The following is a 47,977-nucleotide window of genomic DNA, read 5'->3' as shown; positions in this document are numbered from 1 at the left end:
GCCGACATGTCGGCCGACCGGACCAGGACGGCAGCATCCAGCACAGGTCGCGCGTACGAACCCGAACGCGGGGGCCGAGGATCAGGAAACGGGCTGCTGCAGCTCGATCACCCAGTGGTCCGGGTCGCTCAGCTCAGCCGCGTGGTAGACCTCGCGGCACGGCCCGGCGAACGACAGGCCGCGGGACTCGACCTCACGGGACAGGATCTGCCACGCCTCGCCGATCCCGCTGAGCGGTCCGCGCAGCGTCGTCACGAGGGCTCGCGGCTGCGCCGGCAGGTCGGCCAGCTCGAGACCGGCCGCCGAGGCCTCCGCCTCCCCCACGTCAGGTCCCACGGGGTAGGCCGCGGCGGCGACCATCGAGTCGCCGTCCATCGTGTAGTGCCCGATCGACGGACCGGCGGGCTTCAGGTGCGCGGCCGCCACGGCCTCGTCGACCTGCCCGAAGAGTGGGCCGACGACGGCGCCCACCTCTTGGCCGTCTGCCACGCGGCTGCTGCGCTGGACGACGCGGAGGGCTGGCAGGTCCTGCTCTGTGCAGGGGTCGAGAGCGACTGACGGTTTCATGGTGTTCTCCTTCTCGATCATCCGGAGACGCTGCTCGACCTGCTCGAGCCGCACGCGGTCCGCCTCGATCTGCGCGGCGAGCTCCGCCCGGCGCAGGCGCAGCATCCCGCGCAGCTGCGAGGCCGGCACGTCGTCATCGAGCAGGCGCCCGCACTCCTCGAGCGAGAAGCCGAGGTCCTTGAGCGCCACGAGCCGGTTGACCCGGTGCAGCTGCGTGGTCGTGTACGACCGGTAGCCCGAGTCCGGGTCGACCCGGGCGGGCCGGAGCAGGCCGAGGGCGTCGTAGTGGCGCAGCATGCGCACCGACACCCCGGCCAGCCGGGCAAAGTCTCCGATACTCAACATGGTCCACCCATGGCAGCGCCTGACACGGTGTCAGGGTCAAGCATCCCGGGACAACGCGTTCGATGGGGCGATCCGGCTCCGGTCGCCCGACTGGTCGCCGGACCGGACCCCGATCGCCGCGGCCGGGACAGGTCGCCAGCCGGAGCGGCCCACCGAGGCTCGATCAGTGCGCGGCGAGCCAGTCCTCGAGGAAGGCTGCGACGCCGTCCTCGCGGTGGTGCGCCGTGACGACGGTGGCCGCCTCGAGCGCCGGGTCGACGGCGTTGGCGACCGCGACGGCGGTGCCGGCGACGGCGAAGGCCGACACGTCGTTGTGGTTGTCGCCGAAGAAGACGGTGTCCCCGACGTCGACGCCCAGCTCATCGGCGAGCGCCCGCAGACCGTCGCCCTTCGAGCACGCCGCGTTGGCGATCTCGAGGTAGCTCGACTTGGAGCGGTAGGTCACGAGACCGTGGCGCCCCTCGAGCGCCGCCTCGAGCTGGTCGACGAGCGCCGGGTCGCCCATGGCCATGACCTTGTGCGGAGGCAGCCTGTCGACCGAGCCGCCGGCGACGTACTCGTGCGCGGACTCGGCGCTGGGGTCGACGGCCGTGATGGTCGCCTCGCGCTCGGTCCACTCGTCGGAACCCCCGGCGTACCAGTCGTCCCCGGCGAAGAAGCTCGCGTGGAGCCCGAGACGCTCGCACACGGCATACGCTTCCCGCGCGCCGTCAGGGGCGATGGGCACGTCGGTCACGACCGAGCGGTCCGCGCGCAGCACGAGACCGCCGTTGTAGGCGATGAGCGGGGTGGGCTCCACGCCGCAGAGCCGCTCGAGACCCTCCAGGGACGCCGGCATGCGGGAGCTGCACAGCACGAAGGTGTGCCCGGCCTCCCGCACCGCCCGGATGGCGGCGACGGTGCGGGAGGAGAGGGTGCGTCGGTGGTCGAGCAGCGTGCCGTCGACGTCGGAGCAGAAGAGCGTCATGGGGTGGGGCGCAACGACCTCAGAGACCGAGCTCGCGCGCTGCCTCGGGCGAGCTGTCGCGCAGGAACTGCGTGCAGCGGGCCTCCTCGTCGCTCTCGCCGATGGCGCGGGCGGCCCGGGCGAGCGCGGCGAGCGCGCGCAGGAAGCCGCGGTTGGGCTCGTGCGACCACGGCACCGGGCCCTGTCCGCGCCAGCCGGACTTGCGCAGCGAGTCGAGCGCGCGGTGGTAGCCGGTGCGGGCGTACGCGTACGCCTCGACGTCGCGGTCGCCGTCGGCGAGCGCGTCCTCGGCGAGGACCGCCCACGCGAGCGAGCTCGCGGGGAAGGACGCCGCCACCTGCACGGGGTCGACGCCGGCGTCGAGCTTCTCGGCGGCCGGGTCGACGGCGAGACGGGTCTCGGGGATGCCGAGCAGGTTGTCGCTCACGCGTGGGTTCCCGCCGAACGAAGGGCGGTGCAGGCCTCGACGACGCGCACGGCCATGGCCTCCTCGGCCGCCTTGCCCCAGGCGCGGGGGTCGTACTGCTTCTTGTTGCCGACCTCGCCGTCGACCTTGAGAACGCCGGCATAGCCGGAGATCATCCAGTCCGCGATGCGGCGCGTGAAGGCGTACTGCGTGTCGGTGTCGACGTTCATCTTGATGACGCCGTGGTCGACGGCGGCCGCGATCTCCTCGGGGAGCGAGCCGGAGCCGCCGTGGAAGACGAGGTCGAAGGGGCGCGCGTCGTCGGACAGGCCGAGCTCCTTCGCAGCGGCCTGCTGGGCCTGCAGCAGGATCTCGGGGCGCAGCTTGACGTTGCCCGGCTTGTACACGCCGTGGACGTTGCCGAAGGTCAGGGCGGTCAGGTAGCGGCCGTTCTCACCGGAGCCGAGCGCCTTGATCGTCGCGATGGCGTCATCAGGGGTCGAGTAGAGCTTGTCGTCGATGGCACCCTCGACGCCGTCCTCCTCGCCGCCCACGACGCCGACCTCGATCTCGAGGACGACGTCCGCGGCCTTGGCGAGGGCGAGCAGCTCCTGGGCGATCTGGAGGTTCTCGTCGAGCGGCACGGCGGAGCCGTCCCACATGTGCGACTGGAACCACGGGGTGCCGCCGGCCTGGACGCGCTCGGTGCTCGCCGCCAGGAGCGGGCGCACGAAGCCGTCGAGCTTGTCCTTGGGGCAGTGGTCGGTGTGCAGCGCGATGTTGACGGGGTAGTTCTTCGCCACCTCGTGGGCGTAGGCCGCGAAGGCGAGCGAGCCGCTGACCATGTTCTTGATGCTCGGGCCGGAGAGGTACTCCGCGCCACCCGTCGAGACCTGGATGATGCCGTCGGAGCCGGCGTCGGCGAAGCCCTTGAGCGCCGCGTTCAGCGTCTGCGAGCTCGACACGTTGATGGCGGGGTACGCGAAGGAGCCGGACTTCGCGCGGTCCAGCATGTCGGCATACACCTCGGGGGTGGCGATGGGCATTGCATCTCCTGCTGTCTGGGAAGCGGGTTCACGATCCGCCGTGAATCCTGCCACGTATGCCGTGACGCGCACATGCCGCGTCCGCGCACTGGTGCGGGACGGGACGCTGGCCACCTCACCGTCCACACGGCCATTCGCACCGTCGCCGTCGCCCGCACTCGCCATGACGTCGTTGGTCGCCACGTCCACGACGCTGGCGTCGCGTGCCGCCCGAGTTCGGGACCATGTCGGGACGGACCGGCTCGGCGACGAGCGCAGCGATGTCGTCCGCGGTTCGCTCTCCTCGCAGCAGGACGAGGTCACGCGCTCCTGAGCCGCGGGTCGAAGACGTACGGCGTCGTCGTCGCGACCCGGTGGAGGCCGAGCCGGCGCAGGATCGGCTCGGAGTCGGGCGAGGCGTCGACGCGGACGTACTCCTTGCCCCGCTCGAGGCCGAGCCGGGCACGGTGCAGCAGGGTGGCGCGGTAGAGGCCGCGGCCGCGCCACTCCGGCAGCGTCGACCCTCCCCAGAGACCGGTGAAGCCGCTCTCGTCGTACTCGCTGCGGGCGGCGCAGAGCACCGGCCCCTCGCGGGACTCCTCGATCACCACCACGTCCATCGAGCTCGGCTTGGCCACCCACTCGGGGTAGAGCTGCTCCGTCACCCAGGGGTGGGCCTCGCCCCAGACCGCCTCGGACATGGTGCGCATCCGGACGAAGTCGTCGAAGCCGTCAGCGGCGCGGACGACGACGCCGTCCGGGAGGTCGATGTCCTGAGCTGCGAGCGGCGCGGCCTCGCCGAGGATCAGGGCCTCGTCGTCCTCACGCACGAAACCGGCAGCCACGAGGCGCTCGCCGAGGTCGCGGGGCTCGTCGTAGTCGTACGTCTTCCACTCGACGCGCTGGCCGCGCCCGGCGAAGAAGTCGCGGACGCGGGCGACGACGGCGTCCGGGTGGGTCCCGAGACCGTCAGGGCTCTCGACCATGGCGAAGTGGCCCGCCGGCTCGAGGTCGTAGTGCTTTCGCACGGGTCCGTCGAGCTCGACGGGACGGGAGGCCGTGCCGAGCGGCACCGGAGCGCGCGTCTGGTCGTGAAAGGCGCGCAGCAGCTGCTCCCGCAGGGACTCGGTATCGCTCTGGATCGAAGAGGGGTTCACAGGCAGCAGCCAAGCATGCTCGAATCGCTCTCGTCATGCGTGTTTCCCCGCTCGGCGCCCGCGCTGCCGCCGCCCTCTCAGATGCCCGACCTGTGCCGTTCTGGACGGACCGGGCCGAGCGTCCAGAGCCGCGACCGCCCCTGACCGGGGCCGCACCGCGCACCGACCTGCTCGTCGTCGGCGGCGGGTTCACGGGCCTCTGGGCCGCGATCCAGGCCAAGGAGGCGGACCCGTCGCGGGACGTGGTGGTCATCGAGGCCGGGCGCCTGGCGGACGGGGCCTCGGGTCGCAACGGCGGTTTTCTGGCCCCGTCGCTGACCCACGGCCTCGCCCAGGGCGTCGGCTGCTGGCCCGACGAGATCGAGACCCTCGACCGGCTCGCGGCCGAGAACGTCACGGGCATCGAGAAGACGCTGACGGCATACGGCATCGAGGCGGACCACCACGTGCCCGGCGAGCTGACCCTGGCGCTGACCGAGCACCAGGTGACTGCGGTGCGCGACTCCTACGAGCTGCACCGGGCGCACGGCGTCCCGGTTGAGCTGCTCGACGCGGCGCAGGCCCGGGCGCGGGTGAGCTCGCCGCGCTACCTCGCCGGGATGCACGACCCGGAGGTCGCCCTCATCGATCCGGCACGACTCGTGTGGGGCCTTGCCGGCGCGGCTGAGTCGCTCGGAGTGCGGCTCCACGAACACACTCGCGCAACGGAATTCGACACCGAGGGCGGGGGCGTGCGGGTCTCGCTCGACCATGGCTCGATCCATGCGCGGCGCGTGGTCATCGGCACGAACGCCTCGCAAGGTGTGCTCCTGCGCTTTCGCGCGTGGGTGCTCCCGGTCTACGACCACGTCCTCATGACGGAGCCGCTGACTCCCGCGCAGCTCGACGAGATCGGTTGGAAGGGACGAGAGGGGCTCACGGACGCCGGCAACCAGTTCCACTACTACAGAAGGACGCTCGACGACCGCGTGCTCTTTGGCGGCTACGACGCGAACTACCACTTCCCAGGACGCATCGACCCCGCGCTCGAGCAGTCGGACGCCTCGCACGGCCTGCTGGCCGACCACTTCCTCGACATCTTCCCGCAGCTCGATGGGATCCGCTTCACTCATCGCTGGGCCGGCGTCATCGACACGACGTCGCGCTTCACGCCTGTCTTCGGCACCGCCCTCGGCGGCCGGATGGCGTATGCCGTCGGCTACACCGGGCTGGGCGTCGCCTCCACCCGCTTCGGCGCGGCGGTCGCGCTCGACCTCGTGGACGGCAAGGACACCGAGCTCACCCGCCTGGGGATGGTGCGGCGCAAGCCGATCCCCTTCCCTCCCGAGCCGATCCGGTATGCCGCGGTGCGGGCGACGCGGTCGTCGCTGGCGGCCGAGGACCGCACCGGCCGACGCAACCTGTGGCTGCAGGCGCTCGACCGCATGGGCGTCGGCTTCGACTCCTGACCGGCACCGGCACCGGCACTGGCGCGTGGGAAAGTGCCCACTCGACGAGCGAGGGGTCAGAGGATGACGAGGTCCGTGGGGCGGGTGTTGAAGCGCTCGAGCCCGTCGTCGGTGACGGCCACGATGTCCTCGATGCGCGCGCCCCAGCGACCGGTGAGGTAGACGCCCGGCTCGATGCTGAAGGTCATGCCCGGCTCGACAGGCAGGTCGTTGCCCGCGACGATGTACGGCTCCTCGTGGCCGTCGAGGCCGATGCCGTGCCCGGTGCGATGGATGAAGTGCTCGGCTAGGCCGGCCTCGGCGAGCACGTCCCGCGCCGCGCGGTCGATCTCCTCGCACGTCACGCCGGGCCGCACGGACTCCACGGATGCCGACTGGGCCGTCTGGAGCGCGGCGTAGGCCGAGGTCACGTCCGGCTCACGGGGCGTCCCCACGGCATACGTGCGCGTGCTGTCCGAGCCGTAGCCGGAGGGCAGCGGACCGCCGATGTCGACGACGACGACGTCCCCCTCCTCGATGACGCGGTCGCTGACGGAATGGTGCGGGCTCGCGCCGTTGGGCCCGGACCCGACGATCACGAACTCCGCTGTGGCATGGCCCTCCTCGACGATTGCGGCGCCGATGTCGGCGGCCACGTCGGCCTCGGTGCGGCCGGCGCGGAGCCATTCGCCCACGCGCGCGTGGACCCGGTCGATGGCGGCCCCGGCCGCCCGCAGCTCGGCGAGCTCGGCCGCGTCCTTGCGCATCCGCAGCTCGCGCAGCACCGGACCGGCGAGCTGCTGGTCCGCGGCCCCGGCATCACGCAGCCGCAACAGGTGCAGGGCGGGCGTCATGTCGGACACCGCGACGCGACCGGACGGCACTCCTCCGAGCGCGAGCGCATACGGGTCCTCGCCGTCGACCCACGTGCGCACCTCGACCCCCAGGTCACCGAGCGGCACGTGCCCGAGCCCGGCGTACTCGAGCGCGGGCGAGACGAAGACGGGCGCCACCGCGGGGTCGCTCGGCACGACGAGTGCGGTGAGTCGCTCGAACGAGGAGCCGGCGATGCCCGTGAGGTAGCGCAGGTCTGAGCCGGGGGACACGACCGTCGCCGCTACACCCGCCTCGTCCGCGTGCCGGCGCAGCCGGTCGAGCCGGGAGCGCATCGTCGTGACGTCGGGGACGGAGGAGCTGGCACCCATGCGCCGAACCTACCTCCCAGACGCCTCCACCTGGAGGGGGATACGGGCCTCGGGAGGGCCCGCCTACGCTGAGCCCATGGACGGCCGATGGACTGCCCTCGTGGGGCGGGTGCAGACCTACTTCGGCGTCGACACCGACTGGGAGCGGCTGCCTGCCGACCCGGCCCACACGCGCCGCGTCGACACGTGGCTCGCGCTCGTCTTTCTCGTCACCGGCTCGCTCGGCATCGAGCTGCTGCGCAGCATCGATGCCTTGGGCCCGTTCCAGCACTCGTGGCTGTGGCCCCACGCCGCCGTCCTCGCGGGGACCGTGCCGCTGGTCTGGCGACGGCGTTGGCCCCTCGCCGTTGCCGCCGGCCTGTCCCTGCACTTCTTCGTCGTGGGACTCACGCTCCCGGGCGTCGCTGCGTCAGTCCCCATGCAGGTGGTCTACTTCGTGGCCATCTTCACCGGGGTCGCCTGGGCCCGCGATCGACGCGTCATGATCGGTGTCGTCATCGCGATCGTGCTGCTGATGTTCGGCTGGCTCACGTGGCAGTTCGCCGTCGGTTCGGGCATCGAGCAGGCGCTGAGCCACAACGACAGGCTCCCCGAGCGGCAGGGGCTCTTCAGCCCGGCCTCCGCCTACGTCACCTACACGCTGCTCATCAACGTCTTCTACTTCGGTGGAGCCATCGTCGGCGGCCAGGCGGCGTGGCGGTCGGCCCTGCAGCGTGAACGGCTCGCGGAGCAGGCCCACACCATCGACTCCCAGGCAGCCGGCCTGCGCCGACAGGCCGTCGTCGAGGAGCGGCTGCGCATCGCGCGCGAGCTCCACGACGTCGTGGCCCACCACATCTCGGTCATCGGCATCCAGGGCGCGGCCGCCCGTCGCGTGCTGCGCCACGACGCGGACGCCGCCGAGGGTGCCCTCCGAGCGGTCGAGACGTCGTCACGCGATGCCGTGGCGCAGATGCGAAACCTCCTGGGGACGCTCCGCGCCGACGACGAGTCCCCGGTCGGGCAGCCCGACCGCATCCGGGCACCGGAACCCGCCCTTGCCGACGTGCCGGCTCTCGTGGAGGGGTCGTCGGGGCACGGACTCGAGGTCTCGTGCCACGTCGTGGAGGACGCCGCCGGTGCCGTTCACTCCGTCCCGGCTCCGCTGGGGCTCTCGCTCTACCGCACTGTCCAGGAGGCGCTCGCCAACGTTCGTCGGCACTCGACCGCCGCGGCAGCGACGGTCTTCGTCCGCGTCGACCGACGCCCCGAGCACGGTTTCGAGCACGGCTACGCCGAGGTGGAGGTGCTCGACAGCGGACGCCCGCGCTCGGGTACCTCCGGCACCGGCCTCGGACTGCTCGGGGTGCGCGAGCGTCTGTCGACGCACGGCGGCGTCAGCGAGATCGGGCCCCGGGTCACCGGCGGCTACCGTGTGCGCGTCCGGATGCCGCTGCCCGAGGAGACCGCGTGAGCCTCCCCACCCGAGTGCTGCTCGTCGACGACCAGAAGCTGGTGCGCTCCGGCTTCGCGCTCATCCTCTCGGTGGAGGGTGACATCGACGTCGTCGGTGAGGCCGGCGACGGCGCGGAGGCGGTGCGGCTGACGCGCGCGCTCAGACCGGACGTTGTGCTCATGGACGTGCAGATGCCCGTCATGGACGGCATCGAGGCCACCCGCCGGATCGTCGCCGACGAGCTGGCCAAGGTCGTCATCCTCACGACGTTCGACCGCGACGACTACGTCTTCGCCGGCCTCGCCGCCGGGGCGAGCGGCTTCCTGCTCAAGAACGCGGAGGCCGACCACCTCATCGCAGCGGTGCGGGCCGTGTCGGACGGTCACGCCCTCCTCGCCCCGGAGGTGACCCGGCGGGTCATCGAGCAGATGACGAACGGGCCCTCGGCGGGCACGTCCCGGTCCCCCGAGAGCTTCGGCACAGCGGCCCAGGACCCACGCCTCGACGACCTCACGCCGCGGGAGCTCGAGGTGCTCTGCCTCGTGGGCCGGGGCCTGTCGAACACCGAGATCGCCGGGCGTCTCTTCGTCGGTGAGGCAACGGTCAAGACGCACCTGTCCAACGTCTTCGCCAAGCTCCACCTGCGCGACCGGGTGCAGGCCGTCGTGCTGGCCTACGAGACCGGTCTCATCCCCCTGGGGGAGGCCGCGGGTCAGCCCCGGGACTGATCCTCCGGGCCACCGGCCCGGCCTAGCGTGGCTGACATGAGCCAACCCGGGGACCGATCTCCCAGACCACGCGCCGCGGCGGACATCGAGCTGAGGCACCTGACTCGCACCTTCGGCGAGATCCGCGCCGTCGACGACGTCAGCTTCACCGTCGGCGCCGGCCGACTGACCGGCTTCGTCGGCGGCAACGGCGCCGGCAAGACGACGACCATGCGCATGCTCATGGGGGTGCTCTCCCCCAGCGGTGGTGAGGTCCTCTGGGAGGGCCGCCCGATCACCGCGCTCGACCGGCGCCAGTTCGGGTACATGCCCGAGGAGCGCGGCCTCTACCCCAAGCAGGCGGTGCTCGACCAGCTGGTCTACCTCGGACGGCTGCGCGGTCTCAGCGCCTCGTCCGCCCGGGCCTCGGTGACGACCCACCTCGAGCGCCTCGGGCTCGCCGACCGGGCCAAGGACCACGTCGAGAAGCTCTCGCTCGGCAACCAGCAGCGGGTCCAGATCATCGCCGCACTCATGGGAGCGCCCCGAGCGCTCGTGCTCGACGAGCCGTTCAGCGGGCTCGACCCGGCCGCGGTCGACAACATGGCCGACCTGCTGCGCGAGCATACGGCGCACGGCGTGCCGGTGCTCTTCTCCTCCCACCAGCTCGACCTCGTCGAGCGACTCTGCGACCGCCTCGTCGTGCTCGCCAAGGGCAAGCTCGTCGCCTCCGGCACCCCGGACGATCTGCGCGCCACGTCCGTCACGCGGCAAAGGATCGTCCTCTCGGGTGACGCGGGGTGGGTTCGCGGCATCGGCGGTGTGCACACCGTCGACGTCGAGGGGCACACGGCCCTCGTCGAGATCGTCGAACGAGGCGCGGAGCGAGCGCTCCTCGAGGAGGCGCTACGGCGCGGCGACGTACGCGAGTTCTCACCCCAGCGACCCACCCTGGCCCAGATCTACCGTGAGGTGACGGCATGACGACCATCCAGAACCGCCCCACCGACCACGCCACGCCGCACCACGACGGGGTCGACGACACGATCGACGACGCGATCGACGAGGCAGTCGGGCGCCCGTGGCTCATCGTGGCCGTCCGCGAGATCGCCGTGCGCCTCACCAATCGCGCCTTCCTGATCTCCACCCTCCTCACCCTCGTGCTCATCGGAGGATTCGCCGCCTTCTCGGCCTGGCAGGCGGGCAAGACGACGACCTACACCGTCGCCGTATCCACGGCCGACGGCTCGCGCCTCGTCGAGCAGGCGGCCGCCAAGGCGAGGAACACCGATGCCAAGGTCGTCATCTCTCCGACGACCGTCAGCGGGCGGGAGGCCGCCAAGGCCGGCATCGACCGGGGTGACATCGACGCCTGGCTGCACGAGACGACGTCCGGGTGGACCCTCACCTCAGGCGACGACATGTTGCCGTCGCTGCGGACCCCCCTCGAGGGGGCCCTTCGAGACGTCGCGCTGGCCCGCAACGCGGCCGCGGCCGGCACCACGGTGCAGGCGCTGGAGCGCGGCGCGGCCCTCAGCGCTGACCGGTTCGACGGGCATGCGGTCAACGAGGGCTTCGTTCAGGCCACGACCTTCGCCTTCGCGCTCCTCTTCTTCATGGGCGCGCTCATGTTCGGGCAGCAGATCGCCGCGAGCGTTGTGGAGGAGAAGCAGTCACGTCTCGTCGAGATCATCGCGACCGCCATCCCGCTGCGGGCCCTGCTCGCCGGCAAGGTGGTCGGCAACGCTGTCATCGCCCTTGCCCAGGTGGTGCTCTTCTCCGGCGTGGGTCTGCTCTCGGTGTCGTTCACTGAGTGGTCCTCGCTCCTTCCCGCCCTCTCGACCGCGGTCGTGTGGTTCGTCCTCTTCTTCGCGGTCGGCTTCTTCACCCTCGCATGCCTCTTTGCCGTCGCCGGGGCGCTCGCCTCGCGAACGGAGGATCTCCAGTCCACGACCTCCCCGATGACGACGGCGATCATGCTCGTGTACTTCGCGAGCTTCGCCCTGAGCGGCACGGCCCTCAAGATCGCCTCCTTCGTGCCGATCGTGTCGGTCGTCGCGATGCCCGGCCGCATCATCGCCGGCGACGCCGCGTGGTGGGAGCCGGTCGTGGCGCTCCTGGTGATGGCGGCCTTCTCGGCCGGCACGGTCTTCATCGGCGAGAAGGTCTACCGTCGCTCGCTCATGCAGACGCACGGCAGGCTGTCCTGGAGGCAGGCCCTTCGCACCGTGGACTGACGTCTGCAAGCCGGCCGAGCCACAGCGCGACGTGGGGGTTCGCGAACGAGAACGTCGACGACGTTACGGACGAATGCCGCCGTTGATGACATGTCGGCCACCTGGCTCGGCCACCGGCCACTCCGGTTGACCGATGCCTGTCGTTCCTTGGCACCACCTTGTCGAGTCCTGACCTGAACGGCGAGCGCGGCCCGCCGACCTGGCCTACCGTGGAGAAGACGTTCGGAGGGCTCCGGACGACGACACCCGCGGCCGGATGCTCCCCCGGTCGCACCGAGCAGGCCCCGGCAACCGGATGCGTCGGGGCCTGCTCGATGTCCACGCTCGGCTCAGGCCGGTCGCGGCTCCCGGGCGTCGTCCGGCACGGGCTGGGGCGGCGGCGGGCCGACGTACCGCGCCGCGGGCCGGATGATCTTCGGGTCGCGACTCTGCTCGAGGATGTTCGCGGTCCAGCCCACCATGCGCGCCACACAGAAGGTCGGCGTGAACATCGACGGGTCGAGGCCGGCCAGCTTCATGACGACCCCGGCGTAGAACTCGACGTTCGCGTGCAGCTCGCGCCCCGGCTTGAGCTCGGCCAGCGCAGTCTCGACGGCATCCTCGATGCCGACGGCGAGGTCGACGAGAGGGTCGTCCCAGCCGCGCGCGATCGTCTTGAGCATCTCGGAGCGAGGGTCACGGGTGCGGTAGACCGCGTGGCCGAAGCCCATGATGCGCTCCCCCGACTCGATGCGCTCGCGCACCCAGCCGTCGGCCCGCTCGATCGTGCCGATCTCGTCGAGAGCCTCGAGCGCCCGGCTCGGGGCCCCACCGTGCTTCGGCCCGGAGAAGGACCCGATGGCCCCCACGAGGCAGGCCGCCAGGTCCGCGCCGGTGCTGGCGATGACGCGGGCCGTGAAGGTGGAGGCGTTGAAGCCGTGGTCCATGGTGGCCACGAGGTACTGCTCGACGGCTCGGGCGTCCCGGGCCGACGGCAGGCTCCCGGTCACCATCCGCAGGTAGTCCTGCGCGTGGCCAAGCACCGGGTCGGCGGGCAGCGGCTCGAGCCCGTGATGCAGGCGGTGGGCCGCGGCGAGGATCGTCGGCGTGATCGCGACGGAAGCCATGGCGGCGGCCAGCTTCTCGTTCTCGTCGCAGTCGTAGAGCGGCCGGAGGCCGGTGATGCCGCCCCAAGCGGACAAGGCGGTGCGGACCACCTGGAGCATGTCGCTCGTCGTGGCGCAGATGGCGGGGAGCAGCTCGGCGAGCCGCTCCGGCAGGACGCGCAGCCGTCCGACCTCGGCCCTGAACGCGGCCAGCTCGTCGTCGCTCGCCAGGTGGCCGTGGAAGAGCAGGTGCCAGGCCTGCTCGAAGCCGACCTTCTCGGCCAGCTCGACGGCGGAGTACTGGCGGTAGTGGAAGAAGCCTTCGTCGCCGCGGACGTCGCCGACCTCGGTGTCGGTGACGAAGACCTTCGCGAGGCCTCGCGGGACGGTGACGAAGCCGTCTGCGCTCGGGCTGTCCAGCGGGGTGCCGTTCCGTTTCGTGGTGTGGGTGGACATGCGGTGCTCCTCTCGGGTTCACTCGTCACCATCAGCCATGTTGATCAACATCGTCAATGTTGATCGAGTCAATGTTGATCCGGTCAACACGGGAGGGTGCTGTGAGCGGCATGGAGGGGACGAACGGCTTGGGGGGCGCGTGGATCACGACGACGGAGGCGGCGCAGCGGCTCGGGATCAAGCGGTCCACCCTCTACGCGTACGTCAGTCGTGGCCAGCTGCGCAGCGAGCGTCGCCCCGGCCAGCAGGAGAGCCTCTTCGACCGGGCGCAGGTCGACGCCATGTCCACGGCGACACGCGCCGTGGGCGGGCCGCAGCCGCTGCTGCGCTTCCGCAGCGTCGCCACGTCGGTGAGCAGCCAGTCCAACGGCGAGCTCTTCTACCGTGGCGTGGCGCTGGCCGATGTGGTGGCCCTGAGCTCCCTCGATCAGGCGGCCGCCCTCGTCCTGGGGTCGCCCGCGCCCGGGGCGCCGGCCTGGAGGCCGGCGCGGCCCGTCGCCGGCCTGGACCTGTCGACGCTCCCGCTCGGACGCCGGGTGCCGGTCGCCGTCCAGCTGCTCGCTGCAGCTGATCCCTTCGCGTCCGACACCGACCCCGAGCGGGTCAGGTCCGCGGCCCTGCCGCTCCTCCGCGCGGCCCTCGGGCTCGTGGCCGGCGGGGCCCAGGACACGGACCTCGCAGGGCTGACGCTGGCCGCGCTCGGCGGGTCACCCGCTGCCCGGGCGGACGCCGCAGTGCTCCGGGTGCTGCTCGCCTCCCTCCTCGACCACGGCCTCACCGCCTCGACGGTCGCCGCGCGAGTGGCCGCCTCCACCCGCGCCGGCCTGCCCGACTGTCTGTGCGCCGCGTATGCCGCCATGGCTGGGCCGCTCCACGGCGCCGCTCCCGTCGCTGCACACGCCATGATCGCCGACGGAGCCGACCGCGAGGTCCTGCTCGCGAGGTCGCTGCGCCAGCACGGCAGCGTGGCCGGCTTCGGCCACTTCCTCTACCCCGAGGGCGACCCACGCGCCGACGTGGTCCTGGAGGCACTGTGGCGCCGGCGCGGCACGACCCGGTTGCGCCGTCGCGTCGAGTCCCTCTCGGCGCTGGTCGCCGACCGCACCGACGCCCTGCCCAACATCGACCTCGCCAGTGCGGCGGTGCTCCACGCGCTCGGCCTGCCGGCCGAGGCCGGCGAGGTCGTCTTCCAGGTGGCCCGCTCCGTGGGCGTCGCCGCGCACGTCCTGGAGGAGTACGCGGAGGAGCCGTTGCGCTGGAGAGGTCGCGATCCGTCTGCCTGAGCTCCCGGCGAGGATCGCTCAGGGACGCTGGTCGAAGACGTGCCGGCGCACCCAGGAGTGCATCGCGATCGCCGCGGCCGCCCCGGCGTTGATCGAGCGCGTCGAGCCGAACTGCTCGATGTGCAGGACGGCGGCGCACTCGGCGCGCATCGGGTCGGACAGGCCCGGCCCCTCCTGCCCGAAGACGAGCACGCACCGTCGCGGCAGGTCGAACGTCTCGATGGGCACCGAGCCGGGAAGGTTGTCGACACCGACGAGCACGAGGCTCTCCTCCCGGGCCCAGTCGGCGAGCGCCGCGGCGTCCGGGTGGTGGTGCTCGTGCTGGTAGCGGTCGGTGACCATGGCGCCGCGCCGGTTCCACCGGCGCCGGCCGACGATGTGAAACGCCTTGGCGCCCATGGCGTTCGCCGTCCGGATCACCGAGCCGATGTTGAAGTCGTGGCCCCAGTTCTCGACGGCGACGTGGAATTCGTGGCGCCTGGCGTCGAGGTCGGCCACGATCGCGTCGTGGCGCCAGTAGCGGTATGCGTCGACGACGTTGCGCCGGTCGCCGTGCTGCAGCAGCTCGGGGTCCCAGTGGTCACCGACGGGCCACGATCCCTCCCACGGACCCACCCCGACCGCGGCCGTCGGCTCCGCGGAGGGCTCGGACGGGGTCTCATCCCCTTCAGGCGATGCCACGGGTCCCCCTTCGGGCCAGTCTGGTCGCACATCGGATGCCCGGAAGACTAGCCACCCGACCAACGCCCGGGCGAGGTGGCGGTGCGCGGCCGGGTGGCGACAGGAGACCTGCGATGCGGTCCACGACACCTCCTCCGTCCGGCGGCCGACACGAGCACCGCGGCGGAGGCCGACCGCCCAGCGGGCGCCGAACCGCGATGTCCGAAGAGGGCTCCCGCATCGACCGGGTGATCGAGATGGTCACCGTGCTGGTGCTGGGCCTCGCCACCGTGGGGACGGCCTGGTGCGGCTACCAGGCCGCCCAGTGGAACGAGGTCCAGAGCGAGGCGACGACCACGTCGACCGAGCAGCGCGTCGAGGCCAGCCGGCTCTTCGGGGTCGCGACGCAGGAGGCGAGCTACGACAGCAGCATGCTCGCCCAGTACGCCCAGGCGGTGCAGGCCAGGAACACGCAGCTGGTCGCGTTCTACCGGACGACGCTCATCCGCGCCGAGCTGCTGCCCCTGATCGACGACTGGGAGGCCCAGATCAAGGCGGGGAGGACACCGACGAGGCTGATCGAGGACACCAGCTACGTGGACGCCCAGCTCGGGCCCTACCGGACGGCCATGAGCAAGGCGGTCGCCGCGACCAACGTGGCCTCGCGCGCGGGGGACGTCGGGCAGGACTACGTGATCAACACCATCCTGCTCGCGGTCGCGCTCTTCTTCTGCGGCATCACCACGAACTTCCGCTACCGACCCGCGGAGCTGCTGCTCCTCGGCGCCGCGATCGCGACGGTGCTGGTCGCAGCCGTGAACCTCGCGGGCCTGCCCATCGCCTGAGACCCACAGGTGGCCGACAGCGCGGATTCAGGCTGTCCCCGGCACACGGCATACCCTGTCACCCATGCACGCACTCGCCGCCCTGCCGGCCATCGCCCCGGCCCTCGGCCCCAAGTGGATGGATCCCACCTACCTGCTGGAGCAGTACGGCAGTGCGTTCTTCTGGATCGCCATCGCCATCGTCTTCATCGAGTGCGGCCTGCTCTTCCCGATCCTGCCCGGCGACTCGCTGCTCTTCGCCGTCGGCCTCTTCATCGCGACGGGTCAGATCCACGTCAACCTCGGGGTCGCGATCGCGGGGCTGACCGTGGCGGCATTCCTGGGCAACGTCGTCGGCTACGAGATCGGCAGGGGCGTCGGACGGCCTCTCTACAAACGGCAGGGCCGGTTCATCAACACCGCCAACTTCGACAAGACGAACACCTTCTTCGACAAGTACGGCAACCGCGCGCTCGTGCTCGGACGCTTCGTGCCCATCGTCCGCACGTTCATCACCGTCGTGGCCGGGATCGGCCGGATGCACCGCCAGCGCTTCTTCGGCTGGAGCGCCGTCGGCGCCGTCGCCTGGGTCGTCAGCGTCACCCTCCTCGGCTTCTTCCTCGGTCAGGCGTTCCCCGGCCTGACGAAGAACATCGAGTACGCCATCCTCCTCGTCGTGCTCGTCTCACTGGCGCCGATGGTCTACGAGTTCGTCAAGCACCGCCGCGAGGCCCAGGCGGTCGCGGCCGAGAGCGCGGAGGCGGCCGGCGACATCGCGGAGCGGACGACCCGGACGACCGGCTCGGAGCGGACCTGACCCCTTCGGGACTTGCCCTGATGCCCTGACGCTCCCCTCACGGCGGAGCAGACTGGAGGGTGCAGGGGCGATCGGAGGACGTCATGGCAACAGCCACCGAGACCCGGCAGTCCAGCGGGTCCGACCTCGGCGAGAGCTACCGGCGCAGCGTGCAGTGGTGGTCGCGGCAGGTGGCCGCGGTCGGCCCGGACCAGTGGGAGCTGCCCACGCCGTGCAGCGAGTGGACGGTGCGCGACCTCGTCAACCACGTCGTCGGGGAGGAGCTGTGGACCTCGCCGCTCATGCACGGCCACACCATCGCGGAGGTCGGTACCCGCCTCGACGGCGACCTGCTCGACGACGACGCTCGTGGCGCGGCGGCGTCCGCAGCCATCGAGGCGCTCGGCACGGTCGAGCAGGTGCTCCCGCGGCACGGCACGGTGCAGCTGTCCTACGGCGAGGAGTCCATGGACGAGTACGTCCGCCAGCTCCTGGCCGACCACCTCATCCACGGCTGGGACCTCGCGGCGGCGATCGGCGCTGATCGGACGCTCGACCCCGCGCTCGTCGCCGACGTGGCGGCCTGGTTCGACGGCACGGAGCACGCCTACCGTTCCGGCGGGGCGGTCGGACCGCGTATGCCGTCCAGCGGTGACGCGCAGGCCGACCTGCTCGCACGCTTCGGCCGCGACGCCGTATGGGGTCCGGCGCATTCCGGCTTCGTGGCGTTCACCGCCGCCTTCGGTCGGGGCGATGTCGACGGGATCATGGCGCTGATGACCGACGACTGCGTCTTCGAGGCGACGGGACCTGCTCCGGACGGCCTACGGCATGAGGGCGCCGCTGACGTACGTGCGGTCTGGGAGTCGCTGTTCACCGGGACGGGGAGCCCGGCCTTCACGACCGAGGAGTCCTTCGTGGCCGGGGACCGGGGCGTGCTGCGCTGGCGCTTCGACTGGACGGCCCCGGACGGCTCGCCCGGGCACGTCCGCGGGGTCGACGTCGTGCGCATGCGCGACGGCCTGGTCTGCGAGAAGCTCTCCTACGTCAAGGGCTGAGCCCGGGACACCGGCCCCTCAGGGGTTGGGCGTGCCGGCGTCCGTCGTCGGGTCGGGCTGCGCGGCGCCGGGGGCCTGGGCCTGCGGCAGGGCGCCGGGCGCGGCTCCTGGCTTCGTGGACGGTCCGCCGACGGCGCCGGGCTGGGTCGACGGCGCAACGGCGGGAGCTCCGGTGGCGGCGGAGCCGCCGACGGCGTTGTCGCCGCCGAACGAGACACTCGGCACGACCGCCTCGGTGGCGGGCGCCTCGAAGTACTCGGCCCGCTTCACGCCGGCGATGTTGGCGACGACGTTGGACGGAACGGACTCCACCTTGGTGTTGAGCTCACGGACGAGGGCGTTGTAGTAGCGGCGCGAGCTCGCGATGCGATCCTCGGTGCTGGTCAGCTCCTGCTGCAGGGCCAGGAAGTTCTGATTGGCCTTGAGGTCGGGGTAGGCCTCGGCGACGGCCATCAGCCGGCCGAGCGCCTGGCTGAGCTGGCCCTCCGCCTGGGCCGCTGCGCCCGGCGTCGGCGCCCCGGACATCGCCGCGGACCGAGCCGCCATGACGGCCTCGAGGGTGCCGCGCTCGTGGGTGGCGTACCCCTTGACCGTCTCGACGAGGTTGGGGATGAGGTCGTGGCGGCGCTTCAGCTCGACGTCGATCTGGCGCCAGCCCTCCTCGACCTTGTTGCGCAGCCCGATCAGGCCGTTGTACATGACGACGCCCACGACGGCGAGGAGCACGACGAGGCCGAGCAGGATCCAGACGATGATCATGGCTTCTCCCGAGAGCTGGGCGGTCAGTGTGCCGATCCTAGTGCGAGCGCGCCTGCGCGCACCGGGCCGTTGCTGCGACGGGTCGACCCGGTGGACGGCTCCGGCAGCGACCCTTGGCTGTCGGATGCCGGCCATAGCGTGTGGGCATGACGACGCTCCGGTTCACGGCCGAGCTGTGGCGCTGGGAGGCGCAGACGAGCTGGTTCTTCGTGACGGTTGCGCCCGACGCGGCGGCACGCATCGGCGAGGTGCCGCGGCCGCCCCGCGGCTTCGGCTCGGTCCGGGTGCGTGCGACCGTCGGAGGCACCTCGTGGACGACGTCCGTCTTCCCGGATGCGACGCGCGGCGCGTACGTGCTCCCAGTGAAGAAGGCGGTCCGTCGGGCGGAGGGGCTCGACGAGGGCGACCCGGCCGAGGTCGTGCTCGAGGTGCTCGAGTGAGCGCGCCCGCCCGAAACCGGGTCGACCCCTTGGGAGAGGTCGTCGCCGCCCCCGGCCTCGGCGACGTCATGGGCAACCGCGGCCGACTGCACGACGGCGCCGGCACCCGGGACGTGCGCCGGCACCACGTCGGGCGCGCGTGGATCACCTGTCTGCTCGACTTCCGGGGTCGCCGCGTCCGTCAGTGGGACCCGGGCCACTACACCCCGCTCTTCTTCCTCGACGAGGCGGTGGCGCTGGCGGCCGGCCACCGCCCCTGCGCCGAGTGCCGTCGCGTCGACTTCTCCCGCTTCCGCGACCTCGTCGCCGCTGCGCATGGCACCACGCACCTGGCGGCACCGGGCCTCGACAGGCTGCTCCACGAGGAGCGCTGGGACCCGCGGCGCCGCACCCGCCGGCTGCACGCATACGCCTGGGGTGACGTCCCCGTCGGCAGCTTCGTGCTGCTCGGCAGCGGGCCCGCTGTCGTCACCGGCGACGGTCTGCTGCCGTGGCAGCCCGACAACACGTATGCCGCGTCGACCGTTCCGAGACCGGGTGCCGGCACCGCGACGGTGATCACCCCACCGTCGTCGGTCGAGGCGCTCCGTGCGGGGTACCCGGTGCGCGTGGGGCGCGTCGGGGGCACCAGCCCGGGGCCTCAGGCGAGCCCGAGCTCCTCGAGCGAGAAGGCGTAGCGGTAGTCCACGCCGGCCTCGGCGGTGATCCGCACGCCGGCACCGGTGGCGCGGTCGGCGATGGTCGCGACGGCGACGACCTCGGCGCCGTCCTCGCGGGCGGCCTCGACGGCTGCGAGCGGCGAAGCGCCGGTGGTCGTCGTGTCCTCGACGACGAGCACCCGGCGGCCCTTGATCGACGGACCCTCGATGCGCTGCTGGAGGCCGTGCGCCTTGCCGGACTTGCGCACGACGAAGGCATCGAGCCGCTCACCGGCAGCGGCTGCGGCGTGCAGCATCGAGGTCGCCACGGGGTCGGCGCCCAGCGTGAGGCCACCGACGGCGGCATACGAGAGGTCCTTGGTCAGCTCGCGCATCACGATCCCGACGAGGGGCGCGGCCTCCCCGTCGAGCGAGATGCGGCGCAGGTCGACGTAGTAGTCGGCCTCCTTGCCGGAGCTGAGGGTCACGCGACCGTGGACGATCGCCTTCTCCTTGATGATCTCGAGCAGGCGGGCACGTGCGGCGGCGGTGTCAGTAGCGGTCACGAGGCTCCATCGTAGGGCGCCGCGCCAGACCCCAGACCTCGCGCCGCCACCGGCCTCATCGTGCCTGGCGCGGCGGGTTGCTCAGGCGAGCTGGGCTGGTGGGACGCCGTGCGCGCGCAAGGTCGCCGCCACCTGCGCGGCGTCCCCGTTGCGGTAGGTCAAGGCCGCGCTCTGCGGCATCGGCTCACTGACGGGATGGTCATGGTCCGCGGGGTCACCCCACCCCTGTGCGTCGTCGTGCAGCTCGACCCGTGCGTCCACGCCCTGGGCGCGCAGCTCGGCTACGATCCGAGCGACGTCCTCCGGCGAGCCGCCCCAGCCATAGCTGAACTCGATTGCTGCCCAGCGTTTCCGGTCGGCGACGACCAGGGCGACCAGCGGCACGGCAGCGAGAGCGGCACCAGGCCATCGCGGCAGCGCGAGGGCCGCGCACACCGCGACGCCGACGGCTACCGCCGCGAGGCAGGCACCCAGCAGCGCGGTCCACCCGGCGGCGTTGAGCCGCGCCGTGCGCAGCCACGGCCGGCGACGGGCGCGGCCACGACCCGGCGTTGCCGGGGAGTGCTCCGCATTCCCTCGCGCCCTCGCCATGAGTCCGATCGTGGCACGACACTCTTCGGCGATGGCCCGATCGGGCAGGAGCGCCTTGACCGGGCCATGGTTGACGCGCTCGGAGGCGGGCGCGACATTGGGACCGTGAACCGGGCGCTCCCGGCGTTGGCAGGAGCAGCGTGGCTGGTGATGCTCCTCGAGGCCGCTCCCAGCGGTTCAGTCCTGCCAGCTGGTGCTCTCGGGGCCGTCCTCGTGGCCTGGTTGGTGGCCGGCTACCGCTGGGCGCTCGACCGCCGACGGGCGGTCGCAGTCGCCCGACCTCGCACTCGCTCTGGCACTCGGTTTCGTCGTCTTCGACGTGGCGGGCCCGGGGGTCGGCAGCACGCTGCTGCTGGTGGTCGTGGTGGTGCAGGCCGTCATGCTGCTCCCGCTCGGCTGGGCGGTGGTCGTCGCGCTGATCGTTCCGTTCGTCCACGTGGGGATGCCCATGGTCGACGGGCTGCGGGAAGTCGTCAGCACCGGGCTCGCGTGTGCCTTCGCCCTCGTCCTCGCCGCCCTGCACCTGCGCGAGCAGCAGGCCCGGTCGGAGCTCGCCGAGGCCAACCGGCAGCTGCGCCGGCTCGGTGCGCAGGCCGAGGAGCTGGCGACCATGCGCGAACGGACCCGCGTCGCCCGGGACATCCACGACGGGCTGGGGCACCATCTCACGGTGGTCGGCATGCAGGTCCAGGCAGCGAGGGCGGTGCTGGGCAGCGACCCTGCTCGGGCGGATGGCCTGCTGAGCCAGGCAGAGGACCAGGCGCGACAGGCGTTGCGGTCGGTACGTGAGTCGGTGGCTGCCCTGCGCGCAACCCGTCCGGACCAGCGGCTCTCGGACCAGCTGAGGACGCTCGCGGCGGAGAGCGGGTCGGCCGGTCCGTCCACCTCCGTGCAGGTCGAGGGGTCTGAGCGCGTGCTCGACGGCGAGACCCAGGTTGCGCTCTACCGTGCCGCTCAGGAGGGTCTGACCAACATCCACAAGCATGCGCACGCCCACACCGTCGTGCTCCGGCTGACCTACCGTCCGGACACCGTGTCTCTCGAGGTCCGTGACGACGGTCGCGGCATGGGCGGCCACGGCGGCGGGTTCGGGCTGGTCGGCATCCGTGAGCGAGTCGATCGTCTCGGCGGCTCGCTGAGCGTCGAGTCCACACCGGGCACCGGCGTGGCGGTCCGCGTCGAGCTGCCGGGATGAGCACCGACCGCCCCGTGCGGGTGCTCGTCGTCGACGACCAGACGTTGTTCCGAGAGGCGCTGACGACCCTTCTGGACGCGCGCGAGGAGGTCGACGTCGTGGGAGGCGCGGCGGACGGCGCCCGGGCGCTGGAGCTGGTGGCCGTGCTGCGACCCGACGTCGTGCTGATGGACCTGCGGATGCCCGTGCTCGACGGCGTGGCGACGACGAGGAGGCTGCTCGTCGAGCATCCCGAGGTCCATGTGCTCGTGCTGACCACCTTCGACGGTGACGACGAGGTCTTCCCGGCGCTGCGTGCGGGCGCTGTCGGCTACCTGCTCAAGGACGCAACCGCGCCGCGGCTGGTCGAAGCCGTCCTTGCGGCAGCTCGGGGGGAGTCCGTCCTCCAGCCCTCGGTGGCCGCCAAGGTCCTGGCCCGCATGAGTCAGCTGCCCGACCTTCCGGACGAGCCACGCCCCCAACCGCTCGTCGACCCGCTCACCTCCCGCGAGCTGGACGTCCTGCGGGCACTCGCCGACGGGCTCACCAACCGGGAGGCCGCCGAGCGCCTCTACCTGTCCGAGGGCACGGTCAAGAACCACGTCACCAACGTCCTCGCCAAGCTCGGCGTGCGCGACCGCACCCAGGCCGCCCTTCGGGCTCGGGCGCTCGGCCTGCTGTGAGGGTCATGCCGAACGGGTGACCTGATCCGTGACGTCTGGCACGTCCGGCGCACACGTCCCGGGACCGACCATCGTCGGCATGACCACTTTCACGACCTCGTATGCGGCGTCCACGCCCCGCGCGTGGGCCCGCCGGATCCTCCGCTCGCGGCTCGGCCGCTTCGTCACGGCCTACCTCGAGATGACGCTCGCAATGGTCGTCGGCATGGGGCTGTTCGGCGCCATCTGGGACAGCGTCTGGCCCGGCCTGACCGCCCGGCCGGACGCCATGGCCCTCACCATGGCGTTCGACATGACCCTCGGCATGTCGATCTGGATGTGGGTGCGCCGGCACGCCGGCCGCCACATCGCCGAGATGTCGGCCGTCATGGTGCTGCCCTTCCTGGCCCTGCTGCTCCCCTACCGGCTGGGCCTCCTCCCCGGCGACGCGCTGCTCACGTGGGGGCACGTCGGCATGTTCGCGCTCATGGCGGTCGTCCTGGCGTGTCGCCCGCACACCACCACGGCGCCCCCCTCCCGGAAAGGTCTCTGACCGATGTCTCGTCCTGCTCCTGCCTCCGCCGTCCTGCTCGTCACCGGCGCCGTCCTGGCCGTCGTGGGAGGCATCCTGCACCCGCACGAGGAGCCCCCGAACTCCCATGCGGCCGTGTTCACCGAGTACGCCCACAGCACCGACTGGGTGTGGGTCCACTACCTGCAGTTCCTGTCAGCGGCTCTCGTGGTGGCGGGGTTCCTCGTCCTCGGTCGCGCCCTGCAGCGAGTGGGCGCCGCCCCGGCCCTCGTGCGGGTCGGCGACGCGGCCGCGGCCGCCACCGTGGCCCTCATCGCCGTCAACATGGCCGTGGACGAAATCGCCCTCAAGCGTGCTGTCGACGCCTGGGCGCACGCGCTTCCGGAGGACAGGGCGTCGCGGTTCGCCCCCGCGGAGGCGGTCCGCTGGCTGGAGTGGGGCGTGAACTCGTTCTTCACCATCCTGCTCGGACTGACCCTGCTCGCCTTCGCGGCAGCGCTCCTGAACCTGGGACATCTCGGCAGCCGTGTGCGACTGGCCGGTGTCACCGGAGCTCTGGCGGGCGGCCTGCTGATCGTCAACGGGTTGTCCATCGGGGCGCACGGCTTCGAACCGACCGCCCTTCCCCTCATCGCCAGCGGCCTCTACATCGTCATGGCGCTCTGCATCCCGCCGCTGGACCGAGCTGTCGACGCGACCGCTGCGCCTCGATCGCCCTCCGTCGAGGACCAGCTCGCCACCCGCTGAGCCCGACCCCGGACGAGCCAGGGACCTGCGCCCCTGGTTCGTCTGCTCCTCACATCTGGGCCCTCAGCACGTCGACCTCGCATCCCGGTGAGGAGGGGTCGAAGCCGTGCTCGACGAGCCAGCGAATCGCGGTCAGGCTCCGCAGTGACCACCAGCCGCGGACGACGTCGAGGTCGACGTCACTGCCGTAGCCGGCCACCACGTCGCCGAGGTGTTCCGGGTGTCCGAGGGTCAGGCTGGCGAGGTCGTACATGGCATCGCCCCCACCCGCCTCCGACCAGTCGAGGACGCCGGTGACCTGGTCACCATCGACGAAGACGTGAGCCACCTGCAGGTCCCCGTGCATGAACACCGGAGTCCAGGGTCGGAGTGCAGCCCCAGCGACGTCGCGGTTGCGCCTGACCAGGGCGCCAGGAAGGACGTCGTTCGCCAGCAGCCAGGCGCATTCGCTGTCGAGGGTCGCTGCCTTCTCCTCGAGGCTCGCCCCGGGCCACGGCGGCAGCGGCGCGTCGTGCAGCGTCCGTACCGCCGCACCAGCCGCGGTCCACGCCGCCGTCGACGCGGTCGATGGTCGGCCCAGCCGGCCGAGTGCCTTCCCGGGCAGACGGGCGAGCGCCAGCACCGGCGGCTGGCGCCACAGGATCTCCGGAACGGGAACAGGCGCCGTTGTCATGGCCTCGACCTCGATGTCGGCGCGTGCCTGGTCAGCGTCGATCTTCAGGAAGACCTCCCCCACCCGAAGCGTCGCCCGCTCGGAGTGGGCCACAACGACCTCGACCTCATCCACACCGGTGAGTGTCACGCAAGAAGCGCGACGTCCCCACTCCTTTGTCGCGAGAGCCGGTCAGTCGTCCACCTGCGGCGGACCGGCGAGCGGGCGCACCTCGATCGGGATGCACGTCGGCGCCCCGCCGGGTCCGGGCGACGACGATGCCTTCGCGGCGATGGCATACGCCCGCTCCTCGGTGGCGCAGTCGACGACCCAGAAGCCGATGAGGAACTCCTTGGCCTCGGGGAACGGCCCATCGGTCACTGCTGGCGCGCCACCGTCGTAGCGCACGATCCGGGTCTGATCGGGCCAGCCGAGCCCGGCGTTGAAGACCATCTCGCCGCTCTCCTGCAGCTCGCGGTCGAACGCCTGCTGGAACTCGATCATGTTCTTGACGTCTTGCGGAGCCCAGCTGACCACGTCCCTGCCGTCGTCCCGGCCCACGTGCATCATCAGCATGTACTTCATCGCAGCTCCTTCGGAAGTGATGGGGCTCGGCTACCGCGAGTGCACGGCGTAGGTCAGGTGCGTCACCCTGCTGGAGGGCTCGGCTCGGACCGGCTCCAGGGCCACGCGGCCCGCGTCCACGCCGTCGAACAGGGAGATTCCGGAGCCGAACAGCACGGGTGAGAGCCCGATCGAGAACTCGTCGATGAGACCGGCGTTCACGTACTCGAGGATCGTCGCGCCGCCGCCCGCGACGCGGACGTCGCGGTCACCGGCGGCCTCACGGGCCTGGTCGAGCGCCGACTCGATGCCGTCGCTGACGAAGTGGAACGTGGTCCCACCCGGCCGCTCCCAGGGGTCACGCTTCTCGTGCGTCACGACGAAGACGGCGGTGTGGAACGGCGCCTCCTCCGGCCACGCCTGCGCGCCGCCGTCGAACATGCGCTTGCCCATGACGCTCGCGCCGGTGCGCTCGAACGTCTCTCGCAGGATGTCGTTGTCGCGACCCTCCTTGCCACCACGGCCCAGCTTGAGGTTCTCCCGGAAGAACCGCTGCGGAAAGACCCACTGCTGCAGCTCCACCCACTGCTTCCCCATCAGCTCCGCCGGCGACTCGGGCGCGATGAAGCCGTCCAGCGACATCGACACGCTGAAGAACACCTTCCCGGCCATCAGGCCTCCGCTCCCTTCCGGACGGTTCCGGTGACGTAGGCAGCCAGGTTGCCCAGCGTCTGCCGGCCGCCCTCGATCGCGTGGTACTTCTCGACCGCCTCGTCGTGCAGCTCCTTGGTCGGGAAGACGGTGCGCATCTCGATCCGGGTCCCGGCACCGTGGGGCTCGAACGTCAGCACCGACTCGAAGGCGTTCGGATCGCCGCGGAACTCACCGTGGCGCAGCGCGATCCGCTCCGGCACGGCGATCTGGGTCCAGGAGATCCACTCCTGGTAGTGCGTGCTGTCCGGTCCGTGCATCACGAAGTCCCACTCCCCTCCCACGCGGAACTCGAAGGACCGCGTGGTGGTGGTGAACCCGTCCGGCCCCTACCACTGCGACAGGTGCCGCACCTCGGTGAACGCCTCGAACACCAGCTCCCGTGGGGCGTCGATGACCCTGGAGATGACGATCTCGCGGTCTGCCGGCGCGGACTGCACCGGCGATTCCTGTCCCGTGGCGCTCATGTGCTACTCCTTCTCCTGCGTTGCCTGCTTGAGGTCCTGCACGTACGCGTCCAACCGGTCGAAGCTCTCGTTCCAGAACTGCTCGAACCCCCCGGTCCACTCGTGGACCGATCGCAGCCCACGGGCGTCCAGGCCGTACACGCGCTGCTTGCCTGCCCTGCGGTCCTGCACCAACCCGACCTCCCGGAGCACCCGCAGGTGTTTGGACGCCCCCGGCTGGGTCATCCCCAGCTCCCTGGCCAGCTCGGTCACCGGCCGCTCACCAGCCCGCAGGACCACCAGGATCTCCCGGCGCTGCGGCTCGGCGATCGCGTTGAAGACGTCCGACGTCGTCGCTGCTCGTGCCATGCCAGCCATCGTATGCCCATATCGGCATGCGTCAAGGCGAGAAAGTGCATCGGTCCCATCGGACCGACCTGCTCAGACCTGGAACACGTGCTCCTGGCGGTAACCGGTCGTCAGGTCGGTGAGGGACAGCTCGATGATGCCGGCGGGGTCCACGGTGTAGCGCTCCTCGAGCAGCGGGCCGGCCTCGAGGCGGACGATGGGCACCTCGTGCAGGGGCGACGAGTCGACAGAGGCGTTGCTTCCCGTCTGGTGCACGGTCCGCTGGAGCTCCGGGTCGAACGGGAAGACGATCTGGGCGACCGGCGCGAGGTCCCCGCGCGGCTCGCCCTGATCGTCGACCGAGGAGTACTCCACGAAGCGGAACCAGCCGATGTTGTGAGCGGCCTGGTAGCGGCGGGTCACCACCACCGGCTCGACGGAGGCCGGCTCGCCCAACGCGTCGGCGGTCCGGAGCGAGCGGTCCAGCACCGGGTCGAAGGACACGGCAGCCCCGCCCTCGCGCTCCCGGAAGACGCCGAAGCCACGCGAGAGCCGGTCGCGCAGCGAGAACCCCGCGTCGGGGTCGGCGGCGATGGCGAGGCCGACGGCCGTGGAGGCGCTCGGCATCGGGGAGCGGTGCACGCGGCGGCCGAACCGCGCCCGCAGCAGGCGGGGCACCAGCGGCAGGCCGCTCGCGCCCCCGACGATGTAGATGCCGGCCACTCCCTGGAGCTCGTCACCCTCCCCGTCGGGCGGCTGCAGGGACTGGACCAAGGGCTCCATCGCCTCTGTCGTCGCCGCGACCAGTGGGGTCACGGCGGCATAGAAGTCATCGACGGGAACGGTCACCGCGGTGCTGGCCTGGCCGTCGGCTCCGGGCACCTCGACGGCGACCCGGCGGGACTGCGGACCGATGCGCTCCTTGGCCTCGCGGCACTCCTCGAGCAGGCTCGCCCACGACGCCTCGGACAGTTCTGCCTCGGAGCGGCCGGCAAGCCGCAGGGCGGCCGCAGCCAGGGCCTCGTCGAAGTCGTCCCCGCCGAGCCGGTTGACGCCGAAGGAGTCGAGCACCTCGTGGCGGGTGCCTGAGAGCCGCAGCAGCGACGCGTCGAAGGTGCCGCCGCCGAGGTCGTAGACGATGACGAGGTCGCGCCGAGAGGTGATCGACCGGGCCTGCCGGTGCGCGAACTCGAAGCTTGCGGCCGATGGCTCGTTGACGAGGCCGGCCACGTCGAAACCGGCGCGTCGGCACGCCTCCAGAGTGAGGAAGCGCTGGGCGCTGTTGGCCTGTGCCGGCACCCCCAGCACGGCGCGGGCGGTGGCCGTCGCGTGCATCAGGTCCTCGATGCTCGACGCGGTCCGGAGGGCGTCCAGCACGGCCGAGAAGAGGCCGGTGAGGACGTCGAAGAGCGGCACCTCCCGGTCTCCGATGCGCATGAGCGTGTCGGGAGTGACCTGGGGCTCGGCCAGCAGGCGCTTGAACGAGCGGGCGGACGGCATACCCCGTCGGGCCGCTTCGAGCGCCGCGAAGCCGTAGACGAGCGTCCCTCCGTCGTCCGCGACGACAGAGGGGAAGTGGTCACGGGCGTCGCCGTCCTCGTCGAGAAAGGCCACCACCGGGTAGTTGCCGCGATCGCCGTGCGCGACGACGGTGTGCGTGGTGCCGAAGTCCAGGCCGAGATCCATGCCCCAAGGCTAGGCCGACGAGGCCGTCAGGTGCGCGCGGTCAGCGGCGGACCAGCCGGGCGCGACGCCGGATGACCGAGCGCGGCGCCACCCGCAGGAGGCCGACGATCGCCTTGTACTGCAGCCCCGGCACGGACAGGACGCGGCCCTTCTCGACGTCGTCGAGGCAGTCGGACACCAGCTTCGTCGGGTCGAGCCACATGAACTCCGGTCCCGGCTTGCCGATGCCGGCCCGCTGCTGGAACTCGGTGTTGGTGAAGCCGGGGCACAGGGCGGTGACGGTGACGCCGGAGCCGGCCAGCTCGGCGGCCAGCCCCTCGCTGAAGGTCGTCACCCAGGCCTTGGCGGCCGAGTACGAGCCGGAGGCGATGAACCCGGCCACCGACGAGACGTTGATGATCCGCCCCCGTCCGCGCTCGCGCATCGCGACACCGGCCGCGTGGGAGAGGACGAGCACGGCCCGCGTCAAGACGTCGAACGCGGCCTCCTCGACCGCGACGTCGTTGCGCAGGAAGCTGCGTCGCTGGCCGTAGCCGGCGTTGTTGACCAGCACGTCGACCGGACGCTCGGGGTCGGCCGCCCGGTCGGCGACGGTCTGTAGGGCTCCCCGGTCCGACAGGTCCGCGACGAGCACCTCGGCTGTGACGGCATACCGGCTCGCCAGCTCTGCGGCGACCGCGTCGAGGCGCTCCCGGTCCCGGGCGACGAGCACGAGGTCGTGCTGACGGGCCGCCAGCTGTCGAGCGAACTCGTGTCCGATGCCGGCGCTGGCGCCCGTGACGAGGGCCGTGGGTCGCGGGGTCCGCTGTGCAGTCATGCGACTCACCCTAGGGACCGGGCGTCGGCGTGGCCGTCTATCGTGGGCGACTGTGCGCATCGCCACCTGGAACGTCAACTCCATCCGGTCCCGCATCGACCGCGTCGCCGCCTGGCTCGAGCGCAGCGACGTGGACGTCCTCGCCATCCAGGAGACCAAGGCGAGGGAGGAGCAGTTCCCCCTCGACCGCTTCACGGCCCTCGGCTACGAGGTGGCCCACCACGGGCTGAACCAGTGGAACGGCGTCGCGATCGTCTCGCGGGTGGGGCTCGAGGACGTATGCGTGGGGTTCGACGGGATGCCGGGCTGGGGTGAGCCCGCGGCCCCGGAGGCGCGCGCCATCGGCGCGGTCTGCAACGGCGTACGCGTGTGGTCGCTCTACATCCCCAACGGCCGGTCGCTCGACGACCCGCACCTGGGCTACAAGCTGAGCTGGCTGGAGTCCCTGGCCGTGGCGGGCCGTGGCTGGCTTGCTGCGGAGCCCGACGCCCAGATCGCCCTGCTCGGCGACTGGAACATCGCACCGACCGACGCCGACGTCTGGAACGCCGCCTTCTTCGAGGGCCGCACCCACACCTCTCCCGGCGAGCGTGCCGCCTTCCGGTCCGTCGTCGACGCCGGCTTCACCGACGTCGTGCGCCCGCACACGAGCGAGCCGGGCACGTTCACCTACTGGGACTACACGCAGCTGCGCTTCCAGAAGCGTCAGGGCATGCGCATCGACTTCGCCCTGTGCTCCCCCGCGCTAGCCCACCGCGTCGTCGGGGCGGCCATCGACCGCGAGGAGCGCAAGGGCAAGGGTGCGTCCGACCACGCGCCCGTCGTCTTCCAGGTCGGGGACTGACGCACGTCACCGCCTCGACCGCCGCGCGGGTCGGGGTCAGAGGGCGACGAACCCAGACGCGTCGGCGTCGACCGAATGCGCCTCCCTCGGGGGGCGGCTCATCCCCAGGGTGAACGCGACGGCGCCGCCGAGCAGCGCAGCGATAGCCCCTCCGAGGAAGACCGTCTGCACCTGCACGACGCCGGCGCCGACGAGCGCCTTGGTGTCGAGCTGGTTCGGGAGATGTCGCACGGCCTCGAAGTAGCGGTTGAGACCGACCGAGGTGAGCAGCGCGAGGCCCGCGACCATCCCCACCATGCGGGCCACGACGACGAGGGAGCCGGCGACGCCGTGCGCGTCGGTCGGCGAGTCGGCGAGCGCGGCGTTGTTGACGGGCGCGAGCGCGAGACCCATGCCCAGACCGACGGCGACCAGCACCACAGTGGCCGCCACGGTGTGACCGACCGACGCGAGCGTCCACCCCGACATGACGAGCATCCCGACGCCGGCGAGCAGCAGCCCGACGCCGGCCACGGCGCCGTCCCCCAGCCGGCGCAGTGCCCAGCCGCCGAGCAGGGCCCCGACGGGCACCGCGAGCAGGAACCGGACGAGGACCAGCGCCGCTCCGGTCTCGTCGTAGGAGTCGCTCAGGCGCGCCAGGAGGGGCACGTCGACGAGGACCGCGACCAAGGCTGCGCCGACCAGCAGGCTCACGACGAGCGAGCGCAGGCCTCGGGGGCCCACCACCCCTCGCGGGATCAGCGGGTCGGCCGCGTGCCGGTGCCACCACGCGAGGGCGACCAGGGCGAGTGCACCGACCGGGAGGAGGCTGTAGCCGAGCGGGCCGACCACCTCCTTCTCGGGATCGGACGACGCGAAGGTCAGCACGAGGCTGCCGAGCGCGACTGCCACGAGCAGGGCACCCACGAGGTCTGCCCGCCGCAGCACGGCCCAGCAGCGCGGGGCGGTCAGGGCCGCGACCACGACGAGCAGCCCCATGCCGACGACACCGATGGGGGTGAGCACCCGTGACGTGCCGGCGAAGGGCACGAACGGCGCGCCGAGGGCCACGTCTGTCACCAGCGACTCCGGCGCCGCCAGCGCGAGACCCGTGAGCGCCAGCCCGAGCACCAGCAGCACTGCGGCGGCGACCGACACGACCCGGCTGCGCGGCGCCGTGACCGGACCGGAGGACCCCGCTCCCGACGGGAGCCCACGGGACCCGAGGAGGTGGATGACGGCATACAGCATCAGCGCGGCAGCGACGTTGAGCCAGAAGATCGCCCGCCACCCAGACCAGGCGAGCACCACGGCGCCGATCACCGGCCCGAGCACCGAACCGAGCTCCTGCACCGCGCCGACGACCCCGAGCGGGGTGCCGCGCCGGTGCGCCGGCCACAGGTCGGCCACGAGCGCGAGCGTGGCCGGGACCAGGCCGCCGCCGCCCACGCCCTGCAGCACCCGGCCCGTGACGAGGACCGGCATCTCGACCGCGAGCGCCGTGACCGCGGAGCCGACGGCGAAGACGAGCAGGCAGCCGAGCAGGATGCGGCGGCGGTCGAGCAGGTCGGAGAGCCGGCCGATGAGCGGCAGGACGGCGATGTAGCCGAGCAGGAAGCCGGAGATGATCGGGGTCGCACGCTGCAGCGCGTCGATGCCGATGCCCACCCCGGCCATCATGTCGGTCAGGGCGAGGACGACGACGTAGGTGTCGGCGGCCGCGAGCGCGACTGCGGCAGAGGCCGCCCCGAGCAGGGCGAGGCGGTGCGGGGCGGTCGGCGGAGTGAGCTGAGCGGTCGGGGTCACCGGCGCGTCACGGCTTGGTGATGGTGACGGGCTTGCCGTACTGGTCGAGCGTCAGGGTGTAGGTCGACGTGGTGCCCGCCCCGAAGAACGGCCCCGTGATGACCACCTGGCGCAGCTCCCCGGCGTCGGTGAGGCCGTAGTTCACCGAGAAGGTGCCGTTGCTGTCGCCGATGAGGAAGAGGTTCGTCACCGCCTTGCCGGGCACCGTGCCGGTGATCGTCGAGAGCACCTCGGAGCCCTGCCGCACCTGCTTGCCCGCCACCGGGGAGGTGGTCGCCGTGAGCAGCGTCGTCAGTCCCTTGTCGGGCGAGAAGAGCACGGCCGGGTCGGGCAGGCCGAAGGCCTTGGGGTCGATCTTGTTGGTGCCCGGGATGAGCGGCAGCTTCGCGTAGACCTCACCGTCGAGCGAGGTGATCTCCGCGTCGGCCTGCACGCCGTTGAGCGTCACCTTGAACGTGCCCTTGAAGGCGGGCGGGTGCTTGCCCCAGCCGTCGGCCGACACGACCCCGCTCGAGCCCTGCGGCACGTTGCTGCTGGCGAGGCGTAGGTGCACCGACGGGGCGGCGTCGACCTTCGTCTTGGCGGCGGCCAGCCGCTGCGCGGGGGTGGCCTGCGTCTGGCCGGCGGACGCACCCCCCGGCTCGCTCGAGCAGGACGCCACCGTGACGACGCACAGCCCAGAGAGGGCCGCAGCGGCGAGCTTTCCCGTGATGCGCATGGGGGTCAGGCTAACCGAGCAGCCGTGCCCGCCCGGTGCAGCAGCGAATGTGGGTATGCCCATTGTCGGGAACGATCACGGCGGGACCACCCCGCCACCTGACGAAGGAGCACGAACCCATGGCCCTGCTCGGAGTCATCCTGCTGTTGCTCGGCGCCGTCGTCGCCGTCGTGACCTACCTCGCCACCCACGCGGCAGCCGGGACGGTCATGGTCTCGGCATTCGGCTTCTCGCGCAACGCGACACCGCTCGAGCTCGCGATCTACGGCGCCGCCGCAGTGCTGCTCATCGCGCTGGGCTGGGCGCTGCTCTCCGCCGCGGCCCGCAGGCGGGTGCGCCGTCGCCGCGAGGAGAAGGAGGCCGCCCGCCTGACGGAGGTCGAGGAGAAGGCCGAGGCTGCCCGCCTCGAGCACGAGCGCCGATTCGAGGAGTCGGGCCGTCGCGACGAGGACCTGCGCCGCCGCGAGAGCGAGCTGGCCGCTCGCCACGAGGGTTTGGACACCCGCGAGGCCGAGCTGTCCCGCAGTGAGGCTGAGCTGCGCGAGCACCAGCGCCCCTCGGTGGCCGACGTCGTGACGGGCCGCGCCGAGGGCAACGTCCACGAGGGCACCGCGTCCTGGGCCGACGACACGCGCCCGACCGGCGACGTCGAGCAGCCCGTCCAGCACGGCGAGCAGTCCGACGAGGAGTCTTTCGAGACGCGTGCGAGCCACCGCGTGGACCGCGATTCGACCGTGTGAGGGAGCACGCCGCATACGTCTTCGACCTCTACGGCGTCGTCCGGGACTTCGCGCCGGGCGACGCCGGCCCCGCCATCGAGGCAGCCCTCGGCCTGCGCGCCGACGGTCACCGCCCGTACGTCTTCACCAACGGCACCGACCACGTGCCGCAGGAGCTGGAGCTGCTCGACATCACCCGGCTCTTCGACGGCCTGCTCAACAGCGCCGACCTCGGCGTGGCCATGCCCGAGCAGCTGGCGTATGCCGCCGCGCACCGAGCCATCGAGGCCGACCTCGGGCGCCTGGTGGACCGCGGCGACATCTGGTTCACCGACGACCGCGTCGAGAACCTCGCAGCCGCCGCCGGGTTCGGTTGGGACGCAGAGCTCTTCAGTCTGGGGCAGTCGCGGCCGGAAGGGTGACAACCGCGCGGACACCGGGCCCGGCATCCTCCAGCTCCACGTCCCCGCCCCACCGGCGCAGGAGGGCGCGGGTGATGGCCAGGCCCAGGCCGGTGCCGCCGCTCTCGCGGTCGCGCGCCTCTTCGAGCCGGGTGAAGCGGTCGAAGACACGCTCGCGGTCGGCGGGAGGGATGCCGTGCCCGTCGTCGGTGACGACGACCTCGACGCAGTCGTCGACCGCGACTGCGTCCACGAGGACCGCGTCCCGCGCGTGGCGCACCGCGTTGTCGACGAGGTTGGTCAGCGCCCGCGTCAGGTCCTCGGCCGAGACGCAGGCGTGCAGCCGGCGGCTCGTGAGGCCCTGAGCAGCCCGGACCGGCACCCGGGCGGATCGATAGCGCGCGACGAGTCGGTCGGCGAGCGCTGCCACCTCGACGACGGCGGTGGCGCGCGAGGCGCCGGGCGTGACCCCGTCGTCGGCGCGGGCGAGCAGCAGCAGGTCGTCGACGAGGGCGGCCAGCCGGTCGACGTCGGGGAGGACCTCCTCGGGCAGCCGGCCGCCCTCGCCGAGTCGTTGCGCGACCTCGAGCTGGGTGCGCAGGCTCGCCAGTGGGCTGCGCAGCTCGTGCGCGGCGTCGGCAACGAAGGCGCGCTGCCTTCGGCGCGCCGTCGCGATGCGGTCGAGCATGGCGTTGAGCGTCGTCGCGAGCGCGCTGACCTCGTCGTGGGTCGGCGGGACGGGCAGCCGTTCCTTCTCCGAGGACGCGTCGTCGATGTGCTCGGCGCCCTGTCGGAGGGCCTCCACGGGGGCGAGCGCCGCGCCGATGACCCGCCACGCGATGGCCGCGAGCGCTGCCAGCAGCAGCGGGAGGATCGCCAGGAGCAGCCAGCGCACGGTCCGCGTGCTCTGCTCGATGTCGGCCGTCGAGGCGCCCGCGACGACGGTGTACGCGCGGCCGTTGGCGCCCCCCGGCCCGGCGGCGACCGCCGCCACCTGCAGCCGGCCGCTCAGCCCGGAGCGGCTGCCGGGCACGACGACCGGGTCCCCGGTCAGGGCCCGCCGGCGCTCCTCTTCGGTCACGAGGGCGGTGAGCCGGTCGGCGGTCACCGACCCGCTGACGACCCGTCCCTGGGCGTCGAGGATCTGGAGGACCTGCGCGCCCGACACCGGGACCGGGTCGGGCAACCGTCCTGCGTCGACGAGCAGCGCCACCTGTTCAGCACTCGCCCGGGCGGCCGTCTCGACGGAGCGCGAGAGCGACTGCGTCAGGACGACGTAGAGCAGGACCCCGCCGACGAGGAGGGCGCCGGCGACACCGAGGAGACCGACGAGCATGAGGCGCCCGCGCAGGCTGAGCCTGGCGAGCCGGGGGAACTGTCTGCGCAACAACGGTTTGCCGCGCGGGCGGCCGGATGCGACGCTCACCGCGCCATCCGGTAGCCGGCGCCGCGAACCGTCTCGATCCGGGCCCGGCCGAGCTTGCGCCGAAGGTAGCCGACGTACACCTCGACGACGTTGGCGTCCTCGAGGCCGCCCCAGACCCGGTCGAGCAGCTCCTGCTTGGGCACGACGGCGCTGTCGGCGCGCATCAGGTGCTCGAGGAGGACGTACTCCCGCGGTGCCAGGGCCACGTCGGCACCGTCCACCTCGACGCGCCGCGTCGACGGGTCGAGGGTCACGCCGGCCCGCCGCAGCAGGACCGGGCGCGGCGCCGGGTCACGACGCAGCAGCGCGCGCAGGCGGGCGACGAGGACGACGAACGAGAAGGGCTTGGTCAGGTAGTCGTCTGCGCCGTAGTCGAGGCCGTCCGCCTCGTCGTACTCCCCGTCCTTGGCGGTGAGCAGCAGCACCGGGACCCAGTTCTCCTCCTCGCGCAGGGTCCGCACGACGCTGTAGCCGGACATGCCGGGAAGCATGATGTCGAGGACGACGACGTCGTAGGCGCCGAAGCGGGCCGCGTCGAGCCCCGCAAGACCGTCGGCGACGTGGTCGACGACGAAGCCCTCGGCGCCGAGCCCGCGCGCCAGGGCGGCAGCCATCCGAACCTCGTCCTCGACCAGCAGCACCCGCACACGGCAACCATGGCACGCGCTGCGCGGCAGGTTGCCCCGAGCGGCGCGATGCCGCATACGTCCGCTCTCAGTCGCCTCTCAGTCGCGGGGGCGCACGATGGCTCCATGAGCATCTTCACCCAACACCCGGCCGGCCGCTGGGGCCTGCCCGTCGCCGCCGTCGGCGTGGTCGGCGTCGCGGCACTCACCCTCAACCAGGCGGCGTCCGCCGACGCGGGCCTGCCTCCGCGAACCCCGCAGCAGCTGCTCGCCGACGTGCGGTCCGCCGACGTCTCGAGCCTCTCGGGGACGGTCGTGCAGACCTCGGACCTCGGCCTCCCCCAGCTGCCGGGCCTCACAGGAGGCGGCCCGGCCGGCGGCGGAGGCGGTGTCACGGGCGCTGCCGGCAGCTCGCTCACCTCACTCGCGTCGGGCACGCACACGTGGCGCATCTGGGTCGACGGACCGACGCGGCAGCGCCTGGCCCTCGTCGGCACCAGCGGTGAGTCCGACGTCATCCGCAACGGCTCGGACCTGTGGCTGTGGTCGAGCGCCGACAAGACCGCCGTCCACCACACCATCGGCACGGCTGGACCGGGCACAGCGGTGCGACGCCCGACCGGCCTGCCGACCAGTGTCCCCAACACTCCTGAGCAGGCGGCATCCACGGCGCTGGCCGCGATGGGCAAGGACACCACGGTGACGACCTCCGGGACCGCCTCCGTGGCCGGCCGGTCGGCATACGAGCTGGTCCTCACCCCCAAGGACAGGGCCACGCGCATCGCATCGGTGCGCATCGCGATCGACGCGGAGAAGCACGTGCCGCTGCGGGTGCAGGTCTACTCCACCAAGCTGTCGAACCCCGCCTTCGAGGTCGGCTTCACCGCTGTCGACTTCTCCACGCCCGAGGCGCGCCAGTTCTCCTTCACACCGCCGGCAGGGACCACCGTGACGCGCCCGGAGCAGGGCGCTGCGAAGGGTGCCGCGGGCACGAACCCGGCGCTGCCCAAGGATCGCACCGCGACCATCGGGGCCGCCAGGGCGGCGGGCGCGCCGCGCGTCGTCGGCTCGGGCTGGAGCACCGTCGTCGTCGCGTCCATGCCGACGGGCACGGGCACCGGCGCCGCTGCCGGCTCCGACCCCACCCGACAGCTCGCCAGCCTCCTCAAGGCCCTGCCGGCCGTGTCGGGCTCGTGGGGCTCGGGCCACCTCCTCGAGGGAACCCTGTTCTCCGCGGTCCTGACCGACGACGGGCGAGTTGCGGTCGGGGCGGTGTCGCCGGACTCCCTCTACGCCGCCCTCGCAGCGAAGTGACCGGCGTGCCGGCCGGGTCCGTCCTGCCTCGAGGGAGCAGTGACCTGGCGATCGAGAGCCGCGGCCTGACCAAACGGTTCCGGGGCACGGCAGCGGTCGACGGCATCGACCTCGCGGTGCCCCGAGGGTCCGTCTACGGCTTCCTCGGCCCCAACGGCTCGGGGAAGACGACGACGATCCGGATGGTGCTCGGCCTCGTCCGCCCGACGGAGGGGACGAGCACCCTTCTGGGACATGCCCTTCCGCAAGCGGCGCAGCAGGTGCTCCCCCGCGTCGGAGCGCTCGTCGAAGGACCCGCCTTCCACCCGTACCTGTCAGGTCGGGACAACCTGCGCCGTCTCGACGCCGCCGACCTGACCGCTGACCGGCGCACCACCGCGTCACGCGTCGACGCCGCGCTGGACCGGGTGGGCCTGCTCGCGGCGGCCGGCAAACGCTACCGGGCCTACTCGCTCGGGATGCGCCAGCGCCTGGCCATCGCCGCCGCCCTCCTGGTCCCGCGCGAGCTGCTCGTGCTCGACGAGCCCACGAACGGACTCGACCCGCAGGGCACGCGCGAGGTGCGCCACCTCGTCGCGTCGCTCGCCTCGGACGGCACGACCGTCTTCGTGTCGAGCCACCTGCTGTCCGAGGTGGAGCAGATGTGCACCCATCTCGGGGTCATGAGCGAGGGCCGGCTCGTGGCCCAGGGGTCCACCTCGCAGGTTCGCGGCGCAGCGGCGCCCGTGGCCCGGGTCGTCACCGACCAGCCGGCCGAGGCCTCCCGCATCATGGCGGAGCTGGGCGTCGACGCCGTCGAGCAGGTGCCCGAAGGGGTGCGTGGCGAGCTGGGCGGTGTCGAGCCGGAGAAGGTCGTCGCCGCGCTCGTGCAGGGCGGCGTCGGCGTCAAGGAGTTCGTTCTCAGCAGGCCGAGCCTCGAGGACCTCTTCGTGGCCCTGACCGGGGAGGGTTTCGATGTCAGTGGCTGAGCCCGTCACGACCCCGCCCGCTGCGGGCGCACGCCCCACGTCGTCGCCAGCCCGGGCTGGACTCTCGAGCCGGCTCTCCGCGCGCCTGCTGTGGTCCGAGCTCGGGCTCATCGGCGGACGACGTCGCAACCAGATGGGCCTGCTCGTGCTGGCCGCCGTGCCGGTCCTCATGGCCGTCGCGGTGCGCATCTCCGCACCGAGGACCGGCCGAGGTCCGGACTTCCTCTCCTCGATCACCTCCAACGGGCTGTTCGTTCCGCTCGCGGCGCTCGGGGTCGAGATGGGGCTCTTCCTGCCACTCGCCATCGCGATGCTCGCCGGTGACGCCGTCGCCGGCGAGGCCAACCTCGGCACGCTGCGCTACCTGCTGACCGTGCCGGTGGGACGCACCCGGCTGCTCGGCGTCAAGTACGCCTCGCTCGTCGTCGGAGCGGTCTGGGGCGTCGCCGTCGTCGCCCTCGCGGGAGCGGTCGCCGGCATCGCCCTTTTCGGCACCGGTCCCATGCCGACCCTGAGCGGCACCGAGCTGCCGTTCTGGGACGCGGTCTGGCGGGTCGTCCTCGTCGGGCTCTACATCGCAGCGGGACTCGCGGCACTCGCCGCCGTCGGCCTGTTCATCTCGACGCTCACGGAGCAGCCGCTCGCCGCGACCGTGGCGCTGATGATCTTCACGATCCTGTCGTGGATCGCCGACGCCGTGCCGCAGATCTCGTGGTTGCACCCGTGGCTGCTCGTCGACCAGTGGCAGGCGTTCGCGGACCTGCTGCGCGACCCGCCGTTCTGGGACAACATCGCCCGTGGCCTCTGGGTCGACCTCGGGTATGCCGTCGTCTTCTGGCTGCTTGCCTGGGCGCGGTTCTCCGGCAAGGACATCACCAGCTGACCGCGACCTGCAGGCCTCAGACGAGGATGAGGCCCTCGCCCTCGGGATCGACGCCGACCTTGACGGTGGAGCCGTCGCGGACCTCGCCCGAGAGCAGGCTGCGGGCCAGCCGGTCGCCGATCTCGCGCTGCACGAGGCGGCGCAGCGGTCGGGCGCCGTAGGCGGGGTCGTAGCCGCGGACCGCCAGCCACTGCCGTGCGTCGTCGGTGACCTCGAGCGCGATGCGCCGGTCGGAGAGCCTGTCGGCGAAGGCGCGCACCTGGAGGTCGACGATGTGCGCTAGGTCGTCGCGGCTGAGGGCGTCGAAGACCACGACCTCGTCGAGCCGGTTGAGGAACTCCGGCTTGAACGACGACCGGACCACGCCCATGACGGACTCGCGCCGGGCCTCCGGGCTCAGCAGCGGGTCGGTGAGGAACTGCGACCCGAGGTTGGAGGTCAGCACCAGGATGACGTTGCGGAAGTCGACGGTGCGCCCTTGGCCGTCGGTGAGACGGCCGTCGTCGAGCACCTGCAGGAGGATGTCGAAGGTCTCCGGGTGAGCCTTCTCCACCTCGTCGAGCAGGATCACCGAGTAGGGCCGGCGCCGCACGGCCTCCGTGAGCTGGCCGCCCTCCTCGTAGCCGACGTAGCCGGGAGGCGCGCCGATGAGACGAGCCACCGAGTGACGCTCGGAGTACTCCGACATGTCGATGCGGACCATGGCCCGCTCGTCGTCGAAGAGGAAGTCGGCCAGGCTCTTGGCCAGCTCGGTCTTGCCGACGCCCGTCGGTCCGAGGAAGAGGAACGACCCGGTCGGCCGGTCGGGGTCCGAGACACCGGCACGCGTGCGCCGGACGGCGTCGGAGACGGCCCGCACGGCGTCGGCCTGGCCGATGAGGCGCGCCCCGATGTGCTGCTCCATGTGCAGCAGCTTCTCGGACTCCCCCTCGAGCAGGCGGCCGGCCGGGATCCCCGTCCACGCGGAGATGACGTCGGCGATGTCGTCGGAGCCGACCTCCTCCTTGACCATCGGCTCCTCGGCGCCGGTCGTCGCGGCGGCCTCGCGCTCCTGCGCGGTCGTCAGCTCCTTCTCGAGCGTCGGGATGTCGCCGTAGAGGATCTTGGACGCGGCACCGAGGTCACCCTCACGCTGGAGCCGGTCCGCCTGGGTGCGCAGGTCGTCGATGCGGGCCTTGAGGTCACCGACCGCGTTGAGGCCCGACTTCTCGGCCTCCCACCGCGCGTTGAGCGCCGCGAGCTCCTCGGACCGGTCGGCGAGGTCCTTGCGCAGGCGCTCGAGGCGCTCCTTGCTCGCCTCGTCGGTCTCCTGCTGGAGGGCGAACTCCTCCATCTTGAGGCGGTCCACCGCACGGCGCAGCTCGTCGATCTCGACGGGGCTGCTGTCGATCTCCATGCGCAGCCGCGAGGCCGCCTCGTCGATGAGGTCGATGGCCTTGTCGGGCAGCTGGCGGCCGGAGATGTAGCGGTCCGACAGCGAGGCAGCCGCGACGAGCGCCGAGTCGGCGATCGTCACCTTGTGGTGGCCCTCGTAGCGCTCCTTGAGCCCGCGCAGGATGGCGATGGTGTCCTCGACCGACGGCTCACCGACGAAGACCTGCTGGAAGCGCCGCTCGAGGGCGGCGTCCTTCTCGATGTGCTTGCGGTACTCGTCGAGTGTGGTCGCGCCGACGAGGCGCAGCTCGCCGCGCGCCAGCATGGGCTTGAGCATGTTGCCGGCGTCCATGGCGCCCTCGCCGCCGGCGCCCGCACCGACGACCGTGTGGATCTCGTCGATGAAGGTGACGATCTGCCCGTCGCTGCCCTTGATCTCCTCGAGGACGGCCTTGAGCCGCTCCTCGAACTCTCCGCGGTACTTCGCCCCGGCCAGCATGGCCGCGAGGTCGAGGCTGTAGAGCGTCTTGTCGCGCAGGCTCTCGGGCACGTCGCCCTCGACGATGCGCTGGGCGAGGCCCTCGACGACGGCGGTCTTGCCGACGCCGGGCTCGCCGATGAGGACGGGGTTGTTCTTCGTGCGGCGGCTCAGCACCTGTACGACGCGGCGGATCTCCGCGTCGCGGCCGATCACGGGGTCGAGCTTGCCCTCACGGGCCCGGGCCGTCAGGTCGGTGCCGTACTTCGCCAGGGCTTCGAAGGTGCCTTCGGGGTTGTCGGACGTCACGGGCCGCCCACCGCGCAGCTCGGGGATCGCCTTCTCGATCGCGTCCGCGTCCAGGCCGAACTGGCCGGTGCGCGCGATCGCGAGGAGCAGGTGGTCGGTGGAGACGTAGGAGTCGCCCATGGCCGTCATGTACTGCTGCGCCTGCTGCATCACGCGCAGGGCAGCCGGCGACAGCTGGGGCTGCTGCGTGCCACCGGTGACCTGGGGCATCGTCGCCATCGCACGCTCGGACGCTGCCGTGGCGGCGCCGACGCTCGACCCGCCCGCCGTGAGCAGGGCCGAGGTGGTGGTGCCGCTCTGGGCTGCCAACGCGAGCAGCAGGTGAGCCGGCTCGATGTTCGGGTGGTGCTTGCTGGTCGCGGTGGTCGCGGCCTGGGCGAAGGCCTCCTGGGCCTTGTTGGTCAGCTGAAGGTCCATGCGTACTCCTGGTGAGGAAGTGGGTTCACGGCGGACAACGGGCACTACCTTGAGTGTATTCCGCTCAACTTCGTGCCGAGAAGGACGTCATCGCCCTCCTCGACGGCGCGCTGACTCCTCAGTCGTGCGGGTCGGGGTCGTACCACCCGTCGCGGGCCGCGGCCATGGCCTGGAAACGAGCGGCCCAGGACGGGTCGGCCGGCGTGCGGACGTGGACCGCCCACTCGTGTGCCTCGGAGTCGTCCTCACCGGCCAGCGCCTCGCGTACCACCCGGACGCTCACGAGGCCCTCTGCCTCGAGCTCGTCGGCGAGGTCCTCGGCGGCGTCCCGCGCTGGCAGCACGATGAGGTGCTCCACCTCCGGCATGCTGGTCACGGCCCCAGCGTAGGACGGTCAGACGACGTCGTTCGGCTCGGCGCCCGTCTCGACGACCCGCTGAGCGACCTCACGCAGCTTCACGTTGTGGTCCTGCGAGGCCCGGCGGAGCACGTCGAACGCCTCCTGGGGAACGATCCGGTGCCGCTCGATGAGGATGCCCATGGCCTGGCCGACGAGGCGGTGGCTCTCGACGGCCCGCGCGAGGTTCGCCTCGTTCTGGCGGAAGCGGTCGACCGTGACGATCCGGTCGACCGACTGGGCCACCGTGTGAAGGAGCAGCTCGGCGACGGTGCGCTCGGCCGCCGCGGCGTCCGGGAAGCTGGTGGCGTCCACCCACGCACGGCAGACGGCCTGGCTGCCGGACGACTCGAGCAGGATGCCGCGCGCGCCCGCCACCTCGGTGGCTCCCGCCGCACCCGTGCCAACCGCCGACCCGCGAGCCTCGGACGCACGGGACAGCACCGACCGGACGGAGGGGGCCAGCGCGGACGGCGGCACCACGCCGGAGGCGCTGGCGTGCAGGTCGTGCTGCGTCGTGGTGACCCGGAGCACCGCCTCGCCGGCGAGCACCTCCCCGATCGTGGAGGCCGCCACGGAGAGGACCTCCTCGAGATCCTGGGAGCGCACGAGCTGCCGGGCAGCGGCACTGATCCGCGCTGCCGCCGATGCTGCGCGGGCGACGTCGTCGTTCGGCGCGGTCTCCGAGTGCGGGGTGCTCACGGGAGGCCTCCAGAGTATGCGTGTGAAGGCCCGCGAACTTGGAGGCAGCACAGTGTTGCATCTCGTCACGCCGTCGGACAAAACGCGACACGAAACGGACGGCAAGGCAGCCTGATCGCCGCTCAGGCCAGATCGGGGTCCTGCCCGCTCTCGACGACCCGCGCGGCGATCTCACGGAGCTTGATGTTGCGGTTGAGGGACGCCTGCCGCAGCATCTGGAATCCCTGCTGCGCCGTGACGCGGTGCCGCTCGATGAGGACCCCGACCGCCTGCCCGATGAGCCGATGGCTCTCGATGGCCTGCCCGAGCTGGCGCTCCTTCTCCTCACGGGCTCGCGCCGCGACGACCCGGTCGACCGCCTGGCCGAGGGTCTGCGCGAGCAGGTCGCCGACGATGAGCTCGTCGCTCGCCACGAAGCGCGGCTGGTCGAACTGCACCCAGGCCCGGCAGTCTGCCCCCTGAGCGGTCGGCAGCAGGAGCAGGCCGTCCCGCTTGTCGCCGAGCAGGACGTCGTGACGGTGCGGAGTCGACTCGAGCCCCGCCCGCACCCCGGGGTCGAGCTCGTCGGGACCCACCCGGCCGCGCGGGGACAGGATCGCCGTCTGGCCCTGCGTCGGTGACACCCGCAACGTCACGGCGCCGTCGAAGAGGACGGTGAAGCCGGTGACCGCCGTGGCCAGGGCCTGGTCGAGGTCCTCCGCCGACGCGAGGTCGACCGCGATTCGGGCGGCGAGCTCGCGACGCATCCGCGACTCGTGCTCACGCGTCTCGTCACGCACGACGACGATGACGAAACCCGAGTGCTCCGACGACTCCGGGACGGTCGCCGCCCGGACGTGGACCCACGCCTCGCCCCCGCCACGACGCAGGATGCGGTAGCGGTCCTCGACGACGGGATCACCGTCGACCAGGTGCGCCATGCGCTGCTCGTGCCGAGCTCGCTCGTCGGCGCTCTGCTCCGAGGGGATCCACCACGGGTAGGGGGGCACGAGGGGTCCGTCGGCGAGCGACCAGCCGAAGGTCCGTGTGAAGGCCGGGTTCATCTCGAGCACCCGCCCCTGGGCATCGCTGATCACGAAAGGCTCCTGGATGGCACCCAGGATGGCGCGCAGCCAGGCTGCATCCCGAGAGCGCGACCGAGAGCGCACGAGGTTGGCCGCGAGCCGAGCGCGCAGCTCCTCCGGCTGGAAGGGCTTGGTGACGTAGTCGTCGGCGCCCTCGAGCAGCCCCGTCGTGCTTGCCTCGACGCCGGCCCGCGCCGAGAGGAGGACCACCGGAAGGTCGCGCAGGTCGGGATCGGAGCGGATCTCGCGCACGAGCGTCAGCCCGTCCATGCGCGGCATCATCACGTCGGCCAGGACGATGGAGGGCCGCAGGGTGCGCAGCTGCTCGAGGGCCTCGATGCCGTCGCGCACCGAGACGACGTCGTAGTCGACGACGACGTGTCGGGCGATGTAGTCACGCATGTCGTGGTTGTCCTCCACGACCAGCAGGGTGGGCCGCTCGGCGCCGGCCTCCGTCGGCTGCACGACCACGCGGGCGGCCTCGGTGGCCGCAGCCTCCATGCCGTCGGCGACGTCGTCGCGCACCACCCAGGTGCTGGCCTCGTGGATGAAGGACTGGGCCGAGCGCGGGGTGATGGACGGGCGCAGCGCGGCATGCGAGGCGGGTCGCCCCCACGGCAAGGACAGGGTGAACGTGCTGCCCTCCCCCTGCACGGACTGGACGCGGACCGTGCCGCCGAGCAGGTCGACGAGCTGGCGCACGAGAGACAAACCGATGCCGGCGCCCTCGCGCGACCGGCGGTCGTCACCGCGGTCGAGCTGGCGGAAACGGTCGAAGACGAGGTCCAGGTCCTTCTCCGCGATGCCGATGCCGGTGTCGGTGACCGACACCTCGTAGCCGTCCTCCCGGGCCGCCAGGCGCATGGAGATGTGGCCCCGCGGGGTGAACTTCAACGCGTTCGAGAGCAGGTTGAGCACGGTCCGCTCGAACATGTCGACATCGACGTAGGCCTCGTGGTCGAGCTCCTCGCACTCGACGTCGAACTCGAGGCCGGTGCGCTCGATGGCAGGGCGGAAGTTCGCAGCGATGCCGGTGACGAGCTCCTCGACGTCGGCCTGGACCCAGTGCGGCTCGACGGCACCGGCCTCGACCCGGGTGAGGTCGAGGATGCGGTCCACGAGGCCGGTGAGCCGGTCGGTGTTGCGACGGATCAGCTCGAAGCGCTGGCGCTGCTCCGGGTCCAGCCCGTCCGCCGAGAGGGCGTCCTGCACGGGGCCTGCGATGAGGGTGAGCGGCGTGCGCAGCTCGTGGCTGACATTGGCGAAGAAGTCGGACTTCGCCACGTCGAGCTCGGCCAGCGCCTCCGCGCGCTGGCGCTCCTCCTGGAGGCGGCGGATGCCGCTGAGGGCCATCGCGACGTGGGAGGCGCACAGCTCTGCATAGACCTGGAGCTGGGCGTCCCAGGGACGCCGGGGGTTCTCGGTCAGCAGCAGGTGCGCTGTCGGCTCGAGCAGGCCCGGCTCGACGACGGGCACGACGCGTACGACATCGCCGACCACGGCGACGCTCGGCGGCTGCTCGCCGTAGACGTGCCACCGGATGTCGCTCGCGAGGTGGTCGTTGGCCTGCGAGCCGAGCACCTCGAGCGCGCGGACGCGCACCTCCTCGGGCGTCTCGGCCTTGGCGACCGCGGCGACCAGGCGGGCGGACATGTCGGCGCGGCGCTCGGCCAGCACCTTCGCGGTGGTCTCGGTGGCGACGTTGAGGACGCCGACGACGTGGCCGTCGTCGTCGTGGATGGCGCCGTAGGACCACGTGAAGTAAGCCTCCTCGAGGTAGCCGGCGCGGTCGACGACGAGCAGCTCGTCCACGACCCACGTGGCGGGGCCGCCACTGGTCACCTCGTGGAACATCGGCCTGATGACGTCCCAGATCTCCGGCCAGACGTCGCGCACGGGACGGCCCCACGCGCCCGGGTGCTTGCTCTCGCCGAGGAGGTCGCGGTAGCCGTCGTTGTAGAGCATGGCGAGGTCCGGGCCCCAGCACACGAGCATGGGGAAGCGGGACGAGAGGCAGACGTCGACCAGGATGCGAAGGTTCGCAGGCCAGGACTCGACGGGGCCGAAGTGCGTTGCCGACCAGTCGGTGCGGCGGAAGAGGTCCAGCATCCCGCCGTGGTGCGAGGGCGTGTGCTGGCTGATGACGGTGGTGCCCGGGAGGTCGCCCTCCGGCTGGTGCGGGGTCACACGAACTCCGGAACTGGAATCGAGAAGCTGCCTCCGGGGGCATGCCGCTGCAACGTGCCCCGTCTGTTTGAGGCCTGCACATTCTGGCACACGCGGGGACCCTGCAAGGATCGGAAGCTAGTGCTCCGGCCGCCAGACGACGAGCGCCTGGGAGGAGGGCGCCCGCGGCGGGCGCTGCCCAGGGCGCACCGTGACCACCTCGCCCCGCGGCCCGACGGCGAAGACGCGCGTGCCGGACGCGAGGGCGGCCTGCGCCGCTGCGAGCTGGTTCGAGAGCTCCTCGACCCGGGACTGCAGGGCGGAGACGTGGTTCTCGAGCTCGAGGATGCGCTGGATCCCGGCGAGGGAGACGCCCTCCTGCGACAGCCGCTGCACGTCGCGCAGCATCCGCACGTCGCGGGTGCTGTAGCGACGGCCCCCGCCGCGCGTGCGCGACGGGGACACGAGGCCGAGTCGGTCGTACTGGCGCAGCGTCTGCGCATGCATGCCGGCGAGCTCGGCCGCGACCGAGATGACGAAGACCGGTGCGTCGTCGTCGTGCCCACTGGGGCGGGTGCTTCTGCGCGCCATCGCCGTCACCTCTTCCGTCAGGTCCGGGCGCGCTGGAACAGCTCGGCACGCGGGTCGTGACCGTCCTCGGCGGCGGCCATCTTCTCGACGGCCTCACGAGCCTCGTCCGTGAGCCGCTGCGGGACGACGACCTGCACCTTGGCGAGCAGGTCGCCGCGGTGGTCGCCGCGCTCGACCCCGCGACCCTTGAGCCGCAGGACACGACCGCTGGGGGTGCCGGGCGCCACCTTGACCTTGACCGAACCGCCGTCGAGGGTCGGTACGGACACGGTGGCCCCGAGGGCGGCCTCGGCGAAGGTCACCGGCAGGTCGAGAGTCAGGTTGTCGCCGTCACGTCCGAAGACGGGGTGCTTGTCGACCGTGACGGTCAAGATGAGGTCACCGGCAGGCGCACCGGGATCACCCTGACGGCCCTTGCCGCGCAAGCGAATTCGCTGGCCGTCCTTGACGCCCGGAGGGATGCGGGCGTTGATGCGGCCGAGGTCGGGCGAGCTGAGCGAGACGGTCGAGCCCTCGACGGCGTCGCGGAATCCGATGCGCGTGGTCGCCTGGACGTCGGCGCCGGGGCGTGGGCCAGGCGTGGCGCCGTAGCCGCCGTAGCCGGCGCCGGGAGCGCCGGCGGCTCCGCCGAACATCTGCCCGAGGATGTCCTCGAGGTCGGGCTGCCCGGCCGCGCCGCCGGTGTTGAACCGTACGCGCTGGCCACCGGCACCGGGGCCGCCGGCACCGCCGAACGCCGAGAAGATGTCCTCGAAGCCGGCGCCCTGACCGCCGGGCCCGCCCGCCGTGAAACGGGCCCCACCGTGCGACATGGCGCGGATGGCGTCGTACTCGCGGCGCTTCTCGGGGTCGCTCAGGACGGCATACGCCTCGCCGACCTCCTTGAAGCGCTCCTCCGCCCTGGAGTCCCCGACGTTGTGGTCGGGGTGCAGGTCGCGGGCGACCTTGCGGTAGGTCTTCTTGATGGTCGCCGCGTCGGCGTCCGGGGCCACGCCCAGGATCGCGTAGAAGTCCTTCTCGAACCAGTCCTGACTAGCCATGGCGCACCTCCTCCTTCACGGGAACTCTGACGCTGCTCCCATCATCGGGTATGCCGCCGGGCTGCGCAGGCAGCCCGGGGGCGGACGTCTCAGGCCGGGTCGGCAACCGACACCCGCGCGGCACGCACGAGCCGGTCACCGATGCGGTAGCCGGGCTGGAGCACCTGGACGACGGTGGTCCCGGTCGCGCCGTCGGGAAGCTCGGCCTCTACGTGCATGAGGGCCTCGTGCACGTTCGGGTCGAACTCCTGGCCGGCCTCACCCACGCGCTCGACGCCGAAGCGACCGAGGGTGGACTCGAGCTTGTCGGCGATGGCAGCGAAGGGGCCACCGGAGAGGTCACCGGCCTGACGGGCCATGTGGATGTCGTCGAGGACGGGCAGCAGCGACTCGACGACGCTGCCGACCGCGGTGTGACGGATGACCTCGCGGTCGCGGTCGACGCGCTTCTTGTAGTTGACGTACTCGGCCTGCAGGCGCTGCAGGTCCGCGAGCAGGCTCGCGGCCATGCTCTCCTCCTCGGCGAGGGCAGCGCCCTCGGAGTCGCCGGACTTCCCGGAGTCGCGGGAGGGACCGGTGTCGCCGGAGCCCGCGGCATCGACGGTCTCTGCGGGCTCGTCGGTGCCGTGGTCGAACTCGTCCTCGCCACCGGGCTCGGACGAGGCCCCCGGACCGCCCTCGTAGTAGGTGTGGTGGCGCTCGCCGTGGGCTGCGTCGCCCCGCGGCGGCGACGCCGCCGGCACCCGTCGCGCCCGTCGCGGTCACGTCGGGCTGCTCGCCGG

Annotated in this window: 51 protein-coding genes and 1 pseudogene; 22 read left to right on the top strand and 30 right to left on the bottom strand. The window is 72.0% G+C overall.

Annotated elements, in window-relative coordinates; genetic code table 11:
- Positions 1-81: 81 nt before the first annotated feature.
- The 4 genes from AC3WRT_RS06645 to fbaA all read right to left on the bottom strand — a co-directional run bounded on the left by AC3WRT_RS06645 (position 82) and on the right by fbaA (position 3,331).
- The gene (locus AC3WRT_RS06645) at positions 82-912 is read right to left on the bottom strand and encodes a MerR family transcriptional regulator (protein WP_492720604.1); all 831 of its coding nucleotides are present in this window, start codon (positions 910-912) and stop codon (positions 82-84) included.
- A gap of 163 nt (positions 913-1,075) precedes the next feature.
- On the bottom strand, positions 1,076-1,879 hold the full coding sequence (locus tag AC3WRT_RS06640) for a Cof-type HAD-IIB family hydrolase (protein ID WP_492720602.1): 804 nt from the start codon (positions 1,877-1,879) through the stop codon (positions 1,076-1,078).
- Positions 1,880-1,898: 19 nt separating this feature from the next.
- Positions 1,899-2,306, bottom strand: a complete 408-nt coding sequence (locus AC3WRT_RS06635; RefSeq protein WP_492720599.1) for a DUF3151 domain-containing protein — start codon at positions 2,304-2,306, stop codon at positions 1,899-1,901.
- Positions 2,303-3,331 carry a class II fructose-bisphosphate aldolase gene (gene fbaA, locus AC3WRT_RS06630; protein ID WP_492720597.1) on the bottom strand — a complete coding sequence of 343 codons (1,029 nt, stop codon included), beginning with the start codon at positions 3,329-3,331 and terminating at the stop codon, positions 2,303-2,305. Before fbaA ends, AC3WRT_RS06635 begins: the two co-directional genes overlap by 4 nt.
- A gap of 163 nt (positions 3,332-3,494) precedes the next feature.
- Here fbaA and AC3WRT_RS06625 point away from each other — a divergent pair, with 163 nt between their 5' ends.
- Positions 3,495-3,644 (top strand): hypothetical protein, encoded by a 150-nt coding sequence (locus AC3WRT_RS06625; protein WP_492720595.1) that lies wholly within the window; start codon positions 3,495-3,497, stop codon positions 3,642-3,644.
- On the opposite strand, the gene AC3WRT_RS06620 is transcribed toward AC3WRT_RS06625, so the two are convergent.
- Positions 3,631-4,467, bottom strand: coding sequence for a GNAT family N-acetyltransferase (locus AC3WRT_RS06620; RefSeq protein WP_492720593.1), 837 nt, complete (start codon positions 4,465-4,467; stop codon positions 3,631-3,633). The two genes, AC3WRT_RS06625 and AC3WRT_RS06620, sit on opposite strands and share 14 nt — an antisense overlap.
- A gap of 35 nt (positions 4,468-4,502) precedes the next feature.
- Here AC3WRT_RS06620 and AC3WRT_RS06615 point away from each other — a divergent pair, with 35 nt between their 5' ends.
- Positions 4,503-5,915 carry an NAD(P)/FAD-dependent oxidoreductase gene (locus AC3WRT_RS06615; protein ID WP_492720591.1) on the top strand — a complete coding sequence of 471 codons (1,413 nt, stop codon included), beginning with the start codon at positions 4,503-4,505 and terminating at the stop codon, positions 5,913-5,915.
- A 56-nt stretch (positions 5,916-5,971) separates the two neighbouring features.
- Here the strand turns inward: AC3WRT_RS06615 and AC3WRT_RS06610 are convergent, their stop codons facing one another.
- Positions 5,972-7,099, bottom strand: a complete 1,128-nt coding sequence (locus AC3WRT_RS06610; RefSeq protein WP_492720589.1) for a M24 family metallopeptidase — start codon at positions 7,097-7,099, stop codon at positions 5,972-5,974.
- A gap of 76 nt (positions 7,100-7,175) precedes the next feature.
- Between AC3WRT_RS06610 and AC3WRT_RS06605 the strand changes: the two genes are divergently transcribed.
- From AC3WRT_RS06605 to AC3WRT_RS06590, 4 genes are read left to right on the top strand one after another with little or no spacing between them, the layout of a single operon-like run.
- Positions 7,176-8,552: a sensor histidine kinase gene (locus AC3WRT_RS06605; RefSeq protein ID WP_492720587.1), complete on the top strand. Its 1,377-nt coding sequence runs from the start codon at positions 7,176-7,178 to the stop codon at positions 8,550-8,552.
- Entirely contained in the window at positions 8,549-9,262 is a 714-nt protein-coding gene (locus tag AC3WRT_RS06600; RefSeq protein ID WP_492720585.1) for a response regulator transcription factor, read from the top strand. Before AC3WRT_RS06605 ends, AC3WRT_RS06600 begins: the two co-directional genes overlap by 4 nt.
- Before the next feature lie 36 nt (positions 9,263-9,298).
- A complete protein-coding gene (locus AC3WRT_RS06595) occupies positions 9,299-10,225 on the top strand; it encodes an ABC transporter ATP-binding protein (protein WP_492720583.1) in 927 nt (308 codons plus the stop codon).
- A complete protein-coding gene (locus AC3WRT_RS06590; protein ID WP_492720581.1) occupies positions 10,222-11,478 on the top strand; it encodes an ABC transporter permease in 1,257 nt (418 codons plus the stop codon). Before AC3WRT_RS06595 ends, AC3WRT_RS06590 begins: the two co-directional genes overlap by 4 nt.
- A gap of 329 nt (positions 11,479-11,807) precedes the next feature.
- Here the strand turns inward: AC3WRT_RS06590 and AC3WRT_RS06585 are convergent, their stop codons facing one another.
- Complete coding sequence (locus tag AC3WRT_RS06585) at positions 11,808-13,019, bottom strand: citrate/2-methylcitrate synthase (protein ID WP_492720578.1); 1,212 nt, start codon at positions 13,017-13,019, stop codon at positions 11,808-11,810.
- Between the two features lie 110 nt (positions 13,020-13,129).
- Here AC3WRT_RS06585 and AC3WRT_RS06580 point away from each other — a divergent pair, with 110 nt between their 5' ends.
- Complete coding sequence (locus AC3WRT_RS06580; RefSeq protein ID WP_492720664.1) at positions 13,130-14,302, top strand: citrate/2-methylcitrate synthase; 1,173 nt, start codon at positions 13,130-13,132, stop codon at positions 14,300-14,302.
- 18 nt (positions 14,303-14,320) lie between these two features.
- Here the strand turns inward: AC3WRT_RS06580 and AC3WRT_RS06575 are convergent, their stop codons facing one another.
- The gene (locus AC3WRT_RS06575) at positions 14,321-14,983 is read right to left on the bottom strand and encodes a TrmH family RNA methyltransferase (protein WP_492720575.1); all 663 of its coding nucleotides are present in this window, start codon (positions 14,981-14,983) and stop codon (positions 14,321-14,323) included.
- 197 nt (positions 14,984-15,180) lie between these two features.
- Between AC3WRT_RS06575 and AC3WRT_RS06570 the strand changes: the two genes are divergently transcribed.
- From AC3WRT_RS06570 to AC3WRT_RS06560, 3 genes are all read left to right on the top strand, one after another.
- Positions 15,181-15,807, top strand: coding sequence for a hypothetical protein (locus AC3WRT_RS06570; RefSeq protein WP_492720573.1), 627 nt, complete (start codon positions 15,181-15,183; stop codon positions 15,805-15,807).
- Between the two features lie 64 nt (positions 15,808-15,871).
- Complete coding sequence (locus tag AC3WRT_RS06565) at positions 15,872-16,603, top strand: DedA family protein (protein WP_492720571.1); 732 nt, start codon at positions 15,872-15,874, stop codon at positions 16,601-16,603.
- An 83-nt stretch (positions 16,604-16,686) separates the two neighbouring features.
- Complete coding sequence (locus AC3WRT_RS06560; protein ID WP_492720569.1) at positions 16,687-17,640, top strand: TIGR03086 family metal-binding protein; 954 nt, start codon at positions 16,687-16,689, stop codon at positions 17,638-17,640.
- An 18-nt stretch (positions 17,641-17,658) separates the two neighbouring features.
- Here AC3WRT_RS06560 and AC3WRT_RS06555 read toward each other — a convergent pair whose 3' ends face one another.
- Entirely contained in the window at positions 17,659-18,399 is a 741-nt protein-coding gene (locus tag AC3WRT_RS06555) for a LemA family protein (protein ID WP_492720566.1), read from the bottom strand.
- Between the two features lie 146 nt (positions 18,400-18,545).
- Between AC3WRT_RS06555 and AC3WRT_RS06550 the strand changes: the two genes are divergently transcribed.
- Together AC3WRT_RS06550 and AC3WRT_RS06545 are read left to right on the top strand one after the other, a co-directional pair.
- On the top strand, positions 18,546-18,839 hold the full coding sequence (locus AC3WRT_RS06550) for a DUF1905 domain-containing protein (RefSeq protein ID WP_492720561.1): 294 nt from the start codon (positions 18,546-18,548) through the stop codon (positions 18,837-18,839).
- A complete protein-coding gene (locus tag AC3WRT_RS06545; protein ID WP_492720557.1) occupies positions 18,836-19,516 on the top strand; it encodes a hypothetical protein in 681 nt (226 codons plus the stop codon). Before AC3WRT_RS06550 ends, AC3WRT_RS06545 begins: the two co-directional genes overlap by 4 nt.
- Here AC3WRT_RS06545 and pyrE read toward each other — a convergent pair.
- Together pyrE and AC3WRT_RS06535 are read right to left on the bottom strand one after the other, a co-directional pair.
- Positions 19,480-20,043, bottom strand: a complete 564-nt coding sequence (gene pyrE / locus AC3WRT_RS06540; protein ID WP_492720554.1) for an orotate phosphoribosyltransferase — start codon at positions 20,041-20,043, stop codon at positions 19,480-19,482. The two genes, AC3WRT_RS06545 and pyrE, sit on opposite strands and share 37 nt — an antisense overlap.
- 81 nt (positions 20,044-20,124) lie before the next feature.
- On the bottom strand, positions 20,125-20,634 hold the full coding sequence (locus tag AC3WRT_RS06535) for a hypothetical protein (RefSeq protein ID WP_492720551.1): 510 nt from the start codon (positions 20,632-20,634) through the stop codon (positions 20,125-20,127).
- A 319-nt stretch (positions 20,635-20,953) separates the two neighbouring features.
- Between AC3WRT_RS06535 and AC3WRT_RS06530 the strand changes: the two genes are divergently transcribed.
- From AC3WRT_RS06530 to AC3WRT_RS06515, 4 genes are all read left to right on the top strand, one after another.
- Entirely contained in the window at positions 20,954-21,829 is an 876-nt protein-coding gene (locus AC3WRT_RS06530; RefSeq protein ID WP_492720549.1) for a sensor histidine kinase, read from the top strand.
- A complete protein-coding gene (locus AC3WRT_RS06525; protein WP_492720546.1) occupies positions 21,826-22,491 on the top strand; it encodes a response regulator in 666 nt (221 codons plus the stop codon). The genes AC3WRT_RS06530 and AC3WRT_RS06525 overlap by 4 nt, the downstream gene beginning before the upstream one ends.
- A 79-nt stretch (positions 22,492-22,570) precedes the next feature.
- Positions 22,571-23,023, top strand: a complete 453-nt coding sequence (locus tag AC3WRT_RS06520; RefSeq protein WP_492720544.1) for a hypothetical protein — start codon at positions 22,571-22,573, stop codon at positions 23,021-23,023.
- Positions 23,024-23,026: 3 nt separating this feature from the next.
- Entirely contained in the window at positions 23,027-23,749 is a 723-nt protein-coding gene (locus AC3WRT_RS06515) for a hypothetical protein (protein WP_492720542.1), read from the top strand.
- A 49-nt stretch (positions 23,750-23,798) separates the two neighbouring features.
- Here AC3WRT_RS06515 and AC3WRT_RS06510 read toward each other — a convergent pair whose 3' ends face one another.
- The 8 genes and pseudogenes from AC3WRT_RS06510 to AC3WRT_RS06475 form a co-directional block, all read right to left on the bottom strand.
- Complete coding sequence (locus AC3WRT_RS06510) at positions 23,799-24,536, bottom strand: phosphotransferase family protein (protein WP_492720539.1); 738 nt, start codon at positions 24,534-24,536, stop codon at positions 23,799-23,801.
- A 57-nt stretch (positions 24,537-24,593) separates the two neighbouring features.
- Positions 24,594-24,986 (bottom strand): YciI family protein, encoded by a 393-nt coding sequence (locus tag AC3WRT_RS06505; protein ID WP_492720537.1) that lies wholly within the window; start codon positions 24,984-24,986, stop codon positions 24,594-24,596.
- Positions 24,987-25,016: 30 nt separating this feature from the next.
- Positions 25,017-25,637, bottom strand: a complete 621-nt coding sequence (locus tag AC3WRT_RS06500) for a dihydrofolate reductase family protein (RefSeq protein WP_492720534.1) — start codon at positions 25,635-25,637, stop codon at positions 25,017-25,019.
- Positions 25,637-25,981, bottom strand: a pseudogene (locus tag AC3WRT_RS06495) (SRPBCC domain-containing protein); the annotation flags it as partial. The pseudogene AC3WRT_RS06495 and the gene AC3WRT_RS06500, both read right to left, overlap by 1 nt.
- 24 nt (positions 25,982-26,005) lie before the next feature.
- Complete coding sequence (locus AC3WRT_RS06490; RefSeq protein WP_492720532.1) at positions 26,006-26,143, bottom strand: hypothetical protein; 138 nt, start codon at positions 26,141-26,143, stop codon at positions 26,006-26,008.
- Positions 26,144-26,146: 3 nt separating this feature from the next.
- A complete protein-coding gene (locus AC3WRT_RS06485) occupies positions 26,147-26,491 on the bottom strand; it encodes an ArsR/SmtB family transcription factor (protein WP_492720528.1) in 345 nt (114 codons plus the stop codon).
- A gap of 72 nt (positions 26,492-26,563) precedes the next feature.
- Positions 26,564-28,156 carry an Hsp70 family protein gene (locus tag AC3WRT_RS06480; RefSeq protein ID WP_492720524.1) on the bottom strand — a complete coding sequence of 531 codons (1,593 nt, stop codon included), beginning with the start codon at positions 28,154-28,156 and terminating at the stop codon, positions 26,564-26,566.
- A 40-nt stretch (positions 28,157-28,196) separates the two neighbouring features.
- Positions 28,197-28,973, bottom strand: coding sequence for an SDR family NAD(P)-dependent oxidoreductase (locus AC3WRT_RS06475; RefSeq protein WP_492720521.1), 777 nt, complete (start codon positions 28,971-28,973; stop codon positions 28,197-28,199).
- 52 nt (positions 28,974-29,025) lie between these two features.
- Between AC3WRT_RS06475 and AC3WRT_RS06470 the strand changes: the two genes are divergently transcribed.
- Positions 29,026-29,817, top strand: a complete 792-nt coding sequence (locus AC3WRT_RS06470) for an exodeoxyribonuclease III (RefSeq protein WP_492720519.1) — start codon at positions 29,026-29,028, stop codon at positions 29,815-29,817.
- Between the two features lie 36 nt (positions 29,818-29,853).
- On the opposite strand, the gene AC3WRT_RS06465 is transcribed toward AC3WRT_RS06470, so the two are convergent.
- Both AC3WRT_RS06465 and AC3WRT_RS06460 read right to left on the bottom strand, forming a co-directional pair.
- Complete coding sequence (locus tag AC3WRT_RS06465) at positions 29,854-31,602, bottom strand: MFS transporter (RefSeq protein WP_492720517.1); 1,749 nt, start codon at positions 31,600-31,602, stop codon at positions 29,854-29,856.
- A 7-nt stretch (positions 31,603-31,609) separates the two neighbouring features.
- Positions 31,610-32,320, bottom strand: a complete 711-nt coding sequence (locus AC3WRT_RS06460; protein WP_492720515.1) for an LppX_LprAFG lipoprotein — start codon at positions 32,318-32,320, stop codon at positions 31,610-31,612.
- Between the two features lie 119 nt (positions 32,321-32,439).
- On the opposite strand from AC3WRT_RS06460, the gene AC3WRT_RS06455 reads away from it, so the two are divergent.
- Positions 32,440-33,060 carry a hypothetical protein gene (locus tag AC3WRT_RS06455; RefSeq protein ID WP_492720513.1) on the top strand — a complete coding sequence of 207 codons (621 nt, stop codon included), beginning with the start codon at positions 32,440-32,442 and terminating at the stop codon, positions 33,058-33,060.
- Positions 33,057-33,461: an HAD family hydrolase gene (locus tag AC3WRT_RS06450; RefSeq protein ID WP_492720509.1), complete on the top strand. Its 405-nt coding sequence runs from the start codon at positions 33,057-33,059 to the stop codon at positions 33,459-33,461. The genes AC3WRT_RS06455 and AC3WRT_RS06450 overlap by 4 nt, the downstream gene beginning before the upstream one ends.
- Here the strand turns inward: AC3WRT_RS06450 and AC3WRT_RS06445 are convergent.
- Both AC3WRT_RS06445 and AC3WRT_RS06440 read right to left on the bottom strand, forming a co-directional pair.
- Complete coding sequence (locus AC3WRT_RS06445; protein ID WP_492720507.1) at positions 33,430-34,866, bottom strand: sensor histidine kinase; 1,437 nt, start codon at positions 34,864-34,866, stop codon at positions 33,430-33,432. The two genes, AC3WRT_RS06450 and AC3WRT_RS06445, sit on opposite strands and share 32 nt — an antisense overlap.
- The gene (locus AC3WRT_RS06440; RefSeq protein ID WP_492720505.1) at positions 34,863-35,513 is read right to left on the bottom strand and encodes a response regulator transcription factor; all 651 of its coding nucleotides are present in this window, start codon (positions 35,511-35,513) and stop codon (positions 34,863-34,865) included. The genes AC3WRT_RS06445 and AC3WRT_RS06440 overlap by 4 nt, the downstream gene beginning before the upstream one ends.
- Before the next feature lie 105 nt (positions 35,514-35,618).
- Between AC3WRT_RS06440 and AC3WRT_RS06435 the strand changes: the two genes are divergently transcribed.
- Genes AC3WRT_RS06435 through AC3WRT_RS06425 form a run of 3 tightly spaced genes read left to right on the top strand, consistent with a single transcriptional unit; the run spans position 35,619 to position 38,657 of the window.
- The gene (locus AC3WRT_RS06435; protein WP_492720502.1) at positions 35,619-36,806 is read left to right on the top strand and encodes a LolA family protein; all 1,188 of its coding nucleotides are present in this window, start codon (positions 35,619-35,621) and stop codon (positions 36,804-36,806) included.
- Positions 36,803-37,774, top strand: coding sequence for an ABC transporter ATP-binding protein (locus AC3WRT_RS06430; protein ID WP_492720500.1), 972 nt, complete (start codon positions 36,803-36,805; stop codon positions 37,772-37,774). The genes AC3WRT_RS06435 and AC3WRT_RS06430 overlap by 4 nt, the downstream gene beginning before the upstream one ends.
- Entirely contained in the window at positions 37,761-38,657 is an 897-nt protein-coding gene (locus AC3WRT_RS06425) for an ABC transporter permease (RefSeq protein ID WP_492720498.1), read from the top strand. The genes AC3WRT_RS06430 and AC3WRT_RS06425 overlap by 14 nt, the downstream gene beginning before the upstream one ends.
- A 16-nt stretch (positions 38,658-38,673) precedes the next feature.
- Here the strand turns inward: AC3WRT_RS06425 and clpB are convergent, their stop codons facing one another.
- From clpB to AC3WRT_RS06390, 7 genes are all read right to left on the bottom strand, one after another.
- Positions 38,674-41,235 (bottom strand): ATP-dependent chaperone ClpB, encoded by a 2,562-nt coding sequence (gene clpB / locus AC3WRT_RS06420; RefSeq protein WP_492720495.1) that lies wholly within the window; start codon positions 41,233-41,235, stop codon positions 38,674-38,676.
- Between the two features lie 118 nt (positions 41,236-41,353).
- On the bottom strand, positions 41,354-41,602 hold the full coding sequence (locus tag AC3WRT_RS06415) for a hypothetical protein (protein WP_492720661.1): 249 nt from the start codon (positions 41,600-41,602) through the stop codon (positions 41,354-41,356).
- Positions 41,603-41,629: 27 nt separating this feature from the next.
- Positions 41,630-42,334, bottom strand: a complete 705-nt coding sequence (locus AC3WRT_RS06410; RefSeq protein WP_492720493.1) for an ANTAR domain-containing protein — start codon at positions 42,332-42,334, stop codon at positions 41,630-41,632.
- Positions 42,335-42,456: 122 nt separating this feature from the next.
- Positions 42,457-45,585 (bottom strand): ATP-binding protein, encoded by a 3,129-nt coding sequence (locus tag AC3WRT_RS06405; protein WP_492720490.1) that lies wholly within the window; start codon positions 45,583-45,585, stop codon positions 42,457-42,459.
- A gap of 117 nt (positions 45,586-45,702) precedes the next feature.
- Positions 45,703-46,155, bottom strand: coding sequence for a heat shock protein transcriptional repressor HspR (locus tag AC3WRT_RS06400; RefSeq protein ID WP_492720488.1), 453 nt, complete (start codon positions 46,153-46,155; stop codon positions 45,703-45,705).
- Between the two features lie 17 nt (positions 46,156-46,172).
- Positions 46,173-47,195, bottom strand: coding sequence for a DnaJ C-terminal domain-containing protein (locus tag AC3WRT_RS06395; protein ID WP_492720485.1), 1,023 nt, complete (start codon positions 47,193-47,195; stop codon positions 46,173-46,175).
- 89 nt (positions 47,196-47,284) lie between these two features.
- Positions 47,285-47,938: a nucleotide exchange factor GrpE gene (locus AC3WRT_RS06390; protein ID WP_492720483.1), complete on the bottom strand. Its 654-nt coding sequence runs from the start codon at positions 47,936-47,938 to the stop codon at positions 47,285-47,287.
- Positions 47,939-47,977 lie beyond the last annotated feature (39 nt).

The sequence above is a fragment of the Terrabacter sp. FW104-15G4B genome, from assembly GCF_058790095.1.
Note: the sequence above shows the minus strand (reverse complement) of the source record. Positions and strands in the feature narration are given on the sequence as shown.

Bases quoted from the DNA above. Each gene is read 5' to 3' on its own strand.
- clpB (WP_492720495.1), bottom strand. From the start codon at position 41,235: ATGGACCTTCAGCTGACCAACAAGGCCCAGGAGGCCTTCGCCCAGGCC.
- AC3WRT_RS06550 (WP_492720561.1), top strand. From the start codon at position 18,546: ATGACGACGCTCCGGTTCACGGCCGAGCTGTGGCGCTGGGAGGCGCAG.
- AC3WRT_RS06560 (WP_492720569.1), top strand. From the start codon at position 16,687: ATGGCAACAGCCACCGAGACCCGGCAGTCCAGCGGGTCCGACCTCGGC.
- AC3WRT_RS06480 (WP_492720524.1), bottom strand. From the start codon at position 28,156: ATGGATCTCGGCCTGGACTTCGGCACCACGCACACCGTCGTCGCGCAC.
- AC3WRT_RS06460 (WP_492720515.1), bottom strand. From the start codon at position 32,320: ATGCGCATCACGGGAAAGCTCGCCGCTGCGGCCCTCTCTGGGCTGTGC.
- AC3WRT_RS06605 (WP_492720587.1), top strand. From the start codon at position 7,176: ATGGACGGCCGATGGACTGCCCTCGTGGGGCGGGTGCAGACCTACTTC.
- AC3WRT_RS06525 (WP_492720546.1), top strand. From the start codon at position 21,826: ATGAGCACCGACCGCCCCGTGCGGGTGCTCGTCGTCGACGACCAGACG.
- AC3WRT_RS06475 (WP_492720521.1), bottom strand. From the start codon at position 28,973: ATGACTGCACAGCGGACCCCGCGACCCACGGCCCTCGTCACGGGCGCC.
- AC3WRT_RS06500 (WP_492720534.1), bottom strand. From the start codon at position 25,637: ATGGCCGGGAAGGTGTTCTTCAGCGTGTCGATGTCGCTGGACGGCTTC.
- AC3WRT_RS06415 (WP_492720661.1), bottom strand. From the start codon at position 41,602: ATGCCGGAGGTGGAGCACCTCATCGTGCTGCCAGCGCGGGACGCCGCC.
- AC3WRT_RS06520 (WP_492720544.1), top strand. From the start codon at position 22,571: ATGACCACTTTCACGACCTCGTATGCGGCGTCCACGCCCCGCGCGTGG.
- AC3WRT_RS06515 (WP_492720542.1), top strand. From the start codon at position 23,027: ATGTCTCGTCCTGCTCCTGCCTCCGCCGTCCTGCTCGTCACCGGCGCC.
- AC3WRT_RS06615 (WP_492720591.1), top strand. From the start codon at position 4,503: ATGCGTGTTTCCCCGCTCGGCGCCCGCGCTGCCGCCGCCCTCTCAGAT.
- AC3WRT_RS06595 (WP_492720583.1), top strand. From the start codon at position 9,299: ATGAGCCAACCCGGGGACCGATCTCCCAGACCACGCGCCGCGGCGGAC.
- AC3WRT_RS06570 (WP_492720573.1), top strand. From the start codon at position 15,181: ATGTCCGAAGAGGGCTCCCGCATCGACCGGGTGATCGAGATGGTCACC.
- AC3WRT_RS06640 (WP_492720602.1), bottom strand. From the start codon at position 1,879: ATGACGCTCTTCTGCTCCGACGTCGACGGCACGCTGCTCGACCACCGA.
- AC3WRT_RS06505 (WP_492720537.1), bottom strand. From the start codon at position 24,986: ATGAAGTACATGCTGATGATGCACGTGGGCCGGGACGACGGCAGGGAC.
- AC3WRT_RS06645 (WP_492720604.1), bottom strand. From the start codon at position 912: ATGTTGAGTATCGGAGACTTTGCCCGGCTGGCCGGGGTGTCGGTGCGC.
- AC3WRT_RS06490 (WP_492720532.1), bottom strand. From the start codon at position 26,143: ATGAGCGCCACGGGACAGGAATCGCCGGTGCAGTCCGCGCCGGCAGAC.
- AC3WRT_RS06400 (WP_492720488.1), bottom strand. From the start codon at position 46,155: ATGGCGCGCAGAAGCACCCGCCCCAGTGGGCACGACGACGACGCACCG.
- AC3WRT_RS06435 (WP_492720502.1), top strand. From the start codon at position 35,619: ATGAGCATCTTCACCCAACACCCGGCCGGCCGCTGGGGCCTGCCCGTC.
- AC3WRT_RS06485 (WP_492720528.1), bottom strand. From the start codon at position 26,491: ATGGCACGAGCAGCGACGACGTCGGACGTCTTCAACGCGATCGCCGAG.
- AC3WRT_RS06610 (WP_492720589.1), bottom strand. From the start codon at position 7,099: ATGGGTGCCAGCTCCTCCGTCCCCGACGTCACGACGATGCGCTCCCGG.
- AC3WRT_RS06580 (WP_492720664.1), top strand. From the start codon at position 13,130: ATGGAGGGGACGAACGGCTTGGGGGGCGCGTGGATCACGACGACGGAG.
- AC3WRT_RS06585 (WP_492720578.1), bottom strand. From the start codon at position 13,019: ATGTCCACCCACACCACGAAACGGAACGGCACCCCGCTGGACAGCCCG.
- AC3WRT_RS06555 (WP_492720566.1), bottom strand. From the start codon at position 18,399: ATGATCATCGTCTGGATCCTGCTCGGCCTCGTCGTGCTCCTCGCCGTC.
- AC3WRT_RS06625 (WP_492720595.1), top strand. From the start codon at position 3,495: ATGACGTCGTTGGTCGCCACGTCCACGACGCTGGCGTCGCGTGCCGCC.
- AC3WRT_RS06565 (WP_492720571.1), top strand. From the start codon at position 15,872: ATGCACGCACTCGCCGCCCTGCCGGCCATCGCCCCGGCCCTCGGCCCC.
- AC3WRT_RS06455 (WP_492720513.1), top strand. From the start codon at position 32,440: ATGGCCCTGCTCGGAGTCATCCTGCTGTTGCTCGGCGCCGTCGTCGCC.
- AC3WRT_RS06395 (WP_492720485.1), bottom strand. From the start codon at position 47,195: ATGGCTAGTCAGGACTGGTTCGAGAAGGACTTCTACGCGATCCTGGGC.
- AC3WRT_RS06425 (WP_492720498.1), top strand. From the start codon at position 37,761: ATGTCAGTGGCTGAGCCCGTCACGACCCCGCCCGCTGCGGGCGCACGC.
- fbaA (WP_492720597.1), bottom strand. From the start codon at position 3,331: ATGCCCATCGCCACCCCCGAGGTGTATGCCGACATGCTGGACCGCGCG.
- AC3WRT_RS06590 (WP_492720581.1), top strand. From the start codon at position 10,222: ATGACGACCATCCAGAACCGCCCCACCGACCACGCCACGCCGCACCAC.
- AC3WRT_RS06535 (WP_492720551.1), bottom strand. From the start codon at position 20,634: ATGGCGAGGGCGCGAGGGAATGCGGAGCACTCCCCGGCAACGCCGGGT.